The organism is Paenibacillus lacisediminis (genome assembly GCF_046567315.2).
The window spans coordinates 286,948-344,618 of sequence record NZ_JBKIAX020000003.1 but is presented as its reverse complement, the minus strand read 5'-3'; the positions used below and the strand labels follow the sequence as shown (position 1 = coordinate 344,618).

The window sequence follows — 57,671 nt, the reverse complement described above, 5'->3', positions numbered from 1 at the left end:
CTAAAATCTTACGGTTGTCAGCGCCGTTATTTGTCTGAATCTAAGCAAAATTAGCCGGGTTTAAGTGAATTAAGCGCCATGGCAACCGTTAGAATAGTTGTGTGGTATTCGGCGAAAAGATCGTTGCAATGGGGACATTCTCCGCATGGTTGCGGCAGCGCAAAAAGGAAGCGGGGTCCCCCACGCTTCCTCAAATTCTCCTATTGGCTCCGCCCCAAGTAGGCGCTGCCTTGGTTACTGCAGTTGCCACAATGCAGGCACGTTTGCCGGCTCCCAGCCCGGGAGCGAGGTATGCGCCTGAATGCACGCGTAAATGCTGCCGTTATAGGCCACCAGGTCATTTATACTGTAGGCAACCCACGGCTCCCACGGCTGAACTTCACCTTCACCCGGATCGTCCTCCGCCGTCGTCGCTCCCTGAACGGAAGCGGCCGCAGAGACATTGCCGGCAGCGTCCTTAGCGGTTACCGAAAAGGTGTAAGTCGTATTTGGAGACAGGCCGCTAACGGTTGCCGCGGTTCCGGTTGCTTTCACGCTTCCGGTATCATAAGAAATAGTGTAGCCGGCAACACCCACGTTGTCGGTGGAAGCGTCCCAGGCGAGACTGATGCTTGTTGGCGTGGCTCCCGTTACACGCAGTTTGCCGGGAACGGTTGGCGGTGTGGTATCCGGTTCCGGGTCGGGATCAGGATCGGGATTGCCTCCGCCGCCCAAGCTGTCCAGATAGGCCCGGTGACTGCCGGAGAAGGCGTAGTTAGCCGCTTTATCCCAGTTGATCGACCAGGTCATCAGCCCTTTAAAGCCGGGATATCCTTCGGGATTGCGCAGCGTGTAGCCCCCGCCAAAAGATTTCCCTTTTACGAGGTAATCCAGCGCTTTGTGCACTTCGGCCGGCGCTGTATATCCGCCATTTGCCGCGGCCTGTGTCGCCGGAAGCCCGATGAGCACTTGATCCTGGCGCAAGGCGGGAAAATGGTTGTTTGCATTGCCGCCAACGTCAAATCCCTGCAGCAGCATCTCGGCCATAGCCACCTGGAAATCCGCGGTTCCCTGGGCATAGGATTTCCCATCCAGACCGGTCATCGATCCGGAGTTGTAATGCTGCACGTGCAGATAGTCCAGAAAATCGCGTAAAGCATAAATGACCGGCAGGTACGCGCCCCACGGACCGCCGTAAGCGGCGTATCCACCTTGCACGTAAGCTGTTTCCGGCGCCATGGTCAAGACGAAGCCGGAACCGTAGCTGTTCACGATCTCCCGCACGGCGGAAATCAGGTTGACGATTTTAGGCGTCGTCGGATTGCGAAAATCCGTATCGCCCGGATTTAAGGACAACGAGCTTCCTTCCAAATCGATATCCAGGCCGTCGAAGCCGTACGTATCGATAATGCCTTTCATGGTGCTGATAAATTTCCGTTTGGCCTGGTCGGTGGACAATTCCACGGCTCCGTTGGCTCCCCCGATGGAGATCAGCACCTTTTTGCCCTGGCTTTGCAGCTTCCGTACGTCGGCTTGGAATTCGCCGATCGAGGCGTTATAAGGCTGGAATGCCATATCCCCGCTCGCTGCACCGCCTGAAGGCTCCGCAAACGCAACCTGGATCACATCATAGCTCGAAGAGACATCGCGTAGCCGGATGTTGCTGGACCCGTTATCAAAGTTGTGCCAGTAGCCGACGATGATTTTATCACTGTTCGCGGCAGCGGCCGCCGCCCCCTCCTCGCTGAATGCTGCGAGCGAAAACAATGGAACGATAAGCGCGGCAACGAGCAGCCAAATGCCCGATTTGCCGAATATTTTGGCATGTTTTTTCAATTGGTTTGTCCTCCTTGCAAAAAATAAGATGATGACTGCCTGTTAAAAGCTGAACCTGAACTGCTTAAATCAACCTATCATCTGCCTCCTTTTCTAAATAGGGTCAACCTCCCAAAATAAGACAAAAAGAGATTGCTAGAGTTACTATTTTACATAATCCCCCATTAATCCTGCTATATTTTTCAACATATTCTTTGATTTGATAGAAATATGGCAAAATCGTGTAGACCCATGCACAATTGCATGGGCCTCTCACGCAAAAAAAGACTGCCGGCAAATTCTGCCGGCAGTCCTTCGCTTTCAAGTAGTATACTCCTCAATCCTATTCGCTGGACAATTCCTTCAGCGATTTGATTTTACCATGGGGATGCTGTTCTTGCTTTCGTGACTTCCAGGCCGCTTCTTTCCTTCTCTTCTGGTGAGCCATAACAGGTATCCTCCTTTGGACATTGTGATGTATACCACTTCCTTAAGTTGTCATTTCTAGGCTCTGTTCATTCATAAACCTCCAAGAGAAGATTCAGGCAAGCTCTGTCCTCCGTCGATAATAATCGTTTGTCCCGTGATGAAGCCAGCCTCCTTGGGGGCAAGAAATGCAGCTGCATGTCCCATTTCTTCAACAGTTCCAAACCGCTTCATTGGAATTGCCGGAAGCATGGTTTCAATGTATCCTGGGAATGTTTGAATCAGTTCAGTCATTGTATTACCGGGCAGGATTGCATTGATTGTAATACCAAATGGAGCTAACTCAAGCGCTGCACTGCGAATAAAACCGAGTTGGGCTGCCTTACTGGCACCGTAATGCGACCATCCTACAAATCCAGTCACCGGCCCCATAATCGAAGATGTTAGCACCACCCTTCCATATTCAGCTTCTTTTAAGAACGGCAGACAAGCCTGAATAGAAAATAAAGCTCCACTTACATTAGTATTCATCATATTATCCCAATCTTCAGCAACCATTTCTTCAATTGTAACCATAGGGCCAATACCTGCATTAGCACATAACACATCAATGCCGCCAAAGGCCTCAGATACTGACTGAGCCATCATTTCCATAGAAGATCGATCCGTGACGTCACCTCTAAAGCCTTGTGCATATCCGCCGGATGCTCTAATTTCGGCAGCGCAGATCTCGGCCTCATCCAGATTCCGAGAAATAATGGCTACTTTAGCCCCCTTTTGGGCAAAGACTGTAGCGATCCCTTTACCGATCCCCTTACTGGAACCAGTTACAATAACCGACTTGTTTTTGAGCGTGAAATTAACCTTTTTTTGGTATATATGAAGGATCGTGAATATTCAAAGGAAACACAGAAAGGTGGCCACGAGAACATTGCTACGACTCAAATATATACGCATGTGATGGATGAAGTTAAGGAACGCGCCATGAATAAAATACGACCGGCCATCCCCTTTATAATAAACAAAGAGGAGCCATAAGTCGCCTCCTCTTTGCCCCGATTTCCCGGAACTCTTCTATATACTCAACCTCTGCTGGAGAATGACCGCCAGTTCTTCAACGGTATCCCAAACGATTGGACGGATCTCCTGGATTTTTACAGGAAGCTTATCGGCATCGCTGCTGTTCACGGTACATATCAGAGGGATGTTCAAACCGAGCGCATATCCCGCCGCAAAATACACTTCAGGAGCTTGCCCCGTTAAATCCGCTATAATCAGTTTACTGTCCGCTATCATTTCCAAGGAATACTTTTCACTGTTCTGCGTTTTCGCATGTGTAAGCAAGCGCGGCAGATAACCGTGCTGCTCGATTTTAGGCAACAGCCTAGCCAGCCATTCCGTACGCAAATCCTCCTCATTCGAGATAAGAACGGAGCATGGCTTTAAGTTTTTTCTTTCGGCGGCGGCTTCGCTCCATCCTGTTTCGGTTAACTGAAAGGTTAACCCTTCCCTGGTGAGCAAATGCTCGTTTCTCAGCTTATCAATGATATATACCAGTTCTTGCTGATTGGGAGAATACGTCAGGTTATAGTTGCTGGAGAGCGGATGAATGACAACCGGTTCCCCCGGAGCGCTGGAATGTCTATACAAATACTGGAGCAACCGTTTTCCTTTGTCTTCAATGGTCACAGGAATGTCGGGAGAATTTGCAATGGATTCCAAATCGTCGATAGATAGAGTAACCTTTTCATTACCATCCGTTTGCTCCCGGATATAGGCCGATACTATATGAAACAAGCTGCGTTTCTTTTGGTACGGGAACGAATTTATAGCATCATAACTGTCGATCAGCAGGCTATAAAACCCGTCGGGTGAACAGCTACAGCCCATGTATCTATCGTAGTCGCCCTCCTGTTTAGTGAAGACAATCTTATCACAGAATAAACAGCGTTTCTTCCTCATGACAACTCATCACCTCTTATGGATTGCTCTCCTCCTACCTTACCAAGATTTTTTGGAAAAATAGACAAGAAAATATTTCCGCTAACGGCCATTCTTGAATAATTTTCCTCTTTTGTCAAACAATAATATTCAGGTCATATAGGAGGCTGATGTTTCATGTGTCAACGTTTTTCCATGGCGGCTGAGCTGGCGGAGGTTCAGGAGCATTTTCAGATCGAACGGGTGATGTACTACTATAAAAACCGCTACAACATTAGCCCAACGCAGCAAATGCCGGTCGTGCTGCAGCAGCGTGGGGAGCGGATTCTGGATGAGTTCCGTTGGGGATTCATTCCCTACTGGGGAAAAGATGCGATCAACGCGGATCTCAGAAACGTGCAGCGGAATCCAACTTACCGCAGAATGGTGGATAAGCAGCGGTGCATTATCCCGTGCAACGGATTTTACTATTGGAAAAATGAAGGCAAGAAGTCATATGCGGTACGGGTCGTCATGAAAAACCGCGCCATGTTCGGGGTGGCCGGTTTATACGAAATCTGGCGGGATACGCGCGGGGAACCGCTCCGCACCTGCACCCTGGTCATGACGGAAGCCAACCCGTTGATCGGGGAATTTGAGGGCCGAATGCCGGCGATTCTCTCCCCGGAGAACATGACCCGGTGGCTGGATGAGGAGACGTACGATCTGGATGCGCTAGATCCGATTCTGCGGCCCTATGCGGCAGAAGAAATGCAAGCGTATGCGGTAACGCCGCTGATTGACATCGAGGGGCACGACACGGCCGAATGCATTCAGGAGATGGATCTGGAGCGGGCGTGGGTAAAACGATGATTTTTCCGGCGCACGGAGCATAGTGTCCCCGTGGCCGGTTTTTTTTAAAATGTACAAAAATTAGTTTCCTTTAGTGAGCATTCGCATGTCGATGGCGCCCTGCCGTCTCGCCCTTTTTGAAAACCGCACGTTCGATCCATACCTTCAACTGTGCAAAAGCATAGACAACAGTGAAGGAGCATGCTACTGTCGTCAGAAAAACCAAGAGCACAGCCGAGAAGAAGGGAAGCGCGTCGAGCAAACCGCCGAACAGGCGCAGCACAATGGTCAAAATGAACACGTTCGCCGTAAATGCCCGGTACGCATAAGTAGAAAGCCATTTATAATACGGAAGCGAACGGGAACCCAGGCGAAGCAAATGTCTGGCCAGCATGTAGATCAGGAAGATGATGACCAGGCTGTACAAAGTCATGGACGGCTTCAAATAAATCAGGTTGCCGAATGACATGCCGTTGAATCCAAAGCCGAAGAACTCCTGGTTTGTCCATATAAGCAGCAACAGCGCCGCCGGAATAAGCAGGAACTGGATCCGCCGGAGCACTCCGTCGAACCGATCCTTATAAACCCAGGCAATTCCGCCCAACAGGGCATAAATAAAGTAGCTGACAAAAAAGCGGTCCAGGTAACGCAGGTTGATTTCGTAGGCGCCATGGAATACATAGCTATCGTAGAACCACAGCCAGGCCCCAAAGACAATGAAGCTCACAAGCAGCGTTGGGATGACTCGCGAAGGCTTGGACAGAAACTTGTAGCAAACATAGATAATAACGGGCATCAACACCTGGAACTGCAGCATCATAACCGTGTACCAGTATTGCGGCGATGAATTGCCGACCACATAGGATTCGACCAGCGTCCAGAAGGAAGTGACGGATCGGTTCACCTGCAGGTCGGGGAAAATTATCAAGCTGGCGGTCGCCCAGAGAAAATACGGGATAACGAGCTCGCTGAATTTTTCCTTGTAAAAATGGGCCGGTTTCGTATGTTGATTCCCTTTCACCATGCCGTATACGATGGCAAAAATAAAGACAGGCGCCGTGTACTTCACCAAGTTATATAGGACGCCAAGTAAGGCCATGTCCATCTCGTTATGGGCATGTTTCAGAAACACCCCCAGCACGCTCTGCATAATCGCGCCGCAGACGGCAAACACCTTTAAAATATCACTTTCATTGATATGGATATTTTGCTCCGCTTTTTTTTCCATAAAATACACTTCACCCTCATTTCCAAGGATTGCGGACGAGCTTGGGGCCTGATGGACAACGCAGCACCACCGTGCTGGTCCGCTTGTCGATAATTTCGCGCAGGACATAAGCTCCGTCCTTCGTTTCCAGTTGGATATCGATGCGGACCTCCAACTGATCCAGCTTCCGCAGCAGGTTTGCGGCTTCCGCATAATCCATGGCTTCCGGACGGTCAATCACAAGGTCGAGATCGCTGGTGACTTTCAAAGACGGACAACCCGTCGCCATTTCAAAACCCGCGCTACCCGCCGGGCCCCAACGCCAGTCCGCCAATAGCTCTGCCACCTTGTCCATGACCCGGATCACGGGCAGCTCTCGTCTCTCCGCAGACACGGCGTTCCACATCCGGCGCTCGGCAATCTCATAGGGAGTCACAATCCGTCCTGCCCCCTCCGGAGCAAGCAGCGCGGCTTCCCGCTGGTTCCGCTCCGTTCCTCGAATGCCTACGGGAATGCGGCCATCCGCCGGCGGTTTGGCCCGCCGGACCACCACATAAGGGGCACGCCTCAGCGAGGCGGCGGCCCATTCCTTGTCTTCATTCATAGAGAGACAGCTCAAATCGGCAACCTCGATCAAATCGTGAGGCCGGACCGCCATTACCATTGTTCGGACAACGCCTTGCGAACCTTAAGCGTTGCCGCGCGTCCGCCGGCCAAAGCTTCTTTGGTCTCCAGGCGGAAGCTGAGATCGCGGGGGGCGTCTTTCGTGCTGTCGATCGCTTCGGAAATGGTCTGTTCCACGGTTGCCACGTCGCCGCTTTGCGGATCGTCCGCCTGGATGCCGGACAACAGCCGATATAGCGGTCCTAATGTACTGTAGCTGCGAACGTCATAAGCCATGGCTGGAACCTTCTTGGTGGCTTCATCCAGTTCGGCGATGGTCCGCTTCGTGATCCGCGCCGCGGAAGCCTTGGACATGGCCTGAATATTGATTTTGTCGTCGTCCAAGGCGATCAGCCGGTTCGATTGAAGCCCATGGGCGAGGAAACCGCCGGAAATCGCATTGCCGACGATGACGCCGATCACGGGATGGCCCTGCAGTCTGGCCGTCGCGTATGCGTCCGCGCTTGCCGCGAGCGCAAGGCTGATCCCGACCATCTCTTCCTTATAGCCATAGGCCTGGCTGGGAACGTCGATCACGGCGATAATCGGGCGTTTGACCTCACTGTGCTCGTCCTGAAGAATGGCGTCTCTGACGATCTGAGCCACCGTCCACCCTTCCATCATCCCAACTTCGCCTTTTCTAACGCGCGGGAAACGGTTTTCGGCATCCGGAACGATGGAAATATATCTGCACAATTGTCCATTTTTCTCCACGTCAGCCGCTAGCACCGTAGGTACGTCGCTAACCGGATGGGTTATGCCCGTAAGCTGAGAGAACCAGCGGTATCCTCTGCCATCGCTAGCGTCGGCCGCCCCTTCTTTGGCCAGCGGTATGGGCTGCTTGACCGGCTGTTGCTGCTTGTAAAATTCACGGTAACGCTCGGGTGTCCACGTCTCGGTTGGATCAAGAGCTTTAAGCAAGGTCAGATAGAAATCGATTTGCTCGGTTTTGGCCGGTTTGACCGGCGCACCCAGCGCAGCGTCGACCGCCTCGATCACCGCGTCGGTGGTATCTTCCACCACATCATCGATCAATCCGGTATGCAGCCGCTGATTTGCTCCGATGGTGTTCCAGATCAACGCTTTGTCACTGGAATCGAACTCCATCACGCCCGCTTCCTGTTCGATGACTTCCGGGCCGTTCAGGCCGAGGCGGGCTTTTTTTGTGGCGATCAAGGTTGTGAACAGCTCGGCCGTAATGGACATGCCTCCGAACGCCCCCACGCGGCCGGGGATCAGCCCCACCACAGGAACGTATTTGCGCAGGGTAACGACCTGGGCGCCGATTTCCGAAATCGCCAGCAGCCCGTAGTTCGCTTCCTGCAGCCGAACGCCGCCCGTATCGAAGATCATGATCGGATACAGGGGGTTTCCCTTTTTATTCTCTTCCAGCGCCAGTTCCAGCGCGCCGGAGATTTTCGCTCCGCTGACTTCACCGATGCCCCCGCCTTGAAAAGCACCTTCCATCGAGATGATCAGGACTTTCCGCTTGCGGATTTCCCCGGCGGCCAAAATGATCCCGTCATCGCTCTGCGGGACGATTCCCTGCGGCTCAAGATGCGGAGATTGCAATTTGTCCAGCGGTCCAAGCAGTTCCCGGAAGGTTCCTTCATCCAGCAGCGCTTTGGCGCGATCGCGTCCGTTCAGTTCCACAAAACTATTCAGCATATTCGAGCACCTCCAAAACTTGCGTAAATCTTAACATCACTACACCCGGAGTTGCTCCAAAATCATGAACCGTAAAATTGGCGGTAATCGGATAACGGTTGAAAAAGCGGGTCAGCACGTTCTGCCAAACCTGTCCGAAACCATCGCTGCCGGTCAAAATACTGATGTTGGATGTTTGCCCCTCCACCGGCTCCACGATGATCTCCAAATCCCCCGAACCGACCACTCCGATGTGCGCGGCCTTGCGGATCGGCTGCGAAGTTTGGTATTGAAACTGTAATTTTTCCATCCTTAAGGAACACCTCCATGAAATATGTTAATCGACAAGAAACAAGGTTGCGGCGAGCAAATCGGCGCTGCCTCCGGGAGAGAGCCGCTTTGAGCGGCAATACTCGGACAGGCGGCGGAACAGCTTTCGGCCCGTCCGGGTTCTAAAGCCGTCCGCGGCCAGAAATGCACCGGACATCCGTTTGACCGCCAGAAGATCCGGCCAATCACCGCGGTGCAGGATGCAGGTGTCGTCCACCGCCGCCATCAAGGCCAGCAGCGCCTCGATGCGGGCTTCCTCCTCCGTCTTCCCGCAAGCTCTGGCCCGCAGTAAGGCCGGCAGCGCCGCTTCCCGGATATGGGGAAAGCCGAGCTGCGCTTCTTCCGCAGCTCCCATCACCGCATACTTCCGCTTGACCGCCTGCCCATGGGTGCGCTGTTCCGGGCGAAACCGGTCAGGGAACGAAGCGATGGTCCCGGCTACGTCCATGATCCGCTGCGGATCCCGCTCCTCCGGGAAGGCGGCTCGTGCGCTGGTAAGGAGGCCCAAGGCCCAAATCGCGCCTTTATGCGTGTTGACGCCGTTTGTGGCAGCGAGCATCGCTTTCTCGCCTTCCCGCCCGATGAAAGCGATTTGTTCGCGTAAAGACTGGTCCACCGGACGAAGGTAGGAGACCTGGGCGATTTCCCGGAATGTTCCTTCCAGAGCCTTCGCTGATTTCAGCATAAGCTCGAGAGACATATCCGTATGGGAACCGTTGTCTCTGGCATCCACAAGCCCTGGCTTGGGCGTAAGCAAGGCCTCGTCCACGAGCGCCTTCACGGCTTTGCCGGCCAAGGCCGCCCCGAACGCCGCGTGAGTTGCCGCCAGCATGGCTTTAAGACCAGCTGCGGAATTTAGCCGGCGGCTCATACAGCCCGTCCGACCAATCCACAAGGTCGTTGATCGTCTGCGCCGCCAGCAGCGAACGTTTAGCTTGTCTGCGCATGATGCCGAGATCCTCCGGATAGGCTACAATGCCTCTGTCGCGCAACCCACGCACATCGCTTTCGCTGCTCTCCATGCCCAGGGGCGATACGCCGGCAATTGCCGCGAGCGCCTGCTTTCTTTCCTCGACGCTGTCCGTTTTGTAGAGGTAAGCGATGCCTTCCTCGGTGACGACGTGGGTGACATCGTCGCCGTAAATCATGATTGGCGTAACCGCGAGGCCGGATTCGTCCTTCACCTTGACGGCGTCAAGTGAATCCACGAATACCGGCTTCTTGTTGGCGCCATAGGTTTCCACCATCTGCACGACCAGCTTGCGGCCTTTGGCGAGCTCATGCGGGCGTTCGATCATGTCGAGCCATGCCTTTGTCGCATGCCGGCGTCCACGGGGATCGTGGCCCATGTTCGGCGCGCCGCCGAAGCCGGACAGTCTGCCGGAGGTCACGGTGGACGAGTTGCCCAGCGGATCGATCTGCAGCGTCGAGCCGATGAACATGTCCACGGCGAATTGTCCCGCCACCTGGCCCATTGCCCGGTTGGAGCGCATCGTGCCGTCCTTGCCGACGAAAAATACATCAGAACGGGCCGCGATATATTTTTCCATGCCGACCTCGCCGCCGAAGCTGTGGATGCTTTCCACCCAGCCGGATTCGATTGCCGGAATCAGGGTCGGGTGAGGATTCAAGGCCCAATGCTTGGCAATTTTGCCCTTCAACCCGAGCTCTTCACCATAGGTTGGCAGCAGCAGCTCAATCGCCGCGGTATTAAAACCGATGCCATGGTTCAGCGACTGTACGTGATGTTTACCGTAAATGCCTTTGATCGCCATCATTCCCATTAGAATATGCAGCTCCGTGATGTTTTGCGGGTCGCGGGTAAACAGCGCCTCCAGCGCATAAGGCTTGTCGGCTTTGACGATCACGTCCACCCAGGAGGCCGGAATATCCGTTCTCGGCAGCTCATCCACGATTTCGTTGACCTGCACGATGACGATACCGTCCTTGAAAGCCGCCGCTTCCACGATCGTCGGGGTTTCTTCTGTGTTGAAGCCGGTATAAAGGTTGCCCTCGCGGTCCGCTTTGTCCGCCGCCACCAGCACAACGTCCGGAATCAGGTCGATGAACAGGCGGCCGAACAATTCCAAATACGTATGGATGTCGCCAAGCTTCAGCGTTCCATCCTCGATCATTTGCGCAACGCGCAGGCTTTGCGAGCCGCTGTAGGAGAAATCCAACTTCCCGGCGATGCCTTTTTCGAAAATATCCAGGTGCTCGGGTCTGGAAATGCTGGACATGATCATATGCAGGTCATGCACCTTGCCGGGATCGACTTCCAGCAGCTTCTGGGACAGAAAGGACGCCTGCTTTTGGTTATCCCCCTCCAGAACGACCCTGGCGCCCGGTTCAATCAGCGCCTCCAGGATATCGACGATCCGGGAGGACTCGACGTATTTTCCGTTCAGCCACTTCTCTACCTTATTTAATTTTTCCCGTTTTTTATCGCGTTTTTGTGACCAGGAACGCAGCACTTTGCTCATTCTTCTTGCTCCTTCCATTTTCTAATCAGATATTCGGCCGCTTCCAGACCAACCTCGTCCACGGCAATCTGCCGGGTGTCATGGTGGGCCTGCTTGACGAGGCGGGAAAGCGTGTGGCCCGGAGGCATTTCGATAAAGCAGTCGGCTCCGGATTCGGCGCAGACGGCCGCCATATCGATCCAGCGCACGGGGTAAGCTACGTTTAGGGCCAGATCCTCGGCGATTTTGTCTTTCGCCCTGAGCATTCTCCCCGTATGGTTCGCCAAATAAGGGATCGCAGCTTCCTGCAAAGGAAAGGTCCGTACCAGCTCCAATAACTGCTCGGATATACCTGACATCAAAGGGCAGTGCGATGGAATCGGCACCTTCAACAGCGCAGTTTTACTTGCCCCCAGCGCTTTCGCCTGCCGAAAAGCCTGCTGAATCCCTTCCAATGAGCCGGAAAGGACGATTTGCTGTTCGGCGTTCATATTGGAGAGATAGACAGGCGCCACCTCGCTGTGGGAGCGATCCACGGCTTGCTGAACTTCCGCTTTGGTAAGCCCGATGATGACACCCATTCCGTAACCTTCAGGGTAAGCAGCTTCCATTAGCTTGGCCCGGCGCCACACGAGCCGAAGCGCATCCTCGAACGAGAGGACTCCGGCAATGACCGCGGCGGGAAAAGCGCCGATGGAGTGCCCGGCCACAAATTGAGGGCGGATGCCCCGCTCGATTAGCCGGTATGCGAACGCAGTCTCCTTTACGAAAAGCCCCGCCTGAATCCAGACCGTCGAGTCCATCGCGACTTCATCATCTCGCAAGGGGGTCCCTACTATCTTTGCTGCCTTTTTCACATACTCTGGCACATCCTGCAGCATACCGGGAGTTTGCGCCCCTTGACCGGGAAAAGCAAATACGATGTTCAGAATCTCACCACCTTTAGCGGATTCGACTTCGTTACACTGTTTATTGTAAGAAGCCCGTAAAAAACTGTAAAATACATATATACATATATAATTGATAACCTTCCGGTTATAAGCGATAGTTCAAAAAGTCAGCTTTTGAACACACATTTTAATGGGAGAACTCGCACTATAAAGGGGATGGATTCAGCATGGATTTTCTGCAGCTTAAATATTTTCAAGTCACCTCAAAACATGAAAATGTAACGCGGGCTGCCGACGAGCTGTTTATCTCGCAGCCTGCGCTCAGCAAAATGATTCGGAACCTGGAGACGGAATTGGGGGTGCAGTTGTTCGACCGGGAAGGCAAACATATCGTGTTGAACCAATACGGCAAAAAGTTTCTGAAACGGGTGAACCAGTCACTGTCCGCTCTGGAACAAGGCGTGTCCGAGATCAAGGAAATGCAGCAAGAAAAAATTGAGATCATCACGTTGTATGTCGCCGTAGGCTCCATGCTGCTGCCCAGTCTTGTCCAACAGTTTCGCGGCCTGTACTCGAATATCCGGTTTAACTTGACCCAGCATCCTATCCAGATCAAGAAAGAGCTGGCTTACGATTTCGCAATCATATCCGAAGAAATAGAAGGCAATGAACACACCGTTCTGCTTGAGGAGGAAATATTACTCGGCGTGCCTTCGGTTCATCCGCTCAGTTCCCTTGATTCCGTATCTCTAAAAGACCTGGAGCATGAGAAGTTCATCAGTCTGACGACGAGCCATCCGCTGCGAAGAACGACCGACCGCTTCTTCGCGCAACTGCCGTACGAACCCGACATCGTCTTTGAAAGCGATGATCCGGCCACGGTGCGAGGACTGATCCAGACGGGCATCGGCGTCTCCTTCATTCCTTCCATCCTGTGGAGCAAGGTCGTTACCGAAGACATTAAGCTGCTTCACATTAGTGAGCCCCGGTGCAAGCGCACCATCTATTTGTCCTGGCCCGCCGGGCAGCGGCTGACCGACACGGAGAATTCGTTTTTCGAGTTCATCCTGCAATTCTTCCGGAATATCGGCTCGAGCCTTGGAGAATAGGCTTTCCATAAGGAGAAATAAAATGCGGCAGCCTCGGACAAGAAAAAAGCCCTAGACTGCCGCTATATTATTGAACTTATCTTTTATTAAACCAAACTTAACTCCCGCTTTAAACGGTCCAATTGCAGGAGATGATGCCGGTAATGCATCTCGATCAGCAGAAACCACTCCTTGGCGTTTAACGGGCCGAATCCGGGATGCGGCATCTTGTTTCGTTCGGGCGCCTGGCCCAACACAGGTTCCGTGTGTTTCATCCGCTCCACCACACCACGCAGCCCTTCCGACAACTGCTGCTTGCTCTCCGGCTGCTGCGGGGTGTATTGCGGCGAAGCCGGGACCCGAACCCGAATGGGCGGAAAGCTTCCCAGTTCGAATGCCGCCCGGCCTCGCTCCGTTTTTTCCCCTGTGTGGACCAAACTCGCTTCGCTTTCGGCCAAACATTGGTCGATATGGCTCAGATGCATATATTGCGCCGATTGAATCAAATGCATATACATTTGCCCGATGGACCATTCCTCCTCATTCGTTTTTTTAAGCAGCTGCTCCATATCAAGCTTTTCCAATTCGCTCAAATACCCTTCCACCGTTGCTTCAAACGCCTGCAGTGCCTCAGCCGTACTTCTCATCACTAAAACCAACTCCTCTTCAATCATGGATATACTCCCATTATAAAAAGACGCTACTGACAACAGCGTGTCAGTAGCGTTTTAAAATTTTTTCGGCCTCTTCCCGAATCCGGCGGCGGAGGGAATCCGGTTCCAGCACCTCCACCTCCCCGCCCCATCCGAGCACATATGGCAGCAGCTCCTCCAACTGCCGGACGCGAAAGGTGACCCGCAGTCCGTCCTCCCGCTCCTCAGTCTCTTCTACATAAAAATTAACGGTCTCGGCGATATTGTCGGCGATATTGGGGTTCACCCGAACCAGCACCTGCAGGTTACGGTCATTCGGCGGGCGGTAACGGCTTAGATTAAACCCGGGCGGCATGGAAAAACGCTCTTCCAACACGGCAAGCTCCTTCATCCGCGACAAACGGAAATGGCGGATATCCTGCCGCAGGTCGCAGCGCGCGATCAAAACCCAATTCCCCTGTACGAGCGTCAGCCCATATGGAGCGGCCTCCCGCCTGCTCTCCCTGCCCCCGTCCGCTTCCGGGATTTTTTTCAGATACGTAAAGCTTAATTTACGCCGCTCCAAAATCGCCCGCCGTACTTGGCCGAGATAGTCTTTCTCCTTCCGTCCGGTTACCGGTTCGCCGGCACGAAGGAGCCGCATCGTCTCCCGTACGCGCGCTGACTCACCGCGCACCGGCTCCGGCAGAATCGCTTCGATTTTGCGCCTGGCTGCTTTGGCCACGCTGCTGTAATCGCCATCCAGCCTCTGCTCGATAAAATCCGTTCCCATAAGCAAAGCCACGGCCTCTTCCGCCGTAAAGCCGACCGGTGGCAGGAAATATCCTTCCATTAAGGAGTATCCCTGCCCGGGAGCCCCGACTATCGGAACCCCCGCTTCGCTTAAGGCTTGAATGTCGCGGTATATCGTCCGTACGCTTGTCTCGAATTGAGCCGCCAAGTCTTCCGCTCTGACCACCTTGCTTCGCTGCAGTTCAAGCGTTATGGCGAGCTGCCGTTCGGTTTTGTTCATGTTCTTTTACCCTCGCCTCGAATAATTAAACGTTGTCACTAAGCATGTATTTCCAGATCGATATCATTTTGATTTAAAAACTTCAATAAATCGTTATTCAACCGCACAATTTCATTGTTTGCGCTACTCGCATAATCCGGCAGCATCATATCCTTAACCATTTTAGTCCGGAGCCATATCATAAAGAATAAATCCAAAATCAAATTAGGGAATTTAAGCACAATTTTGAGTGCAGATGGATTAATAGCAATGCCAGCTTTTTGGATTGCCTTTAAATACGTTTTTAAAGTGATTGTTATTTTATGTGCCGTTTTTCTGGTTTTAACTGTTTTTTCATCAATGATCTTATCTTCAGAATGTAAAACACTAAGCATGGCAATGTCCGATACTGAATGTGTGATTAGATAAGCTTTCATATCCTTATTAATTGCGTAGGGAAGTTTTGCTGTTTCAAATAATTTTGCGAGGTTTTCTGCACGTTCTGTCACTAAACCATTAATTTCTCCAAACATAGTAGCCACTAGAACCTTTGGTGGAAACCGGGCATACAAAATTCCATCTTTAATCTGTCCGCCGGCACCGGGGAAAGCTGGTAAAAGCCGATCTCCAACCATATCCAGCCACGAAGAAAATCCAATTGAATTGCTGATCATCGTAACAATATTTTTGCTTTGATTGTCTTTTAATGCTAACAGCGCTGATTCGGATCGATCGTAACGAACTGTAACGAAAATAAAATCATATACATCATCATTTTCAAGCGTATCAATGACATTTACTTTTATAGATTTAACCGCACCTTTTGCATAATATTGAAGGCCATTTTCTTTCAATGTTGTAAATCTATTAGAACGCGCAAACAGAGTGACGTCAATTCCTGCTTCAATGAATTTGATTGCGTATGCGCAGCCTATAACACCTGCACCAAAAATTAAAACTCTATTTTGTTTTGCTGACATAAACCCCCCCCCTATTTTTCAACATTTCCTTTTAATCATCAGACAACATGTTGTATAATGTGATCATAGATCTTTATTATTCCTTTATCAACCATCAGTTTTTCATTATTTGTCGGATGATATTCATGTTGGAATAGGGGTATAAAATGAAAAAGCAGCCGGAAACAACGGAGAAAACAAAACAAATCTTTATAGATGTTTTTTGTGAGTTATATCGCCAAAAGCCGATTGAAAAAATCTCCATTCAAGAGCTTGCGAATAAGTCAGGTTATAACCGCAGTACATTTTATCAATACTTTTCTGATATTTATGAACTGTTAGAATATGTTGAAAATAATTTATTGAACTACATAAAAGAAGAATTGGCGAATAAAGAGTTATCTATGCACACGGTCCAAAATGCGCTCCATTGTTTGGACAAAAGGGAGTATCTCTCGATTCTCAGTGCCCTCCTGGGCGATTATGGAAGCACTCGGTTTTTAAATCGCTTAAAAAGGGAAATCGCTTTGGATAGATTGGAATTAAACATTCCGCAAAACCAGTCCATAACGCCGTACTTGATTGAGTTTTACCTCTCAACATCCCTTTCTTTATTTCGTCTTTGGCTCCAGCGACAAAAGGATTTATCATCAGAAGAATTTTTCAAGTTAGTGGACAACCTGTATACAAAGGGGATTACGCCTTATTCTAAATAATAAACCTACCATTCAACAAAGATAAACGAACCTCAGGCGCTAATGCGCCGAGTTCGTCCATCTTTGTTCAGGCAACCTCTTTCATTATTAATTGAAGCCGCCGTTTACGCGAATCGTCTGTCCCGTAATCCACCGGGCTTTGTCGCTGGCGAGCAGCTCGATTGCATTCGCGATGTCCTCCGGTTCGCCAAGCCGACCAAACGCGTTCATGCGGCGATACGAATCAATCTGCTCATCCGATTTGCCGTTTAAAAATAACTCGGTCGATACTTGCCCCGGCGCAATGCAATTAATGGTGATGTCTTTCGGACCGAACTCTTTTGCCAATTGGCGGGTCAACTGCTCGACCGCTCCTTTGGTTGCCGCGTATACGCTGTACGTCGGAAGCATCGCGCCTGACACGGAGGTCGAGAAGTTGATGATCGTCCCGCCTTTCTCCATATGCTTCATCGCTTGCCCGCAGGCAAAATAAGTCCCTTTCACGTTAACGGCAAAATGCCGGTCAAACATCTCCTCCGTTACATCCTCTATTGCTCTGCACTCCATGATTCCGGCATTATTGACGAGAATGTCCACGCGCCCGAATTTCTCAAGCGTTCCGGAAAATAATGCTTCGACTTCGCTTACGTTGCCGACGTTAGCCCGGATGGCGATGGCTGCCCCGCCGGAATGCTCTATCGATTTTACGACCTCGTCCGCTTTCTCGGGATTCGAGGAATAATTGACAACCACTTTCGCTCCGAATTGGGCCAACTGGATGGCTATTTGCTTTCCAATCCCCCTAGACGCGCCGGTGACGATGGCGACTTTTCCATTCAATGTCATTCCCAATCTCTCCTTTTTTGAATTTAGGCTGAAGCGATGACCGCCGGATTTGACCTTGCAAGTTCATTATAATTTGAACCTGTATGAACCCGTTAGAACATACCTGTTCGATTCTTGCCTAATTCTCTTCGGTCTCGTTATTATAGAAGCAGATTATGTTATATTTTCCGGAAGGAGTCCTTAGCCATGGACCAAACGAATGAATCACAACGCATGGAGCAAGCTTTGCAGCAAATGGCGAGCTTGATCCTGCGCCATGCTCCGCTTAACGAAACGCATCATACGGCCGTGCCTTCTTTGGCGCTCATGCATACCACCCGGCTGTCGGAACCGCTGGAGTCGGTGTATAAACCATCCATTTGCGTTGTGGCGCAAGGAGCGAAAACGGCCATGCTGGCCGAAGAAATCTACCGTTACGATCCTTCCTATTATTTGGTCACCTCCGTCGAACTGCCCATCGTTGGCAAAATCATTGAAGCTTCGCCCGAGGTCCCTTATCTCAGCTTGAAGCTGGGCTTCGATGTCGACGTTATTCTGGATATCGTGAAAGAGATGAACCTTCCGGTGGCCACTCCCGCTGAAGCCCGCGGCATAACCGTAAACCAAACGTCCGCCGCGTTACTGGAAGCCCTTGTGCGTCTCTTGCAGTTGCTGGATACGCCTATGGACATTCCGATCCTGGCTCCGCTCATTACCCGCGAAATTTTGTATCGGGTGCTGCAAAGCGAGCAAGGCGCACTCATCCAACAATTCGCGATTATCGGCAGCCATGCGTACAACATCGCGCAGGCGATCCAGGTGATTAACCGGCAATACAACCGTCCGCTCCTGATGGAGGAACTGGCAAAGTCCGTAAACATGAGCACATCGGCGTTTCATAAACATTTCAAGCGCGTTACGGCGATGAGCCCTTTGCAATACCAGAAAACGGTGCGTTTACAAGAAGCGCGGCGCTTGATGTTGACGGAAGCGATGCAGGCCTCCGACGCTGCTTTCCACGTTGGCTACGAAAGCCCGTCTCAGTTCAGCCGGGAATATGCCCGGATGTATGGACGTCCCCCGATGATGGATGTTCAGGAACTTCGCGGTTCATTAACGGACTCCAATGTGCTTAGTTAAATCGAGGCCCGCTCGATGTCCGAGGGGGAGGTACAGTAAGCGGTATCCAACCTGCCAGCATCGCTCCCCCATCGGGATGGTTGCTGGCAGTAAGCTCACCCCCATGCCGCCTGACAATTCTTTGTGAAATGGTCAGCCCTAATCCGCTGCCTCCCGTGGAACGGCTTCGAGATGTTTCCCCGCGATATAGAGGTTCGAAAACGCGCCCCAGTTCCTCCAATGAGAAGCCTGGCCCCGTATCACGGATCGTAAACCATACTTTATCTCCCTCTTGATCACTTTGAACAACAATTTCACCGCCATTAGGGGTATGTCTGACGGCATTATCCAACAGATTGTTTATGGCGCGCTCCAAAAGGTGCGCGTCACCGTTAATCAACAAATCGTCCGCAGCACGGTTAGAGATCGAGATCTGTTTCTGCCGGGCCAGCGGGCTCAGACTGTCCATCGACTTCTGGAGTAGAAGTTTAAAATCAACCGTTTTGTTGTTCAGTTCCGTCTCCAAATACTCCATCTTTGTAAAGGTGAACAGGTCCTCGACGAGACGGTCCAATTGCGCCGATTTTTCCTTGCAAACCGCTAAGTATTTTGCCATTTTCTCCGGCGAATCCGCAATGCCTTGCTCCAAACCGTCCAAATAGCCGCGTAACGCGAACAACGGTGTCCGTAAATCATGTGCGACCGCGGAAATCACGAATCGGCGTTCTTCTTCCAATTCCACTTGTTTCCGGTACGACTGCTGCAGCCCATTTACCATCACTGCAAAGCCGTCGCGGACTTCAGCGATTTCCGTGATCTTGGACCGGGGTAACTGCACATCCCAATCTCCTGCGGCAATTTGCCGGGCTGCATTACCCATCTTCTCGAGCGGCTTAAGCAGGAACCTCCGCATTTCAACAGCAATAATAAAGAAAGCTAATAAAAATCCGGCAAACGCTGAAATCATTTGAACGGTATTTGACTTAGGCAGGTAAATGACCACTCTTCCCAGCAAATGGCCGTCCTCGATGATGGAAAACCGTTCCGTTGACCGCAGAGAGCCGCGGCGCTCCGGATTGGACCGGTAAATCTCCTGATCCGACGCAGAAAAAATGTCTGCATCCATATTCGCTTTCCGCAGCTCTCCATGCAACTGCTTTTGCCAAGCGGAATCCTTCCACTTGTCCGAACCGCTTTCAATCTGCTGAGTGATCCCGGTTAATTGTGCTTGCAGCGCTTTATTTTGCAGCCCGCTGTTGGAGATGCTAAACGTTTTGGTTTCCATAAAGTGAGCTGTGAGAAAAAAGATCCACGGCAATGACAGGATAAACAAGAAGCAAAGCAAAGTAAACGTACGGATGCGAAGTGTTCTCATTTTATCCTCCCTCAAAGCGATACCCTATTCCCCATACGTTCACCAGGTATTCCGGATGGTTCGGATCAGACTCGATTTTCTCGCGCAGCCGGCTGAGATGGACGCGAATCGTATGGCGATCGCCTACCCCGTCCCAAAATTTTGCGAGCAATTGTTCATATGTAAACACATGTCTCGGGTGCTCGGCGAATAGTCGCAACAGGTCATATTCCTTTGGCGTCAGCACGACGTCCTTCCCATCTGCCAGCACTTCTCTGGTGGACAAGTTTAACTTGATGCGGCCGTAATCGAGGATGCTTCCGTCCATTTGCCGGCCCGAAGCGGTTCGCCGCAATACGGCTTTGACCCTGGCCACGATCTCTCCGGGCGAAGCGGTTTTGACGATATAGTCATCGCCGCCGAGCGTCAGGCCGCGAATCTTGTCCACATCATCGCTGCGCGCGCTAAGGAACAGGATCGGCACGTTGCTCTCCGCCCGAATCCGGCGGCATAACTCAAATCCATTTTGCCCCGGCATCATGATGTCAAGCACGATACAATCGATGGAATTTTGCTCGAACAAAGCCCATGCTTCAGCGGCGTCACCCGCGGTGACCACTTGAAAATGATCGTTCTCCAAAAAGTCCCTTAATAGTTCAACGATACTGCGGTCGTCGTCAACAACGAGGATCGTATGTAATGCGCTCATGAATATCCCACCTTCACCCCCTAGTTTATCATTTTTTGTGAAAGAGCTGACAACTCTCTATGTTTTGTGATGGTTTGTTTATTGTTTTGTGACCTTTTTGCAGCTTGGTTTGAGATATTCGTTTGTTATGATTGGAATTACTTTGAACTAGGAGGATTTACTGATGCTAACCGTGCAAATTGTGTTGTTTGACGGCTTCGACCTGTTGGATGCCATCGCACCTTACGAGGTGTTTAACGCCGCTGGCATGCATGCCGAAAACGCGGTGAGCGTAGAGTTCGTCACCGCCGAAGGGCCAAGATCCGTGACCAGTGGTGTCAACGGGTTAAAAATTGAAGCCAGCGGCCGGCTTAATCCGCAGCAGGCGGGGATCATTCTCGTGCCTGGCGCGGCGGGGGATGTCGAAGGAGACAGCCCTGATTCGATCCCGGCCATTTTGAGCAGAACGGCGCAAACGGAATTGACCGGACTGATGGAGCAAGCCTTTAGGCAACAAGACATCATCGTCGCCACCGTATGCGGCGGTTCCCTGCTGCTGGCCATGGGAGGGCTGCTGGAAGGCAGACAAGCGGTAACCCACCATATGGGCATGGATGTACTTGGCGCAACCGGAGCGATTCCTGTCCACGCACGTGTGGTGGATGACGGCAACCTCGTTTCCGGCGGCGGCGTAACTTCCGGACTCGATGTAGCGCTGTATCTGGTGGAACGTGAGCTTGGACCTCGTATCGCCCACGCGGTAGAGCAGTTGTTCGAATTTGAACGGAGGGGGACGGTCTGGAAAGAAACCGGACTGGCGCCCGGTGGACAGAAGCAAAAGGCGGCCGGCGAACCAAACGACGCGGCGGACAAAGCGAAAGCGGCTTATGCCGCTGGAGATAACCAAATCACCCAGGCATCCGTCTTCGACGGGGACTGGGATGCGATGATCGCTACACCTGTGGGGAAAATGCAGATAAAGCTCTCCATCTCAACAAGCAGCGGAGTAATCCAAGGTAACGCAATTCAAGGGGATGAGACAGTCCCGTTTTTGGACCCCCTTCTGCAGGGCAACAAACTTACCTGGTCGCTGCGAATCACAAAACCGATGCGCTTAAATCTAAAATTCGAAGCCGTCGTAGACGGAGATGACATGATCGGTGTCGCCAAAGCCGGCATGCTGCCGTCATCCAAACTAAGCGGAAAGCGGGCTTCTTGAGCCGGGGGATCACATGAACAAACGCAAAACATTATACGGAATTCTGGCCGTGATCGGCACCCTGTTTATCATTCACACCTTGGTGAAAAACTATTGGATCGATCCGGGAGCCACGGAATTTTTAAGCCATAAAACCGGTTTGAAACGCGAGCTTAATCTTCCCGTTTGGTTAAACGTGATGTATGTTCACGTTGCTTTTGCCTGCATCGCCATGGCGGCGGGACTGCTCAACTTCTCCAAGCGAATCTTTGAAAAAAGCCGCAGGTTTCATCGCATTAACGGCTACGTTTACATCGTGTCCGTACTGCTTGTCGTGTTGACTTCCGGATACATGGCGCCTTACGCTACTGGCGGTAGAATCGGCAGCATGGGATTTAATGCGCTGAATCTGATCTGGCTGTTTATCACGATGATGGCGCTCGTCCAAATCAAAAGAAAACAGATTGATCGGCACCGGAACTGGATGATCCGAAGCTACGCCTTTTGTTTTACGAATATGCTGATTCATCTCATCACCACCCTTTTTCATCATGGGGTTGGTCTCGTTTACGCAACCAGCTACACCATTGGCGTTTATGGCTCCATCGTGCTGCTGCTGATCATTCCCGGCATTATCATTAGAATGAATCGCTAGGGTTTATTTTGTGGATGATCCGTAATCCGTGATTGTAAATTGGATATCAAAGATTACCGGCGTTTGACTGAACACGTCGTCCCAATGGTCCTCCACCTTTTTCCAGTATTTCGGTTGCTGAATTTTTAGCTTTTCACCAAATCCGGCCACTTCAACTTTGTATTTTGACTGCATTTTTTGCAATGTTGTCTCAAGCATTTGGGACAACTTTTTTTCGAATATCTTCTTCACCTTCTCCTGATATTCGATTTTGGACGGATCCTCCGAAACATCCCAATTTTCGATGATCCGTCCTTCCGATTCGATCTTTACATGAAACGAAAGCTGGTTTTCCCGTACCTTAGAGGTTATTTGGCTCTTCATGGATTCAACCTCATACGTGATCGGTTCATTTCGCCAGTCATAGCTTTTAATAGCTCCGCCTTGTACTTCGCCTTTGATCCAGGAAATGCTCTCCACATCCGTTTGGTCCAGCGAACCGATCCATCTGCCGGTCTCCCCTTTTATAATACCCGCTCCCGAAAATTCCGTCTCGCCATCGCCCGCCACCACCTCCTGCAGGATAAAGCTCCGCTTGGAGCCTAACAAACCATCCAGTTTAGTTAGAATAACCGCCTCCATGATTTTGCCGGTTCTAAAGTGACCGCGCAGCAGGTCCTTCAGCTTGAATGCCGGGATTTCGCCGGGCTGCCCCGCTTCAAACGTATCCCGTGCCAGCCCTTGGCTGAGCAGGACAATACAGCTTGGACGAATATCGTTATCGCGAAGCACGAACTCCAGCAGTTTGTCCAGGCTTTGCTTTTGGACCAGCTCGGTGGAGATGACGATCACCTTCAGATGGTGGCCGATGACCGCACGCTCCCGGCGAAGCGAATACTGTCGCATAATCTCGAAAAGAGAGTCGCCCGTTTCCGATGTGTTCAGAAATTCAGGCCCTTCCTCTTGTTGTTTGCCGCTGCCGGAGGTTTTCATCGGAACGATCTGAACTGTGGCCGTCATCAAATTCCGCTTAGGATAACTTCCCCCTTGCTTCTCCAACTGCTGTTCAACGGCTGTCGGCTTTCCTACATCCAAAGCCAATCCGACGTACATGCTTAAATCTTCGATTTCTTTACTGCTCCAGCATCCTGTTTGCGTCACAAGCAATCCGGCGGCAACAAACAGGAACAGAATACGTCGTCTACACATGCTGCTTGAGTCCTTTCTTCCGGATGAGGAATATGACGGATAACGGCAGGGTCACCAAAACGAACACAATGACGCTCATGATTCCGTTTGCTCCGCCAAGTCCAAGTAAGTCGTTGATGCTTTTGGGCAAGAGCGCGAATATAAAAATCACCGGCATTAGCGCAAATAAGACAGCAGGGAACTTAATGCGGAAAACTTTCGATACGCCTAGGGAGGCGACGAAAAAATTGCTGGTGAAATTGCAAAACATCTGCATGATCCAGATCACCAGAAACGGAAACTCAAATCGTTCGAAAAACAATCCGCTGATTTCAAAGCTGCGCAGAAGATCAAGCGTCGGCCAGGTGCTTCTTAGCACCGCGTCGACCGACATGCAGCCCACAACCATCACGAACGTGCCAAGGTACAGGGCAATCGGAATGCTCATCCCGGCCAGCAGCATTTTGACCGCTTTCTCGGGCTGCTGCAGATGTCCGACCAGAATCAGCACGACTTCGAAGCCCGCAAAACTGAGCAGTGTTGATTTCAAACCCGCAATTACAGGGGGCAAGCCTTCCCCGAGCAATGGACGCAAATTATCGATGTTGAACAGTCTCAGGCTGAGAAACAGGCTTAGCACCAAAACTAGAATACTTATAGGGAAAATAATTTGGAACAATCGGGCAATGCAGTTGATTCCTCCGGATGCCAAATAGGCCGCCACCCATATAAAAGGAATGATAATGGCCCAAATGGGGGTGTCCTCGAGCAAATAAAATATCGTCACCTCCCCCAATATGCGGATCTCAAAAACGGCCATCATCATAAAGTAAACGATCAGCAGCGCAGACAAAATACTGCCCGGGATGGTGCCAGCGATTTTTCGGGAGAATTCAAAAACCGTGTTCCCCGGAAACTGCTGGCTCAATTTTATCATGATGAACACCACCAGCAACGCAAGGACGCTGGCCAGCATAACGGATAACCAGGCGTCCGGGGTTTGTACTTCTTCGGTCGCGCTCCTGGGCAAAGTCAGAATGCCGGCCCCCAGAATACTGTCGGTCAAAAATACAACCGCTTGCGATGCCGTTATTTTGTCATCAGAGCGTGTGAACACAAGGGCCCCTCCTGATTTTTCCAGTTTAGGATCTGCGCTGCTTACGGGTCGTCTTTAGCATCGCGGGTCTGCGCTTCATTAACGTCAGGGGCGCGCGAATGAACAAATCCTTCCAGTCGCGGAGCCTGAGCGGCGACACAGGAGTTACATAAGGCACCCCAAAGCTTTCCAGCTTGGTTAGATGGCTGCAAAGCAGCAGGAAGAAAAGGATCGTTCCGAAGATCCCCAGCACAGCGGCAAAAAACATCCCCACAAAACGCAAAATTCGGAGCGTAATCCCCGCGCTGTACATCGGGATCGAAAACGAGGCGATGGCGGTGACCGAGACGACAATGACCAGAAACGGGCTGACAATTCCTGCCTGAACCGCCGCCTCCCCGATGATCAGGCCGCCGACGATGCCCATCGCGGAGCCAATCGGCCGGGGCAGCCTGACCCCCGCTTCGCGCAAAATTTCAATCGAGACTTCCAGGATCAAAATTTCGATGAGCGATGGAAAGGGAACCCGCTGACGCGTCTCAATAATCGTGATGGCCAATTCGGTCGGAATCAGCCCGGGGTGAAAAGATATAAATGAAATATACAGCGAAGGAATCATCAGGGACATAAACGCGGTAAAAAACCGCAACAACCTCAACAGCGATCCGCCCATCCACCGCTCATAGTAATCTTCCGGAGACTGCAGCAGCATGCTGAAGGTCACCGGAACAATGAGCGCAAACGGCGTTCCATCCAGGAGCAGTGCGATTCTTCCTTCCATCAGGGCACTCATGACCCGGTCCGGCCGCTCCGTATTTTGCGCCTGCTGAAAAGGGCTTAGCATATCATCTTCGATCAGCTGCTCGACATAACCGGACTCGGCGATATAATCCAGATTTATGTTGGCGATCCGTCTCTCTACTTCCTGCAGCAAATCGGGGTTCACAATCGTTTTCATGTAGGCGAGCGCCAGGTCTTTTTTAACGACGCTGCCGACGGTGTATTTTTTAATTTCCAGCTGTTCCGTTCGTCCCTGGCGCCGAAGCAATGACGTGTTATCGCTCAATTGTTCAGTAAACCCCACCCTTGGCCCGCGCAGCAGCGCTTCCGAGGTGGGCTCCTCGATAGATCTGGTTTTTCCCTTTGGGGCACCCACAAGCAAAGCTTGAGGCATCCCCTTCACCAGCAAGGCCGTATGTCCCGTCAAGATCGCTTCGTTAAGGCGCCGGGTCTCTGTCACTTCGGTAATTTCGCTAATCGGCAACATTTTTTCCTTAAAGTATGCAGCAAGTTCTTCAGGAGGACGTTTGGGTTTTTGTTCGGCATCTTGAGCGGCGTCTGACATCAATACCTGCAAAACCTGGCTATCGATCAGCTGTTCCTCCTGCATCCCGTCAATGTAGATCAACACCGCCCGCGAGCCAAATGGCGTGATCTCGTATTCACGAAAATGCACGTCGTCATTGCCGCCGATCGTCTCTTTGATAGACTTGAGATCGGCTTCATAATCTCCGGATAATGACGGGCCGGAGCTTTCCCGGGGTGATGGCGAACCGCCGGCGGGCGCTGCCCCGCTCCCGCTCCCGTCCCCGGACTGGTTTTGCGACCCCGTTACGACCGAGCGTAGCCAGCGGTGCAAAGCATACATGATGATAGGAATCAGCAAGGTGAACCCCGCCTGCACAAAGACCGTCCAGTCAGGGATATAAGCTGCGATTTTGGACCACACAAGAAACACCCTTAGAAAAATGGTTTTCTTTAATCTGCCCAGAAATTAGAAGTTAGATGCACACCAGCCAGATGGTCGAAAATAAAAAAACTGCCCGGTCAGGCAGTGTGCGCAAAAACGCCATGCTTATGTTTTACGCCAGATTCAAATCATCAAGCTGTTCGGAGCTTAGCCGGATATCCAGCGCGCCCAAATTTTCTTCCAATTGAACGGAATCGCTCACGGCAACAAGGGGTAAGGCCGCCGGAGCGTTTTGCAGCAACCAAGCAAGCACAATTTGATTTGGCGTGTGTCCCGTCTCTTTCGCCAGCTTCCTTAACGCCTGCAATCTGTTCAATTGTTCTTCGTTCCGGTAACCGTCGGGAAGCTCGGCATTCTCCTTGTCATACAAACCGCCAAGCAGCGGCGAATACGCGAGAAGCATAATATCTTTATTCTCCTTGCAGTATGCAAGCATATCGTCATCCATACTGACTTGCAAACCAAAATCCGCATCCTTTCGCGGTCGCAAGTAAGTATGCCGTTGCTGGATACAACCATAGGATGCCCAGCCGTTGGCTTTGGAGACCGCCATGGCCTCGCGGAGCCGGGGCAGCCGGTAGTTGCTGCAGCCAATCGCCCTAACCTTGCCTGATTTGACCAAGCGATCAAACGCTTCCAAGGTTTCCTCCAACTCAGTGCCGGTATCGTCAATATGCGCGTAGTACAAATCCACGTAGTCGGTTCCCAGCCGCTGCAGGCTTTCGTCTATCGCCTTTTCAATCGCTTTGCGGCCCAGGCCTTCGATTTGATCGAATCCCGCGCCCGGGAACCTGGGCTTCGCGCCCACCTTGGTGGCCACGACCATTCGGCTTCTGTTTTTCCTTTCCTTCAACCACCCGCCAAGCAGCGACTCGCTTTCGCCGCCGGTACATCCCTCGTTCCAGAAAGCGTAGTTGTTGGCCGTATCCAGAAAATTGCCTCCGGCGTCGACGTAACGATCCAGCAAACGAAAAGAAGTTTTTTTATCCGTTTTGGAGCCAAAATTGAGACAGCCCAAGCTAAATACGCTGACCTCGATTCCGGCGGTGCCTAATGAATGTTGTTGCATGCTTCATCCTCCTTGTTAATCCTGCTCAAGTTTAGTCTCCGCTTCCCAGGATCGATAGTAATCGATTTTATCCCGCAGCATGTTCAGAGTTTGCCAAATCGTTTGGAGCTCGGCATGCAGCTTCTGCTCGTGCTTCTCCAGCATTTCTCTGCGTGCCGGAATGCCCGCGTTTCCCAGCCGCATGAACTCGGCGAATTGCTTCATCTGCGCAATCGGCATGCCCGTAGCCCGGAGCCTTGCGAGCAATACGATCCATTCGAAATCGTACTCCCGATAAAGCCGATGTCCATTCTTGGCACGTGGTATCGGGTCCATAAGGCCGATCCGCTCATAATATCGCAGTGTATGTACGCTTAGACCAGTGAACTCGGCAGCCTGTTGAATCGTCAACTCTTTCCCTGTCATCAGTAACCCCTCCTGTCAAGTAGTCTACAAGTTTGAGCGCGCTCTAAGTCAACAGGTATTGTGTCAAGAAAACCTGCGAAAACCAGTTGCCTGAAAACTCCAGAGAAAAAAATAAGGACATAAAATGTCGCTATTCTGGAGAAATCCATCCATTTGAGAAAAATAGAGGTAATTTATGCCGCTATTTGCCTCCACCGCAAGGAAATGCCGGCGTTCTAGACCATTCATAGGAAAATAAGGACAAAAAGTGCCGCTAATGGGGATGAACATGCCCAACTCCGGATCATAAGCACATAAAGATCCGCTATTTTGAAGGCCAACGGTTATTGCTCCTACAGCTGGCTGCCAAACACCGATTTCTAGGTTGAGCCCAAATTTTTCATGAGAACTCAATAGAGTAAAGAAAAACCAGTGAAAAATTTCACTGGCCTGCTCTATTTTAATTATGCAGAAACATACAGCTACTCCACCGGTGGATCGGCATGAAGCTCCCGGTCCTGCTCGGCGAACGCCCAGCGGGTAAACGTAACCTCCAGGCCGTCCCGAGTCGGCGAACATGTGAAGGGGCCCGCTTGATTGCCGGAAGGATATGGGAAGCGGGCCACTCGGATGGTGCGCCAGGCATGGTGTTCCGTTCGTGCCCGGATAATGACGGCATCCTTCATGACAGAAGCGCGAATGGTTACCTCTTCTCCCTCCCATTCGGGTACGGCCGTTAAGGACCAGTCCGAATACCCGTCCGTTACTACGGCGGACAACTGAGGAATTCCATCGTTGATTTCAATGCCCGCTTTAATCCACTGTTCCGGTCCATGGTATAACAAGATACCGGCTTGGTCATACAACTCGGTGAACGTGGAAAGCAAAAACGACACCTCCACCGCTTTGTCCGTTTCCCACTCCGTTAACAGCGCCGCACCGTCTTCAAACTCAAAACCGTACAACGTCTTTTTCCAAAAATCCTTGCCTTTTTCCGGAACAACCTTTAAATGGTCTCCCTCTTGCTTCACAGACAAAGGCGGATTCAACCATTTTCCCGTCTCCCAATTCAGTATGTCTTTGCTCACTTCCGATCTCCTCTCCGAATAAGTAATCACTACTTCCCTAATACCAATTCTCGCTGGCCTTCCTGATTCCCTGCTCCCCGCTTTATTCATATACAGATGATCTTTTAATGCTCCGCAGCTTGCGGAGAATCTCCAGCAGTATGACATTCATACTGATCCATACACCGCCGAAGACATACCCGGCAAAGACGTCGCTTGGATACTGTTCCTTGAAATAAACACGACTGACGCCAACCGCGAGGCAGATGAGTATGACCCCAAGAACAACAGGCACACGAATATAGCGTTTTTGCTCATAACGCAGCAGCAGAAAGGCCGAAAACCCGTATACCGTCAGCGAGATCAGCGTCTCTCCACTGGGAAATGTATTGAGTGGCAGAGCACCTGCCGCAACCGGTCCCAGGCGATGAAAAATGAGGCGCAAAATGGGGCCCAAAAATTCTCCGCCTGCTACAACCCAAACAAGAAAGGCCAGGTCAAGCCTGCGCTCCTTGCTTTGCAGCACGATCCACAGCGCAGTAAGTCCTAACACGGGCCCGTAGAAATAAAGTGTTCCCGGCATACCCGCAACATTCATCAAACTTGTCCATTTCGGACCGAAGATGGCTGCCGCCAGATAGGAGGCAATCTCGTCGAACTGCCCGAATTCATGGGCCAAAAAGTCTTGGATTACGCCAATCATCAGCGAGAAAAATAAAACGAATACGGTGAAAGAAGCCAGCAGCAGAAACCGGACTTTGCCGAACGAGTTAAAGCGGCGGACACCTTGCGTGAGCAATTGCACTAACGCCTCCACCATGTTTCGCTTATACTTACGGTACGCAAAGACAATGCCGGTAAGCAAGGCCGAAGCAATGCCCAGGATGATCATGTACCGGTTGACGGTCGAATGATATTGCTCCCATTTAGGGCCAAGCACTTTGCCCAGGGAAATGAACAAGCTCACCCAGAAGATCGCCCCGGAATAGGCAAAAAGCGCCAGTTCGTTAAGATTTCCAAGGTTGATCTCCTCCGGATGCAAGAAACAGGCGGTCTGCAGCCACGCAAGCCGCCTTGCTTGTCTTTACAGCGGATTTTAACACTTCTTCCCTGCCCGTAGCAATCTGCCTGCTCTTTGCGGACTTTTTAATCAGGCTCATAAAGGGTATACTTGAATACGCAGAAATTGATGGGAGAATAGGAAGGGTTATCTATCATGCAAAAGACGTTCCAACGACTGAAGACTGTAAAACTATTTACGACGCTGTACCGCTTAAAAATCGTCCAAATCTTACTTCCTATCATCATTATCGGCTTGATTATTTGGGCCGGCCAGGCCGAGTTCCGCCGCATCAACTGGACCGCCACCCTTCATGCGCTGCACCGCCTGGAGCCTTCGCGAGTTCTGTTGCTCATCGCCGTGTCCCTTGTCGCCGTCGCTTCGGTAAGCGGCTACGAGTTCGTGCTTCGGCGCCATTTTCGGCTCCCGATCGGCCGCTTGGCAACGTTCCGCTTTGCCTGGATCGCCAATACGTCAAATAATATCTTTGGGTTCGCCGGGATCGCCGGAGCGGCTTTGCGAACGTACCTGTACCGGAGCCGCGGGATTTCCGTTGCAACCATCACAGCGTCCATCGCTTTCCTGTCGACCATCACTATTACGGGCATATCTTTGCTGGCCTGGGGAGACCTGGCCGGATTGTTGCCGATCGGTGCCGTCACCCGATCTCATCCCTGGACGCTGTATGCCGTCTGGGCGCTGGCACTTTACCTGCCCGGCTACGTGCTTTTTCAGCGCTCGTCTTTTTATACCAAATGGCTGAACCGTGATCTTCCGCGGATGAACTTTTCCACGATCGCCGCGTCGGTGACTGTCTCCTTGGTGGAATGGGTATTATCCGGCATCGCCTTTTGGATGATTGCTTCGACCCTGCTGCCGGACCTATCGTTCCGTACTGGGCTTGGCATTTACACCATCGCCGCCGCGTCCGGTCTGGTGAGCTTGGCGCCCGGCGGCATCGGCGGTTTTGACCTGATTGCGCTGCTGGGGCTTCAGGCGCTCGGCTATGCACCCGAAAAAACCGCCGCCGTGCTCGTTTTATTTCGGTTGATGTACTATATCATTCCCTGGCTGATCGGCTTGGTCATGGGGGTATTCGAGTTTGCGAACGACCGGCGCAAAACGGCAGAGAGCAATACGCAAACGGTGGAAAAATCGCTGAACGCCTGGCAAAGGTTCTGGGAATTTCCCGGCCAGTATGCCTGGCTTTCCGAAATCGGAGCATGGGCGCTTGGCAAACTGGTTTTTTTCAGCGGAGTGATTATGCTGCTTTCGGCGGCAACGCCTGGACTTCTTTATCGGCTGAAGTTGGCCGAACAACTCCTGTCCCTGCCGCTGATGCGGTTATCCCATCAATTGAGCGTCATCATCGGACTGATGCTGATCGTTCTTTCCTGGGGAATCTCCCGGCGGATCAAACGGGCGTACCAATGGACGATGGGTTTGCTGGCTGCCGGTATCCTATTTACCTTCACCAAGGCGTTTGACTATGAAGAAGCGATCTTTCTGTTCTTGATCGCCTTTCTGCTTTTTGTGTCGCGCAAGCGGTTTTACCGGCTCGGGGCCCCGATCGGGCAGGGCACCATGGCAACATGGGCGATTACCACAATTATCGTAGCTTTCTTCTATGATCTGATCGCATCGGGGACACAGCCACCGATTTTTAAACACCTGCCGCCGGGTCACGAGCGGTATCTTCATCTGATTCTGAATCCGACCGAGCATACCATTGCGGTCATAACCGGGCTTGCTGTTACTTGGATCCTCCTCTCGCTCGCGCTTATTCTCCGCCCGCACAGGCTTGTTGCGCATGGGGCGTCCGAAGCGGAGCGGGACAAACTGCACAGCTTTCTCGGCGAAACCGCGGGCAATCTCCTGACGCATATGCTGTTTGCCGGCGACAAAAGCTTTTTCTGGGCTTGCGGCGGACGCGTGTTGTTTCCCTATTCGGTCATCCGCAACAAATTTGTCGTGCTTGGCGATCCCATCGGCCCGGCGCCGCTGCTTTACGACGGGATTCAGGAATGCCAGCACTTTGCCGATTTATACGATCTGGAGGTTGTGTTTTATCAGGTGTCCCCTGTCAATCTGACGGTTTACCACGAACACGGATACCGCTTTTTCAAACTGGGCGAAGAAGCGTTGGTTGATGTGCCAAACTTTACGTTATCGGGAAAAGCCAATACAAGCTTGCGCAATGTGAAAAATCGCTTTGAACGGGAAGGGTTTCGGTTTGAGGTGCTTCAGCCTCCGTACGACCCGCAGCTGCTGGACCGGCTTCACCGGATCTCGGACGAATGGCTGGATGGCCGCCGGGAAAAAGGATATTCACTCGGTTGGTTTGAGCCTGCGTATTTGCAGGAATCCCCGATTGCGCTTCTTACCACGGCGGACGGGCAGGAGATCGCTTTTGCCTCGCTGGCTCCGAGTTATGACGAGCGGCAGACCATGTCCGTAGACCTGATGCGCCATTTGCGCAATACCCCGAACGGAACGATGGACTTTCTGTTCATTCGTCTGCTAGAGTGGTCACAGGAACAAGGTTATGCCGTCTTTAATCTGGGCATGGCCCCGCTTTCCAGCGTCGGCGAAGCCCGCACCGCGCTGCGGGAGGAAAAACTCGCCAATCGGGTGTATAAATATGGAGGCCACTGGTACGGCTTTAAAGGACTTCGTCAGTATAAAGAGAAATTCTCGCCGCGCTGGGAACCGCGTTACCTGGCTTATCCCGCCCGCGTAACGCTTCCCGTTCTGCTTGTCGAACTGGTTCTATTGATCGCCCGGCGGCCGAAGCAAGGCCGCTAGGGCAATTTGAATAAAAAATGCGTCATCCCAAGAAGGGCAAGCCTGCTCTCATGGGATGACGCATTTCTTTTTTTACGTCACTTGTTCTCCCTCTCCTTGCTCCGATGCAGAAAGACGCCCCAGCACCGCAACGACGGCCTGATGAATCTCTTCGTAACCCGTACACCGGCAGATGTTGGATTGCAGCCAGTCCGTGATCGTTGCTTGATCCGCATCGGGATGAATCCGCGCCAGCGCATAGATATTCATAATAAAGCCGGGGGTGCAGTACCCGCACTGGAAAGCGAACTTTTCCACGAATGCTCTCTGCACCTCCGTATCGTGCAGGCCTTCGATGGTTGTTACTTTTTTTCCCGCCGCCTCAACGGTAAGCATTAGGCATGATTTCATAGGTATGTCGTCGACGAGCACCGTACAGGTGCCGCAGTCTCCGTTCCGGCAGCCCGGTTTGGAGCCGGTCAAACCGAAGGAATCCCGCAATGTATCTAGCAGCAGGTCTGCAGGACGGATGGCGGCGGTCCGCATCTCCCCGTTTACATCCAGATCCAGCACCATGCCGTAACGTTTCATTTCCGCCATATTATTCCGCTCCCAACGCTCTTAATATGTCTTCCAAAGTAAGCTTCAGGATCAGCTCACGATATTCCGCCGAAGCTTCAATGTCATTTAGAATTGGCGCCGGAAACAGCGAACCGACCTGTTCGACCCTTTCTTTCAGAGGGATGTCCCGGAGGTTTAAACGGGCTTCAATCGCTGCCGAGCGGAAAGGAAAAGCGCACACCCCGCTGAAGGCGATACGAATCCCGGAACCCGCGCGAATCGCGGCTACAGTGACGACCGGATAGCCGATCGCGGCCACTTTTCGTTTCTTTATGGTCATATAGGGCAGTTTCGTGTAACTTTCCTCCGTAACCGTCTGTACCAGAAACTCCCCTCTCCCAAGCTGAAGGGTTTGCTCGAACACTTGGGTAATCGGCGCTTGCCTTCCCCCTGCCGGACCGAAGATTCGCACTTCGCTGTCGGTTAAGAGCAGCGGAAGCACCGCTTCGCGGTATTGGAATTGCCCGCAAATGTTGCCGCCAAACGTAATTTTATTGCGGGAGGTACGGTCGGCAACGCCGCCTCCGGTTTCTCCAAGCAGAGGAAACACCCGGGAATCGTAAAGTTCGGACAACGTTAGCGCGGAACCGAGAATCAGCTTATCCTCCCGAGCTGACATCTCGCGGCATTCGGGGATCGCTTTCAAATCGATTACGGCCCCGGTAATCACTTGGTTAAGCCGGCCCAAGGTGATGATTTCGGTGCCGCCGGACCAATAAAGCGGCTGTTTGCCCTGTCCGTCCAATTGCTGAAAAAGGTTGGCGGCTTCATGGACAGAGGCCGGCCGGTAATATTCGAAGTCATAGGGAATCATGCGGCTCCCCCCTTCTGGTCCTCCAGATCGTTTCCGGGAAAAGCGGCAATTGATTCAGCCGCACTCCTGCGGCGCGCGATAAGGCGCTGGCCAATGCGGCGGGCATGCCGATCAGTCCGTGTTCGCCCAGCGCGCGGCTGCCGTACGGCCCATCCAGGCACGGACTTTCGATAAATTCGACCACATATTCCGGATTTTCACCATAACGGATTAGAGGATAATCGCGAAGCGTCGGATTATAGACGGCGCCGCTGGCGCTAAACAGAAACGTTTCGCGATTGGCAAAGCTGAGCCCCATGGATATCGCGCCCATCACTTGGCCAAGCGCCGCTTTAAGATTCAGCACCTTGCCCGCATCGTTGACGGAAATCGCTTTGAGCAGCCTGTAGGAATAATCCCTGGTATCAAGCTCAATCTCCATGGCTTGCGCTCCTACATTCCATTCCGGCCCCGGCGTACCTTCCCCGGTTTCCGGGTTGATCACGTTCATACGCCGCTGGATATAGTTGCCGCGGCCTATGATTTGGCCGCCAATGGAATTTCCGTTTGGATATCTGTAGCCATAACAAATATCCTTAACTCTTACATTAATGCTCGGGTCAGCCCGGACATACACATGCTCCCACCCCAGCTCCAGATCGTCCGGGTCCGCTCTAAGCACGCATGCGGCGATTTTCAACAGCTGCCTGATCGCGTCATCCGCCGCTTTGAGCACCGCGCGGCCGGCCAGAAAAGTGCCGCGGCTGGCCACCGTTTTCCAGTGTTCCGGGGTAATTTCGGTATTCACTTTAAATTTCACATGCACTTTATCGGGACTCATTTTCAACCGCTGCGCCAGAATTTGAGCCAAAACCGTTTTCGTGCCGGTTCCGATCTCCACGACGCCGGTTTCCAGATTCACGCTGCCGTCCGGATTGAAGATTATGATCGCTCCCGAGGTGGCATCCGGGTCCGCGGAGGAATTTTTCCAGAAGCAGCTGATTCCCTTGGCCCGGATCTTATGGGCATCCACCTGCCTTACCTGCCAATCGTCCCAGCCGGATAGCAAACGCAAGCGGTGCATGCAGGTTTTTAAATCCCCCAGATTGCTTACGGTCAGCACATCCCTGGTGGGGGCGGTATCGCCGGGCACGGCAATATTCCGCATGCGCAGCTCCCAAGGGTCCATGCGGAGTTTCTCCGCCAGCGCATCCATCGCCCGTTCGATCGCAAAGGTCAGCTCCGCATGCCCGTATCCCCGAAATGCCGAGGCATAAGGATGATTCGTGTACAGGGTAAAGCAATCGCAATTCAAATGTTCGATCGAATACGGCCCGGAGCAGTCCGCCAAAGCAGCCCGGGCAATATCGCTGGATTTATCGTTGTAGGCGCCGCCGTCAAACCGGTACACGATATGCGCCGCGGTGATCTTGCCTTGCATCGTGCTGCCCAGTCTGACCGTAGCGTCAAGCCCGATATGCCCCGGCGCGGTCAGCATATCTTCTTCCCGCATGTTGATGATTTTTACTTTGCGGCCGCCCACCGCCCGCGAAGCGATATAAGCGATCAGCTCCAGCTGGATCGCTGCCTTGCCGCCGTAACCGCCTCCGACGAATGGCGTAGTCACCACGATCCAACCGGGATCGATCTTGAAAAACAGGCTGAAATATTTTTTGACCGCAAACGGAGCCTGCGTCGACGATTCGATGTGAACATGCCCGTCCGGCTTAATCTCTGCGATAGCGCTTCGCGTTTCCATGGCCGCATGGTCCGATGGTACGAACGAAACCGTATTTTCAATGATGATTTCACTCAGCTTCCAGCCTTCATTCAGGTCGCCCTTGCGAACCTTAAGCAGACTGGCTACATTGGTTCCGGGGATGGGCCTAACCCCTGGCGCCGCTTCATATTCCCCCAGCTTCTCATGAATGAGCGGAGCGTCTCCTCGTAAGGCGTCCACCGGAGAGTTCACTACCGGCAGCGGCTCGTACCGGACCCGGATCAAACTGGCCGCGTACTGGGCCTGTACTTCGGTATCGGCGACCACAACAGCTACGGTTTCCCCGTAAAATCGTACACGGTCTTTGGCGATGATAGGTCTGTCGCGGATTTCTTCTCCCGTAAGCACATCGCTGGATTCCCCTGTCAACACGGCCCGAACCCCTGGTGCTTGCCGGGCTTCGTCCGTGTTGATCTCGACGATCCGCGCATGGGCATACGGGCTTATCGCGATACGGGCATGGAGCATTCGCGTATCGGTTTGATCCCCTGTATATAAAGCGGCGCCCGTTACTTTATCCCAGGACTCTTTTTTCGGAACGCTTCGCCCGATGACCTCCAAAGTTGTCCTCTCCTTTCGAAATAGCTCCGCACGGTTTCCACAAATTACTGCATTATACGAATCAGGACAAAGCGTTATGCTCCTAAAGCGCAAAAAAAGACACCCCTTAATAAGGAGTGCCAGGAATTAAGTCATCCGCTGAAGTTGTTTAAGAAGCGCGGATGTATCCGTATAGATGGCTGACGAAAACCTTAGAGGCTCGTCCGGTGTAGCCCCTATCTGGCGCAGCTCAAGGGACGAAACGGAGAGATCGGCCGATTTGGGACTTGGATTGCTCCAGTACACGCCAATCGTTCTTAGCAGATTAGCCCATTGTGTTCGCGCGGATTCCGCCAGCGTCCCCGTGGAGTTCCATTCGGAGACAACATTCACCGTATTGTCCAAATAGGCTGCCCCTTGCTTTATCAGTGCGATGCGGTTTTGATTTTGCTGTATCTTAGAGCGGCTTGCAGGCGCGATCACATTGAATTGGATACTTTCCGCCGCCTGCTCCATTTGTTTTTCTACTTGAAACAGCCTCTGCCGGAACAGTTGCAGCGCTGATTGTACGGCCTTTTTTTGCTCCTCGGAACAACCGTTTTGAATCCAGACCGCCGCTTCGGTGTACCGCTCCGATAAACTTTTCATTAATGCATAAGCTTTCCGTTCGGCCGGTTTAACAAAATTCGGCGGATAAATTAGTATGTGCACGGCGAGTCCGACAGCGATGCCAATAAACGTATCGCGAATGCGGTCCAGCCCGTAAAGGTCGGATTGTTTTTGCAGCGCAAAAACGAGCAGCACGCTTAATGCCACTTGATGAAGGACGCTTTCCTTCCTGTCAATCAGTAAGGCGAATCCGCAAACCAGGGCAATGAGCCATGCCAGCGTCCAGCCGTTTAAGGCCATATGATCGGCGGCCCAAAAAGTCAACGCCACACCGATAACCGTACCGAGCAGCCGATGGAATGAAAACCGGATGGATTGCAAAATGGTGGTTTGTATGCATAAAATCACCGACAGCGGCGCCAGATAAGGGTGCTTCGACCCGGCCAGCCTGGCGAGCTCCCACGCAATTCCGGAAGCGGCGGATATTTTGGCGATAAATACGATAAGCTTGCCGATATTTCGCACTTTTTCCTTGGTTTGTTCGGTCAAAGCACGCCCTCCGTTTTGCCAAAATTTCGTTAAACGTCACATGTAGAATGCAGCATCCGCATTATTTTTATGTAATTAAAATAAAAATCACCCGCACTCTGATCCATCGATCATAAGGTGCGGGTGATCTCAATCGTTTTGTCGAATCAGTATTCCTGCGCCAACTGTTTTAAAGCTGCCAAAGAACGTTGCACTTTTTCGGTGGGAATGCAATAAGCCATGCGGAAATATCCGGGACACCCGAAGGTATCTCCGGGAACAAGCAGCAAGTTGTATTTAAGGGCCCTTTTGCAAAAAGCGGCCGCATCCTCTTCCAGAGCTTTAGGAAACATGTAGAATGTTCCGCCGGGTTTGATGCAGGTATAGCCGAACTCCGTCAAAGCATTGTACAAAATATTGCGGTTCGTCTCATATACGGACAAATCGCTGACCAAATCGATCACTTCCGCCACGGCCAGCTGAATAATCGATGAAGGACAGTTGTGACCGATTCCCCGTGAAATTTGGCCGCACATATTGACGATCGTCTCCGCCTCCTTGCACTCCGGATTCACCGCGATATAACCGATTCTTTCGCCGGGAACGGATAACGATTTGCTGAACGAGTAGCAGGTAATCGTGTTCGCATAATATTTGGCGATGTAAGGAGCCTGCTGCCCGTCAAACACAATTTCCCGGTAAGGCTCGTCGGAAATCAAAAAGATATCGTGCCCATACTCCTCCTCTTTGGAGCGCAAAATTTGCCCCAGCTTTTCGATCGTTTCCGCAGAGTACACAACGCCGGAAGGGTTGTTGGGCGTATTGATCAACACCGCAGCCAGTTTGGGGGTAATCATGTTTTCAAACTGGGAAAAATTGATTTGAAAATCACCGGTGTCGGGCGGCACGATTTTTAGCACGGCTCCGGTCGTATTGACATAAGGCACATACTCGGGAAAATAAGGGGCAAATGTCAACACTTCGTCACCGTCCGTGGTGACCGCTCTAAGCGCATGGGCCAGCGCACCCGCCGCTCCCGAAGTCATAAAAATATGCTCTTTGCGGTAATCTACCGCAAACCGCCGCTGCAGCGAAGCGGCGATTGTTTCGCGCACCGCCGGAATCCCCAGGCTGGGGCTGTAGCCGTGAACGGCCCCGGGGTGTTCGCTTGTGGCCAGCCGGATTAATTGCTGCGTAAACTCGTCAGGAACCGGAACGCTGGGGTTGCCCAGGCTGTAATCAAAAACTTGATCATAGCCGATCTCCTTCGCCTTTTCGGCCCCGTACTCGGAAATTTCGCGAATGACCGATTTTTGCCCCAGCATCCGTTTGTATTTTTCTGAAATCAACCTGCTTCTTCCTCTCCGCATCAAGATATTCCTTGTTTTTATCACCCATCATAACTGCAATCTCTTGCTGCGTAAACCTTTTTTAATGACTCTAGCCCTTCAAAATCATTTTCTTATCCTCGATTTTGACCTCCTTTCTCCTTTTATTTGTCTAAATGCCGGATCGACGGAAGCAACATGCATAGAAGCGCAATGCCGATGATGCCAATTCCCGAAAACGTAAACCAATGATGAATCCCGATTCGATCCGCAAAAATACCGGACGCGATTAACCCCAGCGGCATAGCAAAAGATGTTATGCTGCCCAACAGGCCAAATGCCCGCCCAAGAAACTCCGGCTGAATTTTCTCTTGAATGAGGGCCGCTTGCACACCGCTAAAGAATGGACTTGAAAAGCCCATCAAAATACTGCATAGAACAAAGAAGAGGAACCCATTTACCGGCAATAATCCGGAAACTGCAAGAGCAATCCCCATCAATGAGACGGAAAAAATTATACTCCATGCCCGGTTTTTGAATCCGCCCCAAATGCCAAGCAGTAAGCCGCCAGCCAACATTCCAGCGGCAAAGACGGTTTCGACGATAGAAGCATGGGTTGCCGTTCCTCCGAAATACCTCATACTCATTAAAGGGAACAGGGCGCTGATTGGCATAAACACAAATGCATATAACGCGCTGATCCAAAGCAGCGCAAATAATCCCTTCGATGCTTTAAATGTGCGGTAACCTTCTTTTACCTCTTCGAAAAAGTTGCTATTAACACTATCGACTTGCGTCTTTTGTTTGGGGATAGCAACTAGCGCTACAGTTAAACAGGCGATCAACGCCCCTACCACATCAATCGCAATAATTGCGTTAAGATCCCATGCCGCATATAGAACACCGGCTATTACAGGGCTTAGAATATAGCTTACCGACTGTACCGATTGACTGTATCCTGCGCACTTCGTCAGTTGATCTTCCGGCACCAGCAAAGGGGTTACCGCACTCAAAGCAGGTGTATGAAATGCCGTTCCGATACTGCGAATAAACAAAACGACCATCACGACCCATATCGGCAAGTCGATGGTAAGCGCGACTACAGCCAAGGCTGCACCTGCGGCCGCAATAATAAGGTCCGCTCCGATCATCACCAGTTTCCGGTTCCAACGGTCGACCAATACGCCAATCATCGTTCCCAAAACAGCTTGCGGTAAAAAACCAACCATGGTTGCAAGCGAAAGCACCATCGCAGACCCTGTAGAATCTGTTAGATACCAAATGATCGCCATTTGCAGAACAGCGCTGGTAATTAGCGAAACCGCCTGTCCTGCCCATATTGTAAAGAAACTGCGTTTCCAATTTTGTTTTGTCATGTTCATTTCTCCCTGTATTTTTTATTGTCTGGTTGTTTTTGGGCAATAAAAAATACAGATCCAAATCCACCATGCGGGCAGTTGGTCTGCATTCATCACGAATAAGAACACGGCGATTCAAGGCATGGCAAAAAAACCATCCTAATCGCAATCTATGTCTACACGCGCAAAAATAAGCAGCACAAAAAAGCCCAGAGTAGTGGAAACTAATCTGCTTTTTTATTGCCGGCTTATCGAATACGCATGGAGTGTAGCATAGATAACGTGCCTCCTATTATTTAATGTAATCCATAATAACATTGACGTCTCCAACTGTCAAACTCGCATGGTTTACTTTTCGATACCTTGTTTAAATAAAGTGCCTAATTGTTCGCACAAGCTCAATGCTTTATGATGCAACTTAAGTTCTTAAAAAAAGAGGAGTGAACTTGCATGAATATTGCTTTGTGGGTTGTGCAGATCTTATTGGCATTGCTTTTTTTGGCAGGCGGGGGCATGAAAGTCTTTCAATATGACAAAACCTACGGGATGTTGCCTTGGGTAAGAGACTCATCAAAAGCGTTTGTGACATTTGTCGGTTATATGGATCTGTTGGCAGGGTTAGGTTTCATCTTGCCTGAATTAACGGGAATACTCCCTTGGCTTACACCTTTAGCGGCGCTAGGGGCTTCCGTGATTTTGATTCTCGCCGTCGCGCTTCATATCAAGAGAAACGAGATCAAAAACGCGATCCCCAATATTGCCTTTTTAGCGCTGGCTATATTTGTCATGATCGGACGTTTCTATTGATCGGACTCTTCCCCATATAGTTCAGTCAAATGCTTGCCATGAGCCATTCCCCACTCGTTCATGGCAAGCAACACAGGCAGCAAACTTCTTCCGTAAGCCGAAATGGAGTATTCAACTTTCGGGGGCACTTGCTGATAGACCTCGCGATGGACGATATCGTGATACTCCAATTCTCTTAAATGATGCGTCAGCATCTTTTTGGTAATGTCCGGAATGGCTTTTTGCAGTTCGCTAAATCTCATCGTACCATTGGAAAAGAGATTAAATAAAATCACGGTTTTCCACTTGCCAAAAAGTACTTCCAACACCGCTTCGTATTTACAATTTAAAACCATTTTATCACCGATCCCAGGTGTATATTAGTATTTGGCGCACTCCTAAATTATCGTCCAGCTTCTTCCTTGATGTCAATTCAAGTAGAACCACGTAATAAAAAAGTCCGCTTTCGCGGACACGTTTTGCTTTGTGTAATAACACTAAGAGCGAAGCGAATACAGTTACGAGTTCACCTCAGCTTTAAAAGCCCTAATAATTCCGTACTCGAGGTGCTCTTTATTTTCAATTATGATATTTGAGGATCGGGATGCGCACTCCATCAGTTTAAAATCCAAAAAGGACCCTTCATCAATAATTTGATGATCATCGGGATGTTCGTATTGTTGCCCCAGTTTGTCATCCCCTAACCCGCTCACTTCGAGGAATTCGACATTTGTGAAGCCGCGTTCCGTTAATGCTGCGCTCCACTCATCCCGATTCATGATCGAAGGCATGGGGAAAAATGATTTTAACTCCGTTACGATTTCTGCAGGCGCCGAATGCCGGACAAACATCTCACGATCGTAAAATACCCCGCCGGATTTCAGCACCCGAAAATACTCGGATAAAGATTGCTGGGCTTGCGTGAAATTGGTGACGGATTCCACTAGAACGGCCTGGAAGGTTTCATCCGGAAAAGGCAAGTCATGGGCATCGGCGAGCAGAAAATCCACTTCCACCCCCATTGTAGACGCTCGCTTTTTCGCTTTAGCCAAAATGTCAGGATGTATGTCGACAGCAACGACCCGATATCCTTGTTCGGCTAAATAACACGCCGTTCTTCCCGTACCGCATCCGATCTCCAGGATGGTTCCGTCCACCGACGGCTTATACTTATTGAACTGCTCGATGGTGGCGGCAAATCCGCCGGGATGCGCACTCCCTTCACCCAATCGAGACAACATGTCAAAATATTGCATGAATTAATCCCGCCTTAGTATTAAATGAACAGCCCGGACATCAATATGATCACCAGCAGAATGAACAAGACCAGGATGGCACCGGTAGAGGTAAAGGCCCCGCCTCTAAAATGACTCATGATAATTTCACCACCTTCTTTTTATGAAGTTAGTCTACGATATTCAAATGGATCACGGGCTGCTTGGGCAAATGCCGTTATTGCGCTCTACATTCATCACACCCGGCAAATACATCGATGGATCCGGTGTTTCTTGCGAATTCTCTGCCGAATATTACATTCCCGTTCCCAGCGTTTGCGGCGGCACCTGTACTTCGTTGCGGGACAACTTGAGCTCCGCTCTTCTATCTTTCAGCACAAGCAAATACACAACGGCCATCATACCGGCCAAAAGCAAAATCGCGCCTCCCAACTGCGGAATAAAGTATGGCAGCTCTCCTCCCCGGAAGCCGATACCTCTTAAAAATAAAAGCAGCCAGGTCAATGGCAAAAAGTTGGTTACGATTTGCAAAGGTTCCGGCAGCATCATGATGGGAAGCATCGCGCCGCTTAACAGAAAGGCGGGCAGGATCAAAATGATGGTGCGGCCACCCGTTTTATCCGGACTGGACGCAGTCCAGCCTATAAGCATGGCAAAAAAGCTAAGCAACAACGTGTAAATGAAAAACGGGATCGCCATTTCAAATAGGTTTGCTTCAAACCTCAGGCCGCCAACCTGTTTTAAAACGCCAAAACTCAGGAACAGCGAAACGCAGCCCAGCAATGAATAAGGAAGGATGCGAAGTAGCAGCTGCAGCGGGTTTGCCAATACTTCTCCAAGCCGGCCGGCTTCGCGCAGCCGCGGCACGATCGACATCGTTGCGCTTCCCAGCAGCATAATTAAAATGACACTTACAAAACCCAGCACGGTCGACATCATCATGCTGCTGGTCGGGTTGTAGAGCAGCCGCTGCTGGAGGTTCATGTTGGTCGTGAGCCCTGCGATTGCGCTGTCCGAAAGCCCCATCGCCTTTAGGCTTCCTGTATACACGGTGGCGTTTTCCGTTGCAATGACTTCATTGACGCCGTTCCTGATGGAACCCACCGCGGCGGGAATCGTGTTGTCGACAAAAAAACCGATATTCGTTGACGCGCCGCGCATGCGATTCTGCTCCAGTCCGGCAGGAAGATACAAGGCCGCAACGTAACGTTGGTTATAAAACAGCATATCGGGTTCGATCACATTATCGTACACGCCTTCCACAGAAATGTATTGCGAGGCGTCAAACTTGCCTATCAGTTCACGGCTGTACTTGCTGTGGTCCAGGTCGACGACGGCGAGCGGCGCTTCGTTAATCTGGCTGTTTTTGAATGCATACCCGAATACGGCAGCCATAATAAGCGGCAACACAATAAAGACAACGACAGACTTGCCGCTCATCAGCAGCTTCCATTCCTCAATAAAGGCCTTCATACTAAACTCTCCCTTTAAACTATAAGCTTATGGATTGGGATGAAGACGGAGCGGAAAAGGAGCCCTTCTCCTCGCTGCGGCGCAGCTTTTGCTCCGCTCTCCGCTCTTTAAGCACAAGCAGGTACACCACGGCCAACATCCCGGCCATCAGCAAAATTGCCTCACCGAACTGCGGAATGAAATATTGAAGTTTTCCTCCCCGGAAAGCCAAACCTCTTATAAATTCAAGCTGCCAAAATAAAGGCAGAAACTTGCTGAAAAATTGCAGCGGCTCCGGCAGCATCAATACCGGAAAATTGGCCCCGCTTAACAAAAAGGAAGGCAATATAATCATCATGGTGCGCTTACCGGCCTTAGCCAGATTAGCGGCGGTCCAGCCGATAATCATGGCAAAAAGGCTGAGCAATAACGTATAAATGAAGAACGGAATAAACATTTCAAATACGGTTGCTTCGAACCTCATGCCGCCGACCTGTTTTAAAATGCCAAAGCTCGTGATGAAAGAAACACAGCCTACCAACGAATAAGGAACGATACGCAGCACGAGCTGCAGCGGGTTGGCCAGCACTTCGCTTAATCTTCCGGCCTCGCGCAGCCGGGGCACGATTGTCAGCGCTGCGCTTCCCAATAGGGAAATCATCGCCGTGTTGACAAAGCCAACCACGGACGTCGTCATGGTGCTGTTCGTCGGGTTGTAAAGCGTCCGCTGCTGCAGGTTTAAACTGGTCATCATCCCTGTAGCCGCGTTGCTCGATAGCCCCATCGCCATCAGCCTGCCTGTAGATAACGTCACATTTTCCGTTGAAATGACCTCGCTGACGCCGCTTCGCAGGCCACCCACCGCGCCTGTCACGATGTTATCGACATAAAACCCGATGTTCGTTTGTACGCCCTTCGTCCGGTTCTGCTCCAGTCCAGCGGGAAGATACAGCACTGCGGAATATCGTTCGTTATACAGCAGCATATTGGGGTCAATGTCATTGCCGAACACGCCCTCCACGGAAATGTACTGGGAGGCGTCCAGTTTGCCTATCAACTCGCGGCTGTACTTGCTATGATCCAGGTCGACGACGGCTAGCGGCGCTTCATTAATCTGGTTGTTTTTGAACACGTACCCGAATACAGAAGCCATAATTATAGGTGTAAGAATAAAAATAATGATAGACTTGCCGCTCAACAGCAGCTTCCATTCCTCGATAAAAGCTTTCATTGAGCTTTAACCTCTACCGTCATACCCGGCAGCAGCTCCGGCGTACGGTCAATTTCGATGCGGATGATATACGAGGTTAAATCGGAAAGCCCTCTCTCCCGGCTCATTCGAAGACCGGCGTATTGCGGTGCCGAAGTCACCGATTTAACGGTTCCCTCTACATCCTGCTTTAACGCTTTGATATGAGTATTCACATGGTCGCTCACTTTAAAATGCGAAACATCCGTTTCGTTCACATACACTTCATAATACAGCTGATCGGTCTCAATCATGGCTCCTACGCCACCCGTTGATACGAGTTCTCCGATTTTCGGCACGATGCGCGTCACTTTGCCGTCAGTGGAAGCGACGAGTGTCATCCGTTCTTTTTGCAGCTTCAAGGTTTTATATTGAACATCTAGCGCTTCTTTTTGCTTCTTAAGCAGGTCGACATTGTATTTGCCGTTTTCGAGTTCTTTTTTCGATTGTGCTATCGAATTTAGCGCTTCCGCCGCTTTTTCGGTTTTGATATGCGCTTGTGCTTTTTCCTCGGCGGTTGCCCCTGCCTTCATTTTGTCGAGCGCGGTTTGCTGCTGGGCAACCGAGTTATTGGCTACGGCAAGCTGCTTTTCGGCGGAAATAACCTGATTATTAGCCACTTCCACTTGATTTTGCGCCGTTTCTAAGGCGATGTTTGCGTTGTCGAGCCGATTTTTGGCCGATTCCAGGTCGGTCTGGGCCACAAGCCCATTTTCGTAAAGGTTCTTAATCCGCTCGTAGCTGGTCTTGGCCAAATCGGCGCTTTTTTGCTTGGAGTCCAAGGAAAGCCCCGCTACCGCCAAATTTTTCTTGGCGGATTCCACAGCGGCTTCGGAGGCCTCGGCCGCTTCCTTGGCGGCTTCGACCGCCAGTTCCTGCTTTTCGATATCTTCGGAACGCGTACCGTTTTTAACCTGACTTTCCGCCGCTTTCGCTCCTTCAAGATCCAACTCGCTTTGCTTCTCTTGGGTTACGACTTTTTCGGACTGAACATCAAGCGACTTTTGGGCCTGCTCAATTTTTAATTTCGCCTGTTGGATGTCGCCCTCCATTTTGGCCATTTGCAGGTCGATATCCGTCGTATCAAGCTGCATGAGGACTTCGCCTTTTTTTACTTGCTGCTGTTCCTCCACCGCAATGGATACAACTTTGCCGCCGACGCCTTGGAAGGCTTGATTGACGGAATCGGCTGCAAGCAGCGCGCTTTTCTCCGATGCGGCAACCGTGACGGCGTCCTTTCCTTTTAACGCCATTAAAGTGCCGCCCACCACAAGCGCGACGACCAATAGGACATACATGATGTTCTTGCGGTTTCCTAGCTTCTTCATGGCCTCTTTATTCATTCTCTCAACTCTCCCTTGTGTAATTCCTGTTTATGTAAAACCAACCTTCATTTGATTGAACGATCGGTGAATTAAAATGCATAACATGCCCTTTAATTGATTGAACGTTTGTGTAACGAAATTATACTCAGATTGGTGAGTATCGTCAATCCAAAAAACAAAAAAACAACACACTCAAACGAGCCGTTGTTTTTTGGGTTCTATTCCTAGTCGATTTACATGTATCGTTAGTCCGGATTTTTCCAACATTCGAGAAGATAGCTGATAACCTGTTTCCGATATTTGAAAGGGTCGGTCTCCCCCACTAAATTAATGCCTATAAATTTGCTGATCACCATAAGCATGGACATCGACATCAGTTGAATGGCGGACATCTTAAAATCCATTTTGCGGATCTCTCCCTGTTCATACCGCCGTTCCAAAAGACCGGTAAGCCAAGTGGCTCGTTCCTGAATGATGCTTGAGAGCCGCGCCATCTCCTCCAAGTCCAAAACATCGCTTTCACGAATGAGAATCCGCAGCAATTCTTTGTCGCTCATCAACAGCTCTTCCGCCCGGGCAAAAACAAAGTATAATACATCTTGGAGGGGCATTTGCTCAACCTTTTCATTAGATTGATTCAATATGATGATTCGTTTTTCAAAGCTTTCTTTCAGTAATACCGTTAGTAATTCCCGCTTGCCGCCGGGAAAATAATGATAAAGGATGCCGTCCCCCATTTTTAGCTTCCGGTTAATCGCCCGAACAGGGGTTGCATGGTAACCATTTTCCGCAAACAAGGTTTTCGCGGTGGCCAACAACTTCTCACGCGTTTCGGCCGCCTGTTCTTGCCGCATATTACGTTCAACATGCCCTTTCATATGCAATAACCCTCATTTCATTGAACATTCGTTCAGTGAATTATAGCTTATCAGCCCGGCAATGTCAATGAAACCGATTACTCTTCCTGCTTACCTTGTACTATAAATATTATTTCCGCTTCCTTTGAATGTACCAGTAAACGAGCCCTATGATCCCAAGTGTGGTCACCATCGGAAGACAAGTTCGTCCTAAGGATCGTCCGAGTTGAAGCAAAGACACTTCCCGAAAAGAGGAGGCCGAAAGGAACAGGCACGATAGCCCCATAGCTATGATTAACGTAACGATCAGCCATTCCGTTTTTCTCATGCCGGTTCCTCCCGCTGCCCGGACGCAAAACGAAGCTCGAATCTCGACCCATGGCCAACCTCGCTGCTGACCCGAAGTTCCCCTCCTTGCAGCTCCGCCAGTTTTTTGGCGATCGGCAGCCCAAGCCCCGTGCCTCCATGCTGCCGTGACCGCGACTTTTCCACGCGATAGAACCGCTCGAAAATAAGCGGGAGTTCGTCTGCGGGAATTCCGATGCCGGTATCCTGCACGGCCAAAAATACGTATTCCGGGGTTTGATCCAGCTCAACGGTAATACCGCCCTTTTCCGTATAACGCACCGCGTTTTCCAGGATATTAAGCACAATCTGTTCCGTCCTCAAGCCGTCCCCGTAAACCAAAGGAACCGTGCCCTTGATTTTCGCCTGTAGCCGCAGCCCCTTATCCTCCGTTTTCAACCGCACTTTGCGCACCGCATTATCGGCAATTTCCGCCAAATCGATCCACTCCAGGGATAACGCGATTTTCCCTTCTTCCATTTTGGCCAGTTCAAACAAATCATTGATCAAATGCTGCAATCGAAGCGCCTCTTCGTGGATAATATCCAAATACCGGTCCTTTTCCTCCTCTGTATCGTACAGCCGGTTATTGAGGACTTTCGCATAACCTTCCAAATAGGTGATCGGAGTCCGAAGTTCGTGGGATATGTTCGCAAAAAATTCCTGGCGCGTATCCCGGTACCGCTGAAGCTCCATGGCCAGATGATTGATGGAATCTGCCAACATCCCGATTTCATCGTTCCGCCGAATAGCTAGCCGGGTTTCCAACTCGCCGGCGCCAATGTTGCGGGTCGCAACCTGCATCTGCACTAGCGGCCTGGACAAAATCCGCGCGATGATCCAAGTAATTCCCAAGGCAAGCAGAAGTGCCCCCACTCCCGCCAGAACCAGAACGCCCCGAACGGCCGAGAGCGATTTATCCATATGTTTGGTCGAAGACATGACGTAGACGGCCGCCGTTATATTTCCCCCCGTTGCATCCTTTACCGGTTTGGCCGTTATAAAATAACGTTCCCCGCTCGTATCAGTATGTTCCAATTTGATCGTCTGCCCGGCAAACAGCAGCTTCACGTCCATTAGTTTAATAAACGTGCGGTCCGTCGTATCATAGGGCCCGGAATTCGCCAGCACGGTTCCTTGCTTGTCAATATAGAGAATGCTGACATTGGAAAAATCGGCGAATTTCAACATCGTTTCTTCGGATAGCATATCCGGAGGTTCGCTCATCGCGGTGAAATGGGTCGTTAGTTCGTTGACCTCTGTTCTCATTTCCGCAGTATAGAAATTCGTAAACATCCGCTCGATGGTCAGCCCCAATGATATAATCACCAAGACAAAAGCCGCGAGAATGACCAAGCCAAGCTTAAAGCCTATTTTATTCCCGCTCATTTAGAAGCGCCCGCTCCGTTCCATTTATAGCCTACTCCCCACACGGTTTGAATCGGATTGAACCCGAGTTCCGCTCTTTGGGTTTTCTCCCGGATATTTTTGATATGCGTGTCAACGACCCGGATCTCCCCCTCGTATTCGCTTCCCCAGATCAAGTCCACCAATTCCTCGCGGCTGAACGCACGTTGCCCGTTTTTGGCGAGCGTCAGCAACAAATCGAACTCTTTCAGGGTGAACTCCACCGGGGTGCCATGGATATAAACCTCCCTGCCTTCAGGCAGGATACGAAGATAACCAAACTCCAATGCAAGCTCCTGCTTGAAGGTGGTTTGCGCGATCGCTGAACGGCGGATTAAGGCGTAAATTCGTGCGAGCAATTCCTCCTGCTCAAACGGCTTGGTCAAATAGTCGTCCGCACCGATGCCGAGCCCATGCACTTTATCCTTGGTTTCGGAACGCGCGGTAAGCATCAGAATGGCCACATTGTCATTCTCCCGGATCTTTTTGCATATTTGCCATCCGTCCATGTCCGGCAGCATAATGTCCAGCAGAATGACGTCAAATCGCTGTTTCGCCGTCATGACCAAAGCTTCATAACCATTCGTCGCCTCTTTCACCTCGAACCCTTCCCGCGTTAAATAAATGCGCAGCAAATTACGCATGTTCCATTCATCGTCCACAACCAGCACCTGAAGTTTTGACACTGTGGGCCCCCCATTACATGTACACATACATGATATTATAGCTTAAAAACGTATTGGCAGGACGCCAGATCGAACCTAACGCAAAACGCCCATTGGAAAAAATCCAATAGATTGACGGACAACGGACGCAATTTGGGACTCTAATTGGAAAAAATCCAATAGATTTCTCTCAAACCGCTCATTTTGCGCCCTGACGATCCTCATCTATTGGAAATATCCAATCAAGCCGCTGTAATTACCATAAACTTTCCATATCTATTGGATATTTCCAACGAGACCGTTCTTACGCGTTCTTGTAAGGACTCCTTTACCGGGACAGCTTTTGGAGCGCTTGCTTTATCTGCTCGTTTTGCGCTTTAAGCTCGTCCAGTTCCGCCCGAATTCCTTGCTCATTTGCCGAATGATGCGCTTGATCCCCTCGCCCATGAACATGCCCATGTCCCTTCATGCCAAACATCATAAAAATCATCACCAGCGGACAAACCAGCACCAGCAACCAAGACCAGTCCATTTTTGCATTCCTCCTTCAACATTTCAAACCTTTACAAGTTCATTCTACAAAAGGAATGTGTAGAAACGATGTGGAAAAAGCGAATAAATAAACACGATTCAAAAGAACCGTGTTTGCTAAAAAGGCAGCTGTATTTGTCAGTGGTTTGTTCCATGCATACTTCCATGCCCTTGTCCCGTCTTAGCCATGATTTCCAGCATCGAATCGATTTCACCCTGCGCCTTTTCGCTAATCGTTGCCGCCGATCCCGTCAGCCAGGCATGATTGTAGGGGCCTTCCGTCGGGGTCTGATCGTAAGCCGGCTGAACCGACATCACGTAGAACATCACCGATTCAGGCATCCCTTCCCGATCGGTCCACAGTAATGGAGCGTGTTTCCCCAGATGGGAAAACGGGGCGGCCGCAATCGCCAATAACGGCGAATCGACGTTCACAAAAGAAAAGTTGTGTCCCGGCGTGGTGATTCCCCACCCGAACCCGGTTTGCTCATCTTTATATTTGGCAAAAGCGATCGCATTGGCATATGGATCTTCTCCAGAGATGCGCACCGTATTGCCGAATAACTTTAATTCACTTTCAACCTTGGCTGAAATCACAGATTCGGGACCTAATATGTAAATATTAGCCTTGCCTCCCCGCGTCTGCAAAGCCTCTTTGGTTTCCTGAGGGATTTCGTCCTGCTTGACATACAGCAGCGGTTCGGGCATATGCGCGATCCAGTTGATGGCTGGCATGGTGTACTCCTGACTGTCCATGGAACCGATGATCACGGAGGAAGGATTGTCCCCGGCTACTTTCGCGTAATAGGCATCGATCGCCTTAGCCAAGGCAGCGGGATTGTCGGCCGCTAGTTTGTCCGTCTTGAAGCCCAGCTCCTTTACCTGATCTTCAACGCCTTGTCCGAGATCTCCCACCAAAATCACTTGAACGCCCTGGTTGGATGCCACACCGCTTGGCTGAAGTCTTTTTAATTCTTTTGCCGTGGCTTCGGGAACGCTGTCCTTGTCCACAAACAAAATCGGGCCATTGCTGGGATGATGGATCAAATCGGCGCTGACCACGGCATTTTGCCAATGGTCCGCAGAGGTGAGAATGACGCTTCCGGGCCGGTTATCTTCGCCGGTCGCCATCCATAGCGAACGGGAAACCGCCACCGCCGCTGCCACGGGATCATCGGTGTTGATCCGGGTCGTATTTTTGGAGGCAATCCATGGGGCAGCCGCCGCGGTCCCAGCCGCTTTAGTATCATCCGCGGTTTGAACGGCTTCCTTGGTGTCCGCTGCCTCCTTGCCGCCCGTGTTGGTACATGCCGACAGCACAAACATAACGGCCAAAACCGCTGCGCCAAGCTTAACAGATTTCTTCATGCAAACCTCCTGAAAATTCTAATTATTACCTAATTAGTGTTATTAGGTGATAACTATTTTAAACAGAGAAGATGAAGAAAGTGTGTGGTTTTTATGGAGATTAAACGCTTGGCAAATGAATCCGGAACAATGTCGGATAGTCGGCATCGCTCACAAGCGCCATGGTGCCTTGGTGACGCTCGATGATTTTTCGGCATATAGCCAGTCCCAGTCCCGTACCCTCCTTGCCGGAAGAAGAACCGCGGACAAATTCCTCAAAAAGCTGCTCCCTCTCCCGCTCCAGAAAACCTAAGCCGCTATCCCCGAGCCATAGAATTGCTTTCCCGTCCTTTTCCTCGCATGATGCATAAAGTTCGGTTCCCGGCGGATTATACTTCAATGCATTTCCGATCAAATTGGCCACTACGCGGTCCATATGCACCAGGTCCACCATGACATACAGGGGAGTTTCCGGAATTTCCGCGCGCAAGCGGAAGCCGTGATGCTCGATTTCGGGGTAAAATTCCGCGATTTTTTGCTGGTACCACTTTGTCAGGTTCACTTTTTGCAGATTAAGCTTCAGTTGCTCGTCATCCAGTTTCGCCAGCTCAAACAAATCCAGGATCAGTTTGCTCATATAGGAGGATTTATCGTGAATGTATTGTACATATTTCCGCCGATCTTTTTCGTCCGCCGGCGGGTTGTCCAGAAGCAGTTGGGAGTAACCCAATATCGACGTAATCGGCGTTTTCAGGTCATGAGACAAGTGCAGCAGCAGATTTTGCTTGTTCCTCTCGGCCGTTTCTTTGGCCGCGGACGCCAGTTGCAGACGTTCGGCCATGTCGTTAAAAGCGTCGCGAATTTCCGCAAATTCTTGTTCCGCGTCAAAATGGAGCCGCTTCTCGTAGTGGAATCGTTCCATCTCCCCGATGCCTTGGGCGATTTGTTGGAGCGGCTTCTTCATCTGCCGGACGGAATACCGCGTGTAGAAGAAAAGAGCCCCTATCAAGTACACGAGCAGGGAAGCCGCAAAAATACCGACGGCAAGTAGCATCTTATCGTTCGGAAATTTCCATAACAGGACGTACCGCTCGCCATTTGGTCCTTCAACCGAGTAAGGATGATAGGTAATGTAGTTATCATTACGGTACATATCGATTTCGGCAAAAAGCCTATCACCGCCGTAAGCAACGATATCGTCCTGTTTCTGCCCTTTCGTGGCGATGACTTCCCCCTCTTCATCCAAAAGCTCCAGCCAGCCGCCGTACCGGTCGAGCAAGGTTCCGTTTAAAGTCCCGTCCGCTTCGTACAGATCGGCCGCGCTGATTTGCTTAAAATCCGGAGTTTTGTCAAAAAAACGGTTCATCAGGAAATCCATATTGAGCAAAGCCAAGATGATCGCCGCCAGCACAAGGCCGGTAATCGCGGAGTAATTCAACAGAAACAAACGTTTGAGCGGCCGCTTGCCGGCTTGCCGGTTATGCTTTTTCAAAACGGTAACCGAGCCCCCTAATCGTCACGAGATGACCGGGTTTTCTGGGGTTGTCTTCGATCTTGTCGCGGATTTTGCTGATATAGACCATCACCAGATTTTCATCCCCCATATACTCCTCGCCCCATACCTGCTCGTAAATATGCGCTTTCGTAAAAACCCGTCCCGCGTTTTTCATCAGTAGCGCCAAAATTTTAAATTCATAAGAAGTCGTCTCTCTATACTCTCCTTGCTTGTACAGCTTGCAGCTCAGCAGATCCAGGGCGACGTCGCCGATCTCGATAAGCTCCTGTTCCCGTTGTTCCGGCGTATGATACGAATCCGCACGGCGGAACAACGCCTGAACCCGGCTGACGACTTCCAGCGGATTAAAAGGCTTGCCGATATAATCATCCGCTCCAAGCTGGAGCCCGTTAATTTTGTCCATATCGTCGGATTTGGCGGAAATAAACAGAAAAGGGACATGGGAATCCTGCCGCATCTTCCGCAACAACTCAATCCCGTCCATTTCGGGCATCATCACGTCAGCCAGGACCAAATCGATCTTCTCCTTTTGAAAAAGTTCAAGCGCTTCCTGTCCGTTTTCGGCTTCAAAGGTGCCGTAACCGTAATTTTTCAGATAGATCTCCAGCAGCTCGCGGATTTCCTTTTCGTCGTCGATGATCAAGATCGCTTTTATGCTCCTCACCCCATAAACGTAAATGTTCCCTTTTGTTCACAGAGAAGGCTCTGCAAACAAAAGGGACTTTACTATTTTATCCTAGTATAAGTTATCCGCGAACTTCGACAACAGCGCAGCCGCTTCTTGCCGGAGCATCGGCTCCTGCGACCGGTAGTCGAGACCGCTGCCTGGCGATCCTGCGATCTCCGGCCCATATAATCCTTTCGCCACAACGTAGCGAACTCCTTCAAGCGCCCACGGGCTGGTTGTCCCGCTTAGCTTCGCTTCCATTGGAGCTGCATGAAGGTAAGCGACAGCCATGTTCCAAACCAGGTTGGCCGCTGCTTCCCGGGTGATCGGTTTGGACGGATGGAACTTGCCGCCGCCCGCACCCTTGATGATGCCGAATTCATAAGCGGCTTGAATTTCTTGGGCATAGGGGCTGCCGGCGATATCCGCGAATACCGGATTTTGCCTTGATGGAGCGATCCCCGTCCAGCGGATGAACCAGCCGATAAACTCGCCTCTGGTTATCGGTTCTTCGGGCCGGAATGCCTCTTCCCCGCTGTCCCGGCCGATGATATCAAGCTGGCGCAGGTGACTGATATATGCTGCGTAAGGATTGTCCGGGCCAATATCCGGATACTTCCGGGGCTCGGGCATTTTTTGCGCCCAACTGTCCGATTTTTGATCGTAATAAAAAGCCCGCACCGTGTTGTCGTCATTCAACTTAAAGGCGGCTTTCACGCCGTTTTCGTCTTCGAACAGCAGCGGTTCGATCGCGCGCAGCCGGTGTTCGCCCAGTGGATCGGTTGCGATCAGCAGGCCGCCTTCGGCGCGAACGCGGGTCGTCCACATCCGGTTTCGCAGGTCGCTGTAGACGCCTTCGAATTGCTTCAAGGACTGCTGATCGGTGTTAGCCGGCAGCTCTCCGGCAGCGGTTTTTTCCGGATAATAATGATCCATAAAAGCTTCGAACAACGGAACCCGGAAGTCAAAATCCTTATTCACGTTGACGTATACGCCGACATTTTCCTCCGGCAGCAGCCACATGCCGCTGTGGTATCCGTCAATATCCCCGCCTTTTTCCACCACATAACGTCCGTTATAGATTTGGCGGTTGGAATATTCGAAGCCGTACGCCATGTTCGGCAGCTTCGCATGGATGGCAAGCTGCGGACGATGCATTTCCGCCGCCGACGCCGCATCCAAAATCTTAGCGTCACCCAGCTTGCCGCCGTTCAGATGCGCCATCATGAATTTCGCCATATCGGAGCCGGTTGAAAACATGCCGCCGGCGGGAAGCACGGTCGGAACGGTGGCATATTGCGGAATCGGCTTGCCTGTCACATCGTAGGGTACAGCCAGCTGCTCATTGATTTTCGGCGTAAACCGAAAGCCGCTGCTTGTCATCCCAAGCGGTTCAAAGATATGCTCCCGGACGTATTCTTCAAAAGGCTGGCCCGCTACCTGCTCAACGGCATATCCCTGCAGCGTGAAGCCGAGGTTGTCATAACGGTAGTATTTGCCGGGCTCTCGAACAACAGTGGGAACATTAGCTTTAATGAAAGACTTTAAAGAAACCTCCCGCTTTAAATCCGGCGACATTAGCTCGGAGGTGTCCCCGTAGTCGAACCCGGTGCTGTTCGTTAATAAGCTTTTCATCGTCAGCGGCGTGTTCGTTTGATTGGGAATGCGGACGCCGCCCAAATAGGGCGTTATATCCCCGTCCAAGTCGATTTTCCCTTGGTCCGCCAGCTGCATTACCGCTGTAGCGGTAATCACTTTCGAAACCGAAGCGATCCGAAATACGGTGCGCTCCGGATCCACCGGCAGCTTTTTCTCCGTATCTGCGTATCCGTACCCTTTTTGGGCCAGGACTTGATCGCCCTTCACGACCATGACCACGGCCCCGGCCATATTTTTGGAAATATCGGAGTCTTGGAAAAATTCATCGAAAAACCGCCCCACTTCTTCGGAATCACGTGGTCCCTCCTCTGCCGCGGAAGCGGTATTGTACAATCCGGTACTCCCTCCTCCGCCGATAGCGCCCGTGATCATCACGATCCCCAAGGCAACGGCCGCTTTAGTGCGGAACGCTCGCCACATGTTCATTGATTGCTCTCTCCCCTCGCTTTTTAAGTACGCTACAAGCGTACCCGAGCAATCTTAATCGGAATTCTATGAAACCTTAATGTAATCTTAAATTAAGACTTAGAATCGGGCGGCAGAAAATGTAAAGCACGGTTACCCTTTGTCCAAGTAACCGTGCTCTTTAATGGGTTTAGTACTCTAAGCCGAATGCCCGGATCAGCAATTCCGCGGTTTCGCCCCTGCTGAGCGTTCCGCTTGGCTTCAGCGTACCGTCCGGATAACCGACGATCCATCCGGAAGCAGCCGCCTGCTCCAGAGCCGAAGCGGCCCAAGCGGTGATTTGATCTCTATCCGTGAATCTATTCAACAGGTTCTGGTTCGAATCCGGCGAACTCGCTCCATGTGCCTTCGCCAGAATCACGATCGCCTGTTCCCGAGTCAGCGGAGCGTCCGGAGCAAACGAATCGGAGGATACGCCGGTGATCCAGCCTTGAGCATAGGCGTCCTGTACGTCCGAGGCCGCCCAGTGGCCTTCCAGATCCGCAAACGCAGCGCTTCCGCCTTCATCCGTGTTTTTACCCAGCGCTTTAGCCAGGACCGAAACAAACTCGGCGCGCGTCACCGGCCGGTCCGGCCGAATCGTGCCGTCCCCGTAACCCTGCATCCATCCGCGTACAGCCAGCGCCCGCAGCGCGCCGTCCGCCCAATGGTCCCGCGCATCGCTCCAGCTGTGCTCAGGCGCTGCCCCGCTTCCGGAAGCTGCCGGCGGTTTCACGCCTCCGGAAGGCGCTGCCGCCTCTTTACTGACGGCCATCGCAAAAGTGCCCGATGCCGTTAAATCAAAGGCTACGCCTACGATGCGGCCTGCGTCATCATAAACGAATGCGGCAGGAAGTTTCTCTCTCGTAGCGTCAGTGTAATAAGCCAGTATAAACGGATCCGCCGTTCCCCCGTTGGCCGATAATACGGCAGAGGCCTGATCAAGCGGCAGAACAACTCGCGGTGTTCCCGTCACCGCAGCGCTAACCCGCACCGCGGATCCCGCTGCCGATAGCCCCTCGCCGGAAGCCCATGAACTGAACACTTCGGAACCTGCGCCGCTTTCCGTTTCAAGTGTGACCTCCAGCTTTCGTCCTTCTGCGGCCAGTTTTAGCAGATCTTCTTCTGAAAGGCGGAAAGTCGCGTATCTGGACACGATGGAAGCGCCGACTTGATCGAATTTGTGCAAAAGATCGGAAGCAATGATCACTTGGCTGGCGCCTGTCTCATTCGTTAATTCAATGGAAGCGTGGTCTGCGCCGGAAAGCTCAGCCTGGCGGATCTGTTGATCCAAGTATGCAGCCGAAGGCGTATAGACCACGACCAAACGGCCTTGTTCGTTTAGGAACGATTTTTGAAGCGCTGAACTGCTAAGCGATCCGCCGCTACGTCTTCCACTGTTCTGACGGCCATCGTCGTCCCCGCCGCTGGTTCGAACGCCAGGAACCGTAATCGTGATTGGGACGGTTAGCGAGCCGGAGCCGTCCGAAACCTTGACTACCTGCAATACAAGCGTAACCTGAGTATCGTGTGCCGGACGATGGATGATTCCGTCCGTTTGCACGACCTCCGGATGGCTGCTGCTGGAGATCGCAATCGTGAACCCGTCCGGCACTGCCGGAAGCTGCAGTTTCGTATCCGCTTCGCCCGGACCGGGGAGAGATGTGATTGCCGCCGCTACGTCCGCTGCCGAAAGAAGCTTTACGTAGATCAGAGCGGACGGGGAACTTGCCATACCGTTCACCGTTTGCAGCACATAGTACCCGTTTTCCGCAAGCAAAGTAAATGTGTACGTCCCTTCCGCGGACGCCGTGCCTTCAGCTGCCAGCCGCCCAT

General features: G+C 51.4%; 56 protein-coding genes (1 of these 56 running past the window's edge). 9 read left to right on the top strand and 47 right to left on the bottom strand.

The window, feature by feature from the left end; all coding sequences use genetic code 11:
- Positions 1-234 precede the first annotated feature (234 nt).
- The 3 genes from ACLD72_RS07755 to fabG all read right to left on the bottom strand — a co-directional run bounded on the left by ACLD72_RS07755 (position 235) and on the right by fabG (position 3,099).
- A complete protein-coding gene (locus ACLD72_RS07755) occupies positions 235-1,815 on the bottom strand; it encodes a glycosyl hydrolase family 18 protein (RefSeq protein ID WP_411002672.1) in 1,581 nt (526 codons plus the stop codon).
- Between the two features lie 322 nt (positions 1,816-2,137).
- Positions 2,138-2,242, bottom strand: coding sequence for a DUF6254 family protein (locus ACLD72_RS07750; protein WP_015735743.1), 105 nt, complete (start codon positions 2,240-2,242; stop codon positions 2,138-2,140).
- 71 nt (positions 2,243-2,313) lie between these two features.
- Positions 2,314-3,099 carry a 3-oxoacyl-ACP reductase FabG gene (gene fabG / locus ACLD72_RS07745; RefSeq protein ID WP_458475713.1) on the bottom strand — a complete coding sequence of 262 codons (786 nt, stop codon included), beginning with the start codon at positions 3,097-3,099 and terminating at the stop codon, positions 2,314-2,316.
- On the opposite strand from fabG, the gene ACLD72_RS07740 reads away from it, so the two are divergent.
- Positions 3,100-3,258, top strand: a complete 159-nt coding sequence (locus tag ACLD72_RS07740; RefSeq protein WP_458475680.1) for a hypothetical protein — start codon at positions 3,100-3,102, stop codon at positions 3,256-3,258.
- A 36-nt stretch (positions 3,259-3,294) separates the two neighbouring features.
- Here the strand turns inward: ACLD72_RS07740 and ACLD72_RS07735 are convergent, their stop codons facing one another.
- A complete protein-coding gene (locus tag ACLD72_RS07735; RefSeq protein WP_458475679.1) occupies positions 3,295-4,110 on the bottom strand; it encodes a hypothetical protein in 816 nt (271 codons plus the stop codon).
- Positions 4,111-4,338: 228 nt separating this feature from the next.
- Here ACLD72_RS07735 and ACLD72_RS07730 point away from each other — a divergent pair, with 228 nt between their 5' ends.
- The gene (locus ACLD72_RS07730) at positions 4,339-5,013 is read left to right on the top strand and encodes an SOS response-associated peptidase (protein WP_411002674.1); all 675 of its coding nucleotides are present in this window, start codon (positions 4,339-4,341) and stop codon (positions 5,011-5,013) included.
- Between the two features lie 70 nt (positions 5,014-5,083).
- On the opposite strand, the gene ACLD72_RS07725 is transcribed toward ACLD72_RS07730, so the two are convergent.
- From ACLD72_RS07725 to ACLD72_RS07695, 7 genes are read right to left on the bottom strand one after another with little or no spacing between them, the layout of a single operon-like run.
- Entirely contained in the window at positions 5,084-6,220 is a 1,137-nt protein-coding gene (locus ACLD72_RS07725; protein WP_411002675.1) for an acyltransferase family protein, read from the bottom strand.
- A 16-nt stretch (positions 6,221-6,236) separates the two neighbouring features.
- The gene (locus tag ACLD72_RS07720) at positions 6,237-6,863 is read right to left on the bottom strand and encodes a malonate decarboxylase holo-ACP synthase (RefSeq protein WP_411002676.1); all 627 of its coding nucleotides are present in this window, start codon (positions 6,861-6,863) and stop codon (positions 6,237-6,239) included.
- Positions 6,857-8,530 (bottom strand): biotin-independent malonate decarboxylase subunit beta, encoded by a 1,674-nt coding sequence (gene mdcD, locus ACLD72_RS07715; protein ID WP_411002677.1) that lies wholly within the window; start codon positions 8,528-8,530, stop codon positions 6,857-6,859. Before mdcD ends, ACLD72_RS07720 begins: the two co-directional genes overlap by 7 nt.
- Positions 8,520-8,819, bottom strand: a complete 300-nt coding sequence (locus ACLD72_RS07710) for a malonate decarboxylase subunit delta (protein ID WP_411002678.1) — start codon at positions 8,817-8,819, stop codon at positions 8,520-8,522. The genes mdcD and ACLD72_RS07710 overlap by 11 nt, the downstream gene beginning before the upstream one ends.
- Before the next feature lie 27 nt (positions 8,820-8,846).
- A complete protein-coding gene (locus ACLD72_RS07705) occupies positions 8,847-9,671 on the bottom strand; it encodes a triphosphoribosyl-dephospho-CoA synthase (protein WP_411002679.1) in 825 nt (274 codons plus the stop codon).
- A 4-nt stretch (positions 9,672-9,675) separates the two neighbouring features.
- Positions 9,676-11,322, bottom strand: coding sequence for a malonate decarboxylase subunit alpha (mdcA, locus tag ACLD72_RS07700; RefSeq protein WP_411002680.1), 1,647 nt, complete (start codon positions 11,320-11,322; stop codon positions 9,676-9,678).
- Positions 11,319-12,125 carry an ACP S-malonyltransferase gene (locus ACLD72_RS07695; protein WP_458475678.1) on the bottom strand — a complete coding sequence of 269 codons (807 nt, stop codon included), beginning with the start codon at positions 12,123-12,125 and terminating at the stop codon, positions 11,319-11,321. The genes mdcA and ACLD72_RS07695 overlap by 4 nt, the downstream gene beginning before the upstream one ends.
- A gap of 293 nt (positions 12,126-12,418) precedes the next feature.
- On the opposite strand from ACLD72_RS07695, the gene ACLD72_RS07690 reads away from it, so the two are divergent.
- A complete protein-coding gene (locus tag ACLD72_RS07690; protein ID WP_411002682.1) occupies positions 12,419-13,300 on the top strand; it encodes a LysR family transcriptional regulator in 882 nt (293 codons plus the stop codon).
- An 86-nt stretch (positions 13,301-13,386) separates the two neighbouring features.
- On the opposite strand, the gene ACLD72_RS07685 is transcribed toward ACLD72_RS07690, so the two are convergent.
- The 3 genes from ACLD72_RS07685 to ACLD72_RS07675 all read right to left on the bottom strand — a co-directional run bounded on the left by ACLD72_RS07685 (position 13,387) and on the right by ACLD72_RS07675 (position 15,903).
- On the bottom strand, positions 13,387-13,926 hold the full coding sequence (locus tag ACLD72_RS07685) for a DinB family protein (RefSeq protein ID WP_411002745.1): 540 nt from the start codon (positions 13,924-13,926) through the stop codon (positions 13,387-13,389).
- A gap of 70 nt (positions 13,927-13,996) precedes the next feature.
- On the bottom strand, positions 13,997-14,944 hold the full coding sequence (locus ACLD72_RS07680) for a helix-turn-helix transcriptional regulator (RefSeq protein ID WP_411002683.1): 948 nt from the start codon (positions 14,942-14,944) through the stop codon (positions 13,997-13,999).
- A gap of 38 nt (positions 14,945-14,982) precedes the next feature.
- Positions 14,983-15,903 carry a ketopantoate reductase family protein gene (locus ACLD72_RS07675; protein WP_411002684.1) on the bottom strand — a complete coding sequence of 307 codons (921 nt, stop codon included), beginning with the start codon at positions 15,901-15,903 and terminating at the stop codon, positions 14,983-14,985.
- 146 nt (positions 15,904-16,049) lie between these two features.
- Here ACLD72_RS07675 and ACLD72_RS07670 point away from each other — a divergent pair, with 146 nt between their 5' ends.
- Positions 16,050-16,598 (top strand): TetR/AcrR family transcriptional regulator, encoded by a 549-nt coding sequence (locus ACLD72_RS07670; protein WP_411002685.1) that lies wholly within the window; start codon positions 16,050-16,052, stop codon positions 16,596-16,598.
- An 87-nt stretch (positions 16,599-16,685) separates the two neighbouring features.
- Here the strand turns inward: ACLD72_RS07670 and ACLD72_RS07665 are convergent, their stop codons facing one another.
- Positions 16,686-17,423 carry an SDR family oxidoreductase gene (locus ACLD72_RS07665; RefSeq protein ID WP_411002686.1) on the bottom strand — a complete coding sequence of 246 codons (738 nt, stop codon included), beginning with the start codon at positions 17,421-17,423 and terminating at the stop codon, positions 16,686-16,688.
- 186 nt (positions 17,424-17,609) lie between these two features.
- On the opposite strand from ACLD72_RS07665, the gene ACLD72_RS07660 reads away from it, so the two are divergent.
- Entirely contained in the window at positions 17,610-18,542 is a 933-nt protein-coding gene (locus tag ACLD72_RS07660; protein WP_411002687.1) for an AraC family transcriptional regulator N-terminal domain-containing protein, read from the top strand.
- Here the strand turns inward: ACLD72_RS07660 and ACLD72_RS07655 are convergent.
- Both ACLD72_RS07655 and ACLD72_RS07650 read right to left on the bottom strand, forming a co-directional pair.
- On the bottom strand, positions 18,535-19,896 hold the full coding sequence (locus tag ACLD72_RS07655) for a sensor histidine kinase (RefSeq protein ID WP_411002688.1): 1,362 nt from the start codon (positions 19,894-19,896) through the stop codon (positions 18,535-18,537). The genes ACLD72_RS07660 and ACLD72_RS07655 overlap by 8 nt on opposite strands.
- Position 19,897: 1 nt before the next feature.
- On the bottom strand, positions 19,898-20,584 hold the full coding sequence (locus ACLD72_RS07650) for a response regulator transcription factor (protein WP_411002689.1): 687 nt from the start codon (positions 20,582-20,584) through the stop codon (positions 19,898-19,900).
- A gap of 163 nt (positions 20,585-20,747) precedes the next feature.
- Between ACLD72_RS07650 and ACLD72_RS07645 the strand changes: the two genes are divergently transcribed.
- Together ACLD72_RS07645 and ACLD72_RS07640 are read left to right on the top strand one after the other, a co-directional pair.
- Positions 20,748-21,782 carry a DJ-1/PfpI family protein gene (locus ACLD72_RS07645; RefSeq protein WP_411002690.1) on the top strand — a complete coding sequence of 345 codons (1,035 nt, stop codon included), beginning with the start codon at positions 20,748-20,750 and terminating at the stop codon, positions 21,780-21,782.
- Positions 21,783-21,795: 13 nt separating this feature from the next.
- On the top strand, positions 21,796-22,416 hold the full coding sequence (locus ACLD72_RS07640) for a DUF2306 domain-containing protein (RefSeq protein ID WP_411002691.1): 621 nt from the start codon (positions 21,796-21,798) through the stop codon (positions 22,414-22,416).
- A gap of 3 nt (positions 22,417-22,419) precedes the next feature.
- Here the strand turns inward: ACLD72_RS07640 and ACLD72_RS07635 are convergent, their stop codons facing one another.
- The 8 genes from ACLD72_RS07635 to ACLD72_RS07600 form a co-directional block, all read right to left on the bottom strand.
- The gene (locus ACLD72_RS07635; RefSeq protein ID WP_411002692.1) at positions 22,420-23,604 is read right to left on the bottom strand and encodes a Ger(x)C family spore germination protein; all 1,185 of its coding nucleotides are present in this window, start codon (positions 23,602-23,604) and stop codon (positions 22,420-22,422) included.
- On the bottom strand, positions 23,597-24,700 hold the full coding sequence (locus tag ACLD72_RS07630; RefSeq protein ID WP_411002693.1) for a GerAB/ArcD/ProY family transporter: 1,104 nt from the start codon (positions 24,698-24,700) through the stop codon (positions 23,597-23,599). Before ACLD72_RS07630 ends, ACLD72_RS07635 begins: the two co-directional genes overlap by 8 nt.
- A 25-nt stretch (positions 24,701-24,725) precedes the next feature.
- Entirely contained in the window at positions 24,726-26,408 is a 1,683-nt protein-coding gene (locus ACLD72_RS07625) for a spore germination protein (RefSeq protein WP_411002694.1), read from the bottom strand.
- A 133-nt stretch (positions 26,409-26,541) separates the two neighbouring features.
- Positions 26,542-27,498: an aldo/keto reductase gene (locus ACLD72_RS07620; protein WP_411002695.1), complete on the bottom strand. Its 957-nt coding sequence runs from the start codon at positions 27,496-27,498 to the stop codon at positions 26,542-26,544.
- Positions 27,499-27,513: 15 nt separating this feature from the next.
- Positions 27,514-27,903, bottom strand: coding sequence for a MerR family transcriptional regulator (locus ACLD72_RS07615; RefSeq protein WP_411002696.1), 390 nt, complete (start codon positions 27,901-27,903; stop codon positions 27,514-27,516).
- Positions 27,904-27,966: 63 nt separating this feature from the next.
- Positions 27,967-28,296 carry a hypothetical protein gene (locus tag ACLD72_RS07610; protein WP_458475676.1) on the bottom strand — a complete coding sequence of 110 codons (330 nt, stop codon included), beginning with the start codon at positions 28,294-28,296 and terminating at the stop codon, positions 27,967-27,969.
- Positions 28,297-28,364: 68 nt separating this feature from the next.
- A complete protein-coding gene (locus ACLD72_RS07605; protein ID WP_411002697.1) occupies positions 28,365-28,970 on the bottom strand; it encodes a DUF1349 domain-containing protein in 606 nt (201 codons plus the stop codon).
- An 82-nt stretch (positions 28,971-29,052) separates the two neighbouring features.
- The gene (locus ACLD72_RS07600; RefSeq protein WP_411002698.1) at positions 29,053-29,991 is read right to left on the bottom strand and encodes a phosphatase PAP2 family protein; all 939 of its coding nucleotides are present in this window, start codon (positions 29,989-29,991) and stop codon (positions 29,053-29,055) included.
- A gap of 174 nt (positions 29,992-30,165) precedes the next feature.
- On the opposite strand from ACLD72_RS07600, the gene mprF reads away from it, so the two are divergent.
- On the top strand, positions 30,166-32,814 hold the full coding sequence (gene mprF / locus ACLD72_RS07595; RefSeq protein ID WP_411002699.1) for a bifunctional lysylphosphatidylglycerol flippase/synthetase MprF: 2,649 nt from the start codon (positions 30,166-30,168) through the stop codon (positions 32,812-32,814).
- A gap of 72 nt (positions 32,815-32,886) precedes the next feature.
- Here the strand turns inward: mprF and ACLD72_RS07590 are convergent, their stop codons facing one another.
- The 6 genes from ACLD72_RS07590 to ACLD72_RS07565 all read right to left on the bottom strand — a co-directional run bounded on the left by ACLD72_RS07590 (position 32,887) and on the right by ACLD72_RS07565 (position 40,368).
- A complete protein-coding gene (locus ACLD72_RS07590; RefSeq protein ID WP_411002700.1) occupies positions 32,887-33,393 on the bottom strand; it encodes a (2Fe-2S)-binding protein in 507 nt (168 codons plus the stop codon).
- A 1-nt stretch (position 33,394) separates the two neighbouring features.
- Positions 33,395-34,228 carry an FAD binding domain-containing protein gene (locus ACLD72_RS07585; protein ID WP_411002701.1) on the bottom strand — a complete coding sequence of 278 codons (834 nt, stop codon included), beginning with the start codon at positions 34,226-34,228 and terminating at the stop codon, positions 33,395-33,397.
- Positions 34,215-36,548, bottom strand: coding sequence for a xanthine dehydrogenase family protein molybdopterin-binding subunit (locus ACLD72_RS07580; RefSeq protein WP_411002702.1), 2,334 nt, complete (start codon positions 36,546-36,548; stop codon positions 34,215-34,217). The genes ACLD72_RS07585 and ACLD72_RS07580 overlap by 14 nt, the downstream gene beginning before the upstream one ends.
- 126 nt (positions 36,549-36,674) lie before the next feature.
- Positions 36,675-37,685: an FUSC family protein gene (locus tag ACLD72_RS07575; RefSeq protein ID WP_411002703.1), complete on the bottom strand. Its 1,011-nt coding sequence runs from the start codon at positions 37,683-37,685 to the stop codon at positions 36,675-36,677.
- A gap of 146 nt (positions 37,686-37,831) precedes the next feature.
- Positions 37,832-39,013, bottom strand: a complete 1,182-nt coding sequence (locus ACLD72_RS07570; RefSeq protein ID WP_411002704.1) for a pyridoxal phosphate-dependent aminotransferase — start codon at positions 39,011-39,013, stop codon at positions 37,832-37,834.
- Positions 39,014-39,156: 143 nt separating this feature from the next.
- Entirely contained in the window at positions 39,157-40,368 is a 1,212-nt protein-coding gene (locus tag ACLD72_RS07565; RefSeq protein WP_411002705.1) for an MFS transporter, read from the bottom strand.
- 432 nt (positions 40,369-40,800) lie between these two features.
- Between ACLD72_RS07565 and ACLD72_RS07560 the strand changes: the two genes are divergently transcribed.
- Complete coding sequence (locus ACLD72_RS07560; RefSeq protein ID WP_411002706.1) at positions 40,801-41,157, top strand: DoxX family protein; 357 nt, start codon at positions 40,801-40,803, stop codon at positions 41,155-41,157.
- Here the strand turns inward: ACLD72_RS07560 and ACLD72_RS07555 are convergent.
- The 16 genes from ACLD72_RS07555 to ACLD72_RS07480 all read right to left on the bottom strand — a co-directional run.
- The gene (locus tag ACLD72_RS07555) at positions 41,151-41,492 is read right to left on the bottom strand and encodes a winged helix-turn-helix transcriptional regulator (protein ID WP_128633535.1); all 342 of its coding nucleotides are present in this window, start codon (positions 41,490-41,492) and stop codon (positions 41,151-41,153) included. The two genes, ACLD72_RS07560 and ACLD72_RS07555, sit on opposite strands and share 7 nt — an antisense overlap.
- 162 nt (positions 41,493-41,654) lie before the next feature.
- Positions 41,655-42,392: a class I SAM-dependent methyltransferase gene (locus ACLD72_RS07550; RefSeq protein ID WP_411002707.1), complete on the bottom strand. Its 738-nt coding sequence runs from the start codon at positions 42,390-42,392 to the stop codon at positions 41,655-41,657.
- 20 nt (positions 42,393-42,412) lie between these two features.
- Positions 42,413-42,511: a YjcZ family sporulation protein gene (locus tag ACLD72_RS07545; protein ID WP_251587504.1), complete on the bottom strand. Its 99-nt coding sequence runs from the start codon at positions 42,509-42,511 to the stop codon at positions 42,413-42,415.
- A gap of 154 nt (positions 42,512-42,665) precedes the next feature.
- On the bottom strand, positions 42,666-43,844 hold the full coding sequence (locus tag ACLD72_RS07540) for an ABC transporter permease (RefSeq protein ID WP_411002708.1): 1,179 nt from the start codon (positions 43,842-43,844) through the stop codon (positions 42,666-42,668).
- A gap of 19 nt (positions 43,845-43,863) precedes the next feature.
- The gene (locus ACLD72_RS07535) at positions 43,864-45,054 is read right to left on the bottom strand and encodes an ABC transporter permease (RefSeq protein ID WP_411002709.1); all 1,191 of its coding nucleotides are present in this window, start codon (positions 45,052-45,054) and stop codon (positions 43,864-43,866) included.
- Positions 45,051-46,415, bottom strand: a complete 1,365-nt coding sequence (locus ACLD72_RS07530; RefSeq protein WP_411002710.1) for an HlyD family secretion protein — start codon at positions 46,413-46,415, stop codon at positions 45,051-45,053. Before ACLD72_RS07530 ends, ACLD72_RS07535 begins: the two co-directional genes overlap by 4 nt.
- Positions 46,416-46,642: 227 nt before the next feature.
- Positions 46,643-47,275 (bottom strand): TetR/AcrR family transcriptional regulator, encoded by a 633-nt coding sequence (locus ACLD72_RS07525; protein ID WP_411002711.1) that lies wholly within the window; start codon positions 47,273-47,275, stop codon positions 46,643-46,645.
- Positions 47,276-47,384: 109 nt separating this feature from the next.
- Positions 47,385-47,582: a hypothetical protein gene (locus ACLD72_RS07520; RefSeq protein ID WP_458475675.1), complete on the bottom strand. Its 198-nt coding sequence runs from the start codon at positions 47,580-47,582 to the stop codon at positions 47,385-47,387.
- Entirely contained in the window at positions 47,579-48,988 is a 1,410-nt protein-coding gene (locus tag ACLD72_RS07515; protein WP_411002712.1) for an ATP-binding protein, read from the bottom strand. Before ACLD72_RS07515 ends, ACLD72_RS07520 begins: the two co-directional genes overlap by 4 nt.
- The gene (locus ACLD72_RS07510) at positions 48,985-49,719 is read right to left on the bottom strand and encodes a response regulator transcription factor (protein ID WP_411002713.1); all 735 of its coding nucleotides are present in this window, start codon (positions 49,717-49,719) and stop codon (positions 48,985-48,987) included. The genes ACLD72_RS07515 and ACLD72_RS07510 overlap by 4 nt, the downstream gene beginning before the upstream one ends.
- A gap of 280 nt (positions 49,720-49,999) precedes the next feature.
- On the bottom strand, positions 50,000-50,203 hold the full coding sequence (locus tag ACLD72_RS07505; RefSeq protein WP_411002714.1) for a DUF2933 domain-containing protein: 204 nt from the start codon (positions 50,201-50,203) through the stop codon (positions 50,000-50,002).
- A 137-nt stretch (positions 50,204-50,340) separates the two neighbouring features.
- Positions 50,341-51,570 carry a cell wall-binding repeat-containing protein gene (locus tag ACLD72_RS07500; protein WP_411002715.1) on the bottom strand — a complete coding sequence of 410 codons (1,230 nt, stop codon included), beginning with the start codon at positions 51,568-51,570 and terminating at the stop codon, positions 50,341-50,343.
- A 100-nt stretch (positions 51,571-51,670) separates the two neighbouring features.
- Positions 51,671-53,041, bottom strand: a complete 1,371-nt coding sequence (locus ACLD72_RS07495) for an ATP-binding protein (RefSeq protein ID WP_411002717.1) — start codon at positions 53,039-53,041, stop codon at positions 51,671-51,673.
- Positions 53,028-53,720: a response regulator transcription factor gene (locus ACLD72_RS07490; protein ID WP_411002746.1), complete on the bottom strand. Its 693-nt coding sequence runs from the start codon at positions 53,718-53,720 to the stop codon at positions 53,028-53,030. The genes ACLD72_RS07495 and ACLD72_RS07490 overlap by 14 nt, the downstream gene beginning before the upstream one ends.
- A gap of 81 nt (positions 53,721-53,801) precedes the next feature.
- A complete protein-coding gene (locus tag ACLD72_RS07485) occupies positions 53,802-55,817 on the bottom strand; it encodes a serine hydrolase (protein ID WP_411002718.1) in 2,016 nt (671 codons plus the stop codon).
- Positions 55,818-55,986: 169 nt separating this feature from the next.
- A protein-coding gene (locus tag ACLD72_RS07480) for an immunoglobulin-like domain-containing protein (protein ID WP_458475673.1) crosses the window boundary here: on the bottom strand, positions 55,987-57,671 show its 3' end. 2,188 nt of this gene lie beyond the right edge of the window; only the last 1,685 of its 3,873 coding nucleotides appear in the window; the start codon falls outside the window, past its right edge — the gene reads right to left on this strand; it ends in the stop codon at positions 55,987-55,989.

Excerpts from the sequence above, each read along its gene's own strand:
- ACLD72_RS07750 (WP_015735743.1), bottom strand. The coding sequence starts at position 2,242 with ATGGCTCACCAGAAGAGAAGGAAAGAAGCGGCCTGGAAGTCACGAAAG.
- ACLD72_RS07740 (WP_458475680.1), top strand. The coding sequence starts at position 3,100 with ATGAAGGATCGTGAATATTCAAAGGAAACACAGAAAGGTGGCCACGAG.
- ACLD72_RS07735 (WP_458475679.1), bottom strand. The coding sequence starts at position 4,110 with ATGGGCTGTAGCTGTTCACCCGACGGGTTTTATAGCCTGCTGATCGAC.
- ACLD72_RS07730 (WP_411002674.1), top strand. The coding sequence starts at position 4,339 with ATGTGTCAACGTTTTTCCATGGCGGCTGAGCTGGCGGAGGTTCAGGAG.
- ACLD72_RS07725 (WP_411002675.1), bottom strand. The coding sequence starts at position 6,220 with ATGGAAAAAAAAGCGGAGCAAAATATCCATATCAATGAAAGTGATATT.
- ACLD72_RS07720 (WP_411002676.1), bottom strand. The coding sequence starts at position 6,863 with ATGGTAATGGCGGTCCGGCCTCACGATTTGATCGAGGTTGCCGATTTG.
- mdcD (WP_411002677.1), bottom strand. The coding sequence starts at position 8,530 with ATGCTGAATAGTTTTGTGGAACTGAACGGACGCGATCGCGCCAAAGCG.
- ACLD72_RS07710 (WP_411002678.1), bottom strand. The coding sequence starts at position 8,819 with ATGGAAAAATTACAGTTTCAATACCAAACTTCGCAGCCGATCCGCAAG.
- ACLD72_RS07705 (WP_411002679.1), bottom strand. The coding sequence starts at position 9,671 with ATGCTGGCGGCAACTCACGCGGCGTTCGGGGCGGCCTTGGCCGGCAAA.
- mdcA (WP_411002680.1), bottom strand. The coding sequence starts at position 11,322 with ATGAGCAAAGTGCTGCGTTCCTGGTCACAAAAACGCGATAAAAAACGG.
- ACLD72_RS07690 (WP_411002682.1), top strand. The coding sequence starts at position 12,419 with ATGGATTTTCTGCAGCTTAAATATTTTCAAGTCACCTCAAAACATGAA.
- ACLD72_RS07685 (WP_411002745.1), bottom strand. The coding sequence starts at position 13,926 with ATGAGAAGTACGGCTGAGGCACTGCAGGCGTTTGAAGCAACGGTGGAA.
- ACLD72_RS07680 (WP_411002683.1), bottom strand. The coding sequence starts at position 14,944 with ATGAACAAAACCGAACGGCAGCTCGCCATAACGCTTGAACTGCAGCGA.
- ACLD72_RS07675 (WP_411002684.1), bottom strand. The coding sequence starts at position 15,903 with ATGTCAGCAAAACAAAATAGAGTTTTAATTTTTGGTGCAGGTGTTATA.
- ACLD72_RS07670 (WP_411002685.1), top strand. The coding sequence starts at position 16,050 with ATGAAAAAGCAGCCGGAAACAACGGAGAAAACAAAACAAATCTTTATA.
- ACLD72_RS07665 (WP_411002686.1), bottom strand. The coding sequence starts at position 17,423 with ATGACATTGAATGGAAAAGTCGCCATCGTCACCGGCGCGTCTAGGGGG.
- ACLD72_RS07660 (WP_411002687.1), top strand. The coding sequence starts at position 17,610 with ATGGACCAAACGAATGAATCACAACGCATGGAGCAAGCTTTGCAGCAA.
- ACLD72_RS07655 (WP_411002688.1), bottom strand. The coding sequence starts at position 19,896 with ATGAGAACACTTCGCATCCGTACGTTTACTTTGCTTTGCTTCTTGTTT.
- ACLD72_RS07650 (WP_411002689.1), bottom strand. The coding sequence starts at position 20,584 with ATGAGCGCATTACATACGATCCTCGTTGTTGACGACGACCGCAGTATC.
- ACLD72_RS07645 (WP_411002690.1), top strand. The coding sequence starts at position 20,748 with ATGCTAACCGTGCAAATTGTGTTGTTTGACGGCTTCGACCTGTTGGAT.
- ACLD72_RS07640 (WP_411002691.1), top strand. The coding sequence starts at position 21,796 with ATGAACAAACGCAAAACATTATACGGAATTCTGGCCGTGATCGGCACC.
- ACLD72_RS07635 (WP_411002692.1), bottom strand. The coding sequence starts at position 23,604 with ATGTGTAGACGACGTATTCTGTTCCTGTTTGTTGCCGCCGGATTGCTT.
- ACLD72_RS07620 (WP_411002695.1), bottom strand. The coding sequence starts at position 27,498 with ATGCAACAACATTCATTAGGCACCGCCGGAATCGAGGTCAGCGTATTT.
- ACLD72_RS07615 (WP_411002696.1), bottom strand. The coding sequence starts at position 27,903 with ATGACAGGGAAAGAGTTGACGATTCAACAGGCTGCCGAGTTCACTGGT.
- mprF (WP_411002699.1), top strand. The coding sequence starts at position 30,166 with ATGCAAAAGACGTTCCAACGACTGAAGACTGTAAAACTATTTACGACG.
- ACLD72_RS07590 (WP_411002700.1), bottom strand. The coding sequence starts at position 33,393 with ATGGCGGAAATGAAACGTTACGGCATGGTGCTGGATCTGGATGTAAAC.
- ACLD72_RS07585 (WP_411002701.1), bottom strand. The coding sequence starts at position 34,228 with ATGATTCCCTATGACTTCGAATATTACCGGCCGGCCTCTGTCCATGAA.
- ACLD72_RS07565 (WP_411002705.1), bottom strand. The coding sequence starts at position 40,368 with ATGACAAAACAAAATTGGAAACGCAGTTTCTTTACAATATGGGCAGGA.
- ACLD72_RS07560 (WP_411002706.1), top strand. The coding sequence starts at position 40,801 with ATGAATATTGCTTTGTGGGTTGTGCAGATCTTATTGGCATTGCTTTTT.
- ACLD72_RS07555 (WP_128633535.1), bottom strand. The coding sequence starts at position 41,492 with ATGGTTTTAAATTGTAAATACGAAGCGGTGTTGGAAGTACTTTTTGGC.
- ACLD72_RS07550 (WP_411002707.1), bottom strand. The coding sequence starts at position 42,392 with ATGCAATATTTTGACATGTTGTCTCGATTGGGTGAAGGGAGTGCGCAT.
- ACLD72_RS07545 (WP_251587504.1), bottom strand. The coding sequence starts at position 42,511 with ATGAGTCATTTTAGAGGCGGGGCCTTTACCTCTACCGGTGCCATCCTG.
- ACLD72_RS07540 (WP_411002708.1), bottom strand. The coding sequence starts at position 43,844 with ATGAAGGCCTTTATTGAGGAATGGAAGCTGCTGATGAGCGGCAAGTCT.
- ACLD72_RS07535 (WP_411002709.1), bottom strand. The coding sequence starts at position 45,054 with ATGAAAGCTTTTATCGAGGAATGGAAGCTGCTGTTGAGCGGCAAGTCT.
- ACLD72_RS07530 (WP_411002710.1), bottom strand. The coding sequence starts at position 46,415 with ATGAATAAAGAGGCCATGAAGAAGCTAGGAAACCGCAAGAACATCATG.
- ACLD72_RS07525 (WP_411002711.1), bottom strand. The coding sequence starts at position 47,275 with ATGAAAGGGCATGTTGAACGTAATATGCGGCAAGAACAGGCGGCCGAA.
- ACLD72_RS07520 (WP_458475675.1), bottom strand. The coding sequence starts at position 47,582 with ATGAGAAAAACGGAATGGCTGATCGTTACGTTAATCATAGCTATGGGG.
- ACLD72_RS07515 (WP_411002712.1), bottom strand. The coding sequence starts at position 48,988 with ATGAGCGGGAATAAAATAGGCTTTAAGCTTGGCTTGGTCATTCTCGCG.
- ACLD72_RS07510 (WP_411002713.1), bottom strand. The coding sequence starts at position 49,719 with ATGTGTACATGTAATGGGGGGCCCACAGTGTCAAAACTTCAGGTGCTG.
- ACLD72_RS07505 (WP_411002714.1), bottom strand. The coding sequence starts at position 50,203 with ATGGACTGGTCTTGGTTGCTGGTGCTGGTTTGTCCGCTGGTGATGATT.
- ACLD72_RS07500 (WP_411002715.1), bottom strand. The coding sequence starts at position 51,570 with ATGAAGAAATCTGTTAAGCTTGGCGCAGCGGTTTTGGCCGTTATGTTT.
- ACLD72_RS07485 (WP_411002718.1), bottom strand. The coding sequence starts at position 55,817 with ATGAACATGTGGCGAGCGTTCCGCACTAAAGCGGCCGTTGCCTTGGGG.